The organism is Flavobacterium calami, assembly GCF_038290035.1.
Lineage (GTDB): Bacteria > Bacteroidota > Bacteroidia > Flavobacteriales > Flavobacteriaceae > Flavobacterium > Flavobacterium calami.
Window position 1 is genome coordinate 57,672 of record NZ_JBBYHS010000012.1, and the last position, 57,671, is coordinate 115,342.

Sequence of the window (57,671 nt, forward strand, 5' to 3'; positions counted from 1 at the left end):
AGTTAAAGCCGTTGAAAGTCTGGAAACAGCTTCGGCCCTTGGCAAAAAACCTCTTTCCACACCTACAACAATAGTCATTAACCCAAAACCTGAACCGCCTGTTGTAATAATATTGGATTCGAAAGCGGGATCTTCAGTGATATATCTTTCCCGGGTCAGTTTTGAATTCGGATCGGCATAGTCCCAGAAATATTTGATGGCATCTTTCTGAACCTGATCCATTGCCTCTGCATCCGTCAATGGTTTAGTAGGAACAACCGGATTTGTTGGCAATGGTGTACCTCCGTCATTTCCTCCTTCGGGAGAAGAAGAAGAACACGCCATAAAAACGCTTAGAAAAAGAATGATATATAAGCTATGTTTCATTTTATAATTGTTTGTGGTATTATTATTTAAAATACACCTGGAATTTTCATTCCAGATGTATAAAAGATCTTTATCTTTTGTCTTTCTCTAATTTGTAAAGAGCCGATACTTCATTATCTGTAAGAGCTACATCATAAATTCTGAATTCATCCATTAGTCCAGTATAGTTAAGCATCCAGCCGTCTGGAGCACCCCATGGAGCACCTAAATGCTGTTGATAACCTCCGATAATAAATTTTGAAACTTCAGAACTGGCTAATTCACCAAAAGGACCACCTCCTTTTGTAGGGTCGCTTGCATATCTTTTTGAAATTGAAACTGGTAGAACTATTTTTTGTCCGTCTACATAAATACTATATGTTGAACTTGTACCATTATAACTCCAGACTATTTGTTTCCAAGATCCATACATGTTTTTTAAAATATTATCTCCATTATGCTCCACAAACTGTCCAGACCAATCAATACTTGGAGTAACATCTCTTTGAATATGATTTTTAAGAAACATCGATGTGTTTGAGCTGCCACTTTCTATTAAAGAAAATATATTTCCCCAAAAATCAGTTTTCTTAGGAAGCATAAATAACGACTGAGCTCCTCCAGTATGCTGATCTGTTTTGATCCACATCGAAACTGTAATGCTTTTTAAGTTCACAACAGAAGATGCAACGTTATCATAGGCAATAAATGAACTTGTTGACCCTTTGTAGGCGCTCCCTTTTATTCCGGCGTCATAAGAAACATTTGTTCCTGTCCCGCCAGTAATTCCATTTTTGGAATCATCAATAGTCCCGTCAAAACTAAATTTTGAAACCAAATGCGCGGCAGCAACCTCATCTGAGTTTTCATAACCTCCAATTGGCTCGTAAGGAATTGGTTTATTTTCTTTATCAATACTATCCTCACAGCTTACAAAAACAGCAGATGTAGCAAAAGAAACTAATAAAATAGATATGTATTTTTTCATCTTAATTGTTATTTAAGGATTCGTAACCAGGATTTTGGTCGGATAAGTCACCCGCTTGTCTAAGGAAGGCTGCTGGAATAGGAAATAATTCATGTTTCCCTTCAATAAAAGTTTTTCCGTCTATGGCGAAAGCAGCTTTAGCCTGACCTGTACGTACCAGATCAAAAAATCTGTCATGCTCAAAAGCCATTTCTACCCTTCTTTCTTTCCAGATTGCAATTCTCACATCTCCCTGTGATGCTGCCGAAGTAGGCCCTAAATTGGCTCTTTTTCTAATTTGATTTAATAATGGAATCGCAAGATCGGTCTGTCCTAATTCATTCAACGCTTCTGCTTTCATTAATAAAACCTCTGCATATCTCAGGTATTTAATGTCAACATCCGTTTCCCATGCATCTGTATAGGCTGATGAATAAGCTTTATAGTTGTATCTTTCGTTTTCCACTGTGTTTGGTATTACTCTTCCATCATATAAAGTAGAACCTCTGAAAATAATAGTTGCTGCTTTTCTGACATCATTTGGTTCATAAGCGTTTACCAGACTTTGAGATGGCGTATTAAAACCCCAGCCCCAGCCGCCGGTACCACGTGCGCCCTGAGTATTAGAATAACCTTCGATTCCTTTGGCAGGCACGGCACCCTGTGCATAAATTTCAAAAATCGACTCTGAATCAAATTTGCCGGAAGCTCTGAACATTGATGCATAATCATCCACAATAGCGTATCCTGTAACTTTATTACAATTGTCTACAACCTGCTGCCATTTTTTCTGATACAGGCTTACTTTTGCCAGAAGAGCATAAGCAGCACCTTTTGAAGCTCTTGATCTTTCATTTGGTCCATAAGCCGTTTTTTCAGGTAATGCAGCAATAGCATCGTTTAAGTCACTTTCGATAAAAGCATACACTTCAGGAGCTGTTTTACGGGTCAACTGCATGATTCTGTCAGCTTCTGAACCCGGAACCGGCAAATGATCTACAATAGGTACACCTCCGTAGCATTTTACCAAAGTGAAATACATAAAAGCTCTCAAAAACTTCGCTTCTCCGGCAAGTCTGTTTCTTAAATTAGCATCCACCTTATCTAATTTCGGAAGCATATTCAAAGCCTGATTGCATTTGTTTATTCCGTCATAATTGGCTACAAAAGTACTTTCTGCAGAAGGATTAGAAGCGTTATATGTCAGGTTGTCCAGTACATCCTTGTCTGTTCCGGTATCACCTGGCGAAGAGCCTTTGTCTGCATCATCAGAGGTGATGCTTGAAAGTCCGATCCAGCCAAAAGAGGTCATATCCCAGTTTAGAAACTTATTATAAATGGCCGTAACAAACTGGGCTGCCCCTGCCTCATTATTAAAAAGTTCTACATCGTTGGTCGAAATAGATTCTGTCTGATCTACATCTAAGAAATCGTCTGCACAACCCGTAAAAAAACATGCTGATAATACAAACGCTGCTATATATATTTTTTTCATGATTTTAAAATTTTAAATTGGCACCAATTACAAATGATCTCAAAGTTGGATAAGCATCTAACTCTACTCCTTGTGTTTTATAAGGATCTCCATCGCCGTTTAACTCTGGAGAGAATCCGGAGAATTTTTGTGTAATAAATGGATTGATTGCGTTTACATAGATTCGGCAGGCACTTACAAAACCGCCCTCCTGCAATGGCAATCTGTAACCGAGGGTAATGTTGTTGATTCTAAAAAAGTCACCAGACTCCAGGTAATAAGTAGAAGCTACTGGTACCTGATTGAAAGGTGCCGGATTTGAAGCCGTTAAATTATTAGGGGTCCAGAAATTGGTAGCAATCGAATTTTCTATGTTTTCTCCATAAAAACGTTGTGCTTTTTTTCCGTTATAAACTTTTGCCCCAGAAGTACCATATCCATCAACAGAAAAATCAAAGTTTTTGTAATTGAATCCTAGAGAAACGCCGTAATTGGATTTTGGTAAACTTGAACCGACATATTTTTTATCTACAGTAGCACTCAAAGCATCCTGAGTTACTTTTTCTCCCGCAAAATTGTAATAGAGCATGTTTCCAGTTGCCGGATCAAAACCTGCATATTCGTAAATGTAAAAACTTCCCAATGGCTGGCCGATAGTAGTGTTATCTAACAATTTGGTATCCTGCCCGTTTCCTAATCCGCCTCCTATTAACTGAGCTAAAACAACATTCTTCAAGCCGGTAAGTTCATTTTTATTGTGTGAAAAGTTACCGCCGATATAGTAACTGAAATTTTCCCCAATTTTATCATCCCAACGCAATGAAATCTCGTAACCTTTATTAGAAACCTCTCCTACATGTGCAGGCGAAGCTGTAGTAATTCCTGATGTAATATAAGGTTTGGTGTTCAGGATAACGTTGTCTGTATTTTTGTCATATATATCAAAAGATCCTTTTAACCTGTTTTCTAATAATTCGAAATCTATACCTCCAGACAATTCTTCTGTAATTTCCCAGGATAAACTTGGATCAATCTGAGAGTTGATTGTTGTACCTTCATTCAAAATTGAACCACCCAAATAAGCGTTAAGACCCGAAGTATAGCCCTGACTGTTAAGAGGCACATTCTGGTTTCCTAATTTTCCCCAGCTTCCTCTTAGTTTTATTAAATTGATTCCTTTAACGTCAGCCATGAACTTTTCTTTCGTTATAACCCATCCTGCACCAAATGCCGGAAAAGTTCCCCATCGGTAATCTTTAGCAAAGTTTGAAGATCCGTCACGTCTCACTGTTCCTGTCAGCAAGTATCTGTCCATCAGTTTGTATTGAAAACGTCCTAAATAAGATGCAAGTTTGATTTCGTTAAAAACCTCATCTTTATAACTGGTTACATTTGTCGCATATTCGTTATCTTTTAAAGACCAGTAATTAGCATCTGCATTTACATTTTTTCTTTTAATAGTCAGTTTTTCTCTTGCTCCTTTGGTGTAGGTTTCAATACCCGCAGTTACCTCAATATCGTGGATTTCATTAAATACTTTATTGAATGTCAAATAATTAGACAAACTCCAGTTGTAGTATTCTTCTCTTCCCTTTGTAAGCAGGTTAATATTGGCGTTTGGAAACTCTTTCTCATAATCATCTGAAACCTTGTTTGGATTTGCAGCCAGCCATATATTTTTGGTGTCATCATAATTGTATTGTTTCCATGTGTAATATTCACCGTTATATTGTGAAGTAAATTTTAACGATTCCAAAATCTCGTAATCCAATTTTAAACCTCCCTGCAAAGTGATACTACGCTGTTGCTCGTCATAGAAATCTAATTGTGCAACCGGGTTTCCGCCATTATTAATAGAACTTCCCGTCTGACTGGCAAAACCATCTTCTCCTACGCGGGCAACTCCATATTTACCATCCGGAAAATATACCGGCACTATCGGAGACTGTTTATAAGCTGCTGTAAAAGCTGATAATGGTTTTGGCTGTGATTTGGTAGATGTTAAACTAAAATTCTGGTTTAAAGTCAGTCTTTTCGAAATTTTGTATTCATTATTATTTCTAAAAGTGGTACGTCCATAATCCAGATCGTTTAAAATAGCCTGTTCCTGATAATTTCCTAAGCTAAAAAAGTATTTAATACTTTCTGTAGCTCCTGAAACAGAAACATTGTTCTGTGTATAACTGCCTGTTCGTGTAATCTCATCAAACCAGTCCGTATTAACCGGCTGATCCTGAGAATAAGTAGTCGATTGTAAAGCTGAATTGGTGTAATGAGCATACTTATTACTACCTGCCATTTTTACTTTCTTAAGCGGTGTTCTGACGCCACCGAAGCTTTCAAATTCAACAGAAACTTTTTCGCCTTTACCTTTTTTGGTTGTAATAATGATTACCCCGTTTGCGGCTCTGGTACCATAAATAGCAAGTGCAGAAGCGTCTTTTAATATGTCATAAGAAGTTATATCATTTGTATTGATGTTATTGATGTTTTCGGTTGCCATACCGTCCACAATATACAAAGGTGATCTTCCTCCCAAAGCGGTCCCTAAACCTCTGATTACAACAGATGGTGTACTTCCCGGCAAATCAGATGATGTAACCTGAACACCGGCTGCCTTACCCTGAATGGCCTGCGAAGCATTGATGACTTTGGTTTTGGTAATTTCTTCTCCTTTGAGAGAAGAAATGGCTGTAGTATTATCTACCTTTTTTCTTGTTCCGTATCCGATAACAACAACCTCTTTCAAAGCAGTGTCATCAGATTCTTTTAAAGTTATGGTCATTGGTGCTGTTGTTGCTGCAACTGACACAGCCTCAAAACCCAGCATTGAAATTTTCAGGATTTCGCCCTCTTTGGCATTGATTGTAAAATTGCCGTCGAAATCAGAATCTGCAGAAGTTTTGGAATCAGCAGCGGCAATAATTGCCCCGGGTATTCCCATCCCTTTACTGTCTACAACTTTTCCTTTGATTGCTTGCGCCTGTACCATCATATAAGACGGAAGCAGCAAGAGTGCTAAAAAGCTAAAAATAAAATTTTTCATACAGTAGTAATCGTTTAAGTTAGTAGAGCCAAATTAAACAATTACAGCGTTGAAGTGCATCAAAACATAGCCCTACACAGCCACATCACTACATCAAAATAGATACATAAAAACAACAAAATCAATAAGTTATGAATAATTTAGATTTAATTAACACCCCTTTATGATGTAGTAATGATGTGTTGTAATTATGCAAAAAAGGAGAGTTAAAAATACATAATGCATAAAAAAACAATTCAAAACTTATATATTTAATAAAAATTTTGAGAGATTTTCTTCCTGATTGAGCCCAAGTTTTTTTCTGAGACGATATCTGTGCAGTTCAACACCTCTGAATGAGATATTCATTAAGGGTGCAATTTCTTTGGAAGAAAGGTTCATTTTAAGATAAACACACAATTTGATATCCTTGGGGGTCAAGTTAGGATATTTTTTAGAAAGACTGATAATAAACTCATTATGGATTTGGTTTAAATTGGTTTCAAATATTTCCCATTCATGTTTATTTACCTCATTTATTTTTATTGCCTTTTTTATTTCGCTTTTAAGTTTATTCAAATCATTTTCAGCATCCAAAATATGCTGAATTTTATCAATCATTTCGCTCTGTTTAGCTATAGACAAGGATTTTCCTGCAACCTCAGAAGATTTTGTCTGTAACTTGAGCTCTAAAATATGTTTTTCGTACTCCTGTATATTTAATTCATTTTCTTTTTTCAATTCCATTTCCAGAATCTCCCGCTGGTGTTTTAATTCCTCTGCCTGTAGTCTTAATTTTTGTGTGTAACGAAACTTATTCCACTTATAATAAAGAAATAATACCGTTCCAATAAGCAGAAGATAAAGCAAAATCATCCAAAATGAAAAATACCACGGCTGCGCTACCCTGAATTCAAAACTGGAAACCTTGTCGTAATTAACACCATCATGTTTAAAAATAACCACAGAATGCGAGCCGCTACCCAAATTATTCAAAACTATAGCACCATTTGAGATTGGTGTATAAGTATTTCCTTTGTTAAGCTGATAAAACAAATTTGGTTTGCCTGCTCCATAAATTCCTGAGATTACATTTATTCGCAGCTCAGCATTATGCTTAATTTTCCCATCTTGCGGAAGTAATTCATTATCATTATACACTTCAACTTTAACTCCTTTGTCCTGCTTATTTTCATAACCCAACTGAAGGGAAATAAATCCGTCATCCAAGTTCATCAGATACTGATTTTGGCTTCTGAAAATTCTAAGGTTTTCGTTAATCAGTTTTCCTTTATAATATTTCTCCTGAATCATATTCCATACAAACTTATTTCCATCTGCATATATATGATACAAGATGCCCTGCTGCAGGACAATAAAGTGGTTTTCGTCTATTGCCACAACATCAGAAACATTCTTAAAAGTGGTATTAAACAGTTCATTTTTATCTAATTTGCCTGAAATAGCATTAAAAGTATACCATTCCTTATTAATCAGAAAGAGGATTTCATTCCTGAATTCAAAAATTTTAACTCCAAAATCGTTTTTAATTTTACATTGTTGTGTAATATTTTCAATTTTTCTGGTTTTATAATTATCATCAAATAAAACTCTATACAAACCACGATAATTATCTGCAGCCCAAATTTCATTTTTTACATTCTGCGCTACATATTTTATCGGTTTAGAAAAATCATTGATTATCTTAAAATCCTCAAGTTGGGATGCATCATCATACACTAAAATTCCACTGTAAGTAGACTGAAAATAGGTATCCTTAATAATACTTTTTGATAAATTCCATCCTCCGCTTACGTTATTAATTTTAGTCAGTGTACCATTTTCGTAACAAAAAGTTCCATCATTATGACCGATAACATATTTCTCTCCAATTTTGGTAATATTCCACCCCTGCCCCTGCGTACCGGGCAGCATTTTAAAATCGCCCGAATCATATTCAAAAATTCCGTGATTGGATGCAATTAAATATCCTTTTTTTGTATTTGCAACAGAATATACAGAACCCAGGATTCCAGAATTGTCATAAAAAAATGAAATTGGCGAATTTACCTCAATATGTGCAATTCCGTTATCCAGTCCCAGCCACAAATCATCTTCTTTATCCAGGCCTATACTTAAAACCGAATTGTTCATTAAAACGTTATTTCGGTCAATGTTTTTATGAGTATTTGTTTTAAAATCATAAATAAAAACACCTTTGTTACCAGTCCCTACTACAAGTTTGTTGTTTTTAATAAATTTTGCAACATTAATCCCGTTTGACTTAAAAATTTCATTCAGCGGATGATTCCATGATCTAAGGTTCTTATTATCACCTAATATAAAAATTCCTCTTTTCTGGGTAAAAATATACGTTTGGTTATTATACTTTTCGATAGCATGAACAACGGTATTCTTCAGGATATCCCACCCTTTTGGACTGGTGATTTTTGAGCCGTTCATTTTAAAAACACCTTTATTAACAGAAGCTGCATAAAGATCTTTATCAACCACAAAACAATAGGAAATTAAAAATGGGAATTTGATTTTTTTAATATGTTTTCCATCATAGATAAAAACATCGTTGAAAGACTGAAAATAAAGAGAACCATTATATCTGAAAATTTTCCAGATTTCTTCGTTGTCTTTTTCATCAAATAAGCGAAAGTTTTTTGAAATGGAAACATATCGCATTTTTCCATTTTCTCTAAGCCAATATCCAAATTCCTTATAAGAACCGGAATAAATACGATCTCCTTCAATTAATATAGAACGAATTATAGTTTTATTAGGCAGTGAATATTTTTCCCAAGCAACGCCGTCATATCGCAATAAATAATGATTATTAGCAAAATACATAGCGTTATCTTTTCCCTGAACGACATTCCAGATTTGGTTGTCGCCCTGATAATCTGATTTGCTGTAATTTTCTACGAAAGGAAGTAATTCTTGCGATTGAATTTGAAAGGTGATGAAAAAGAAGAAAAATAATTTTAAGAGTATCGATTTCAAAATATTCGGTTTTAAACTCAAATATACTGACAAATATTTAATTTACAGAAGTAAAAAAGCTCCTCATCAGAGAAGCTTTTGTGATAATTTAATTACTGTAATTTAATTTTGAAGCAATTGATAAACCTGATTGGCAATTTCAAATTCCTCATCAGTTGGAACTACCAAAATTTTCGCTTTTGAATTTACTTGGTTGATTTCTCTAACCGCTTTAGAACGTATTTGATTTTTTTCTTTATCCAGTTCAATTCCCAAATAATCCATATCAGTACAAATCAATTGACGCATGTATGACGAATTTTCTCCTATTCCGGCAGTGAAAATAATAGCATCCAAACCATTTAAAGCTGCGGTATAAGAACCAATTGTTTTTTTGATTCGGTAAGCATTCATTAATAAAGCCAATTGACACTCTTTGTTTCCTTTCTCCGCTTCTGCTTCAATGTCACGCAAATCGCTATAACCTGTCAAACCAAGCATACCGCTTTGTTTCAACAAGACAGCATTCACTTCATCAGGTGTATAATTTAAATTTTTAATCATGTAAAAGATAACCGACTGGTCAATATCACCGGCACGGGTACCCATTATCAAACCATTAGAAGGCGAGAATCCCATTGTTGTATCAATACATTTTCCGTCTTTAACAGCGGCCATACTGCAGCCGTTTCCCAGATGAATGGTAATTATTTTAGAACTGTTTTCTAAAAATTCAATTGCCTGTTCTGAAACATACTTATGGCTGGTTCCGTGAAAACCATAAACACGGACTTTATTTTCTGTTAAAAATTTATTCGGAATAGCGTATTTATAAGCTACTTCAGGCATGGTCTGATGAAAAGCCGTATCAAAAACAGCAATCTGCTCAGCCGAATTAAAAATCTCCTCGGCCACATTAATTCCTTCCAGATTTGCAGGATTGTGCAAGGGTGCCAATTCAAAAAGCTGCTTGATTTTTGCTTTTACTTTTTCGTTGATTTTAACCGTATCACTAAATTCGCTTCCACCATGCACCACACGATGTCCCACGGCATCAATTTCGGCAGTCGATTTGATAACACCTTTTTGGGCATCCAAAAGCATGTTAGCAACTTTTTGCAAACCTATTTTATGAGTTGGAATTGGAAGTGATTCTTCCAAAGAATTAGACGATGTTTTAAAAGTTACATTGGAAGTTTCCAAACCAATTCGGTCAATCATACCGGTACAAATCACTTCGTTTTCCGGCATAACCATTAATTGATATTTTATTGATGAACTTCCTGAGTTTATTATTAATATTTTCATTTAAAAAATTTATTTAATGATTAAAAGATTTAAATATTAAAAGATAAATTTTTAAATCCTTAAATATTTCAATCTTTAAATTATAATGTTAAATTCCCTGTGCCTGAATTGCCGTAATAACAACCGTATTTATAATATCGTCTACGGTACAGCCACGGCTCAAATCGTTTACAGGTTTGTTTAATCCTTGTAACATTGGTCCGATTGCCAGAGCTCCTGTTTCACGCTGAACGGCTTTATAAGTATTATTTCCGGTATTCAAATCCGGAAAGATTAGCACACTTGCCTGCCCTGCCACTTCAGAATCTGGCATTTTACTTTTTCCTACGGCACGATCCACTGCGGCATCGTACTGAATTGGCCCTTCAATCTTTAAATCCGGTCGTTTTTGTTTTACAATTTCTGTAGCTGCCCTTACCTTTTCTACCTCATCTCCTTTTCCTGAAGATCCCGAAGAATACGAAAGCATGGCTATTTTGGGTTCGATTCCGAAAGCTGCACTTGATTCTGCTGAAGAAATTGCAATCTCTGCCAATTGCTCAGCTGTAGGATTTGGGTTAATGGCGCAATCACCAAAAACAGAAACACGATCTTCTAAGCACATAAAAAATACCGACGAAACTACAGATGAATTTGGTTTGGTTTTAATGAATTGTAATGCAGGTAAAATCGTATGTTGTGTTGTATGTGCAGCTCCTGAAACCATTCCGTCAGCGTGACCTTTATAAACCATCATTGTTCCGAAATACGACACATCTTCCATTAAATCCCTTGCCATTGTGATGCTTACATTTTTCGCTTTTCGGAGCTCATAATAGGTATTGGCATACTCTTCATAAAACTCAGATTCAATTGGATTGATGATATTTACTTTTGAAAAATCTAAAGCAAGTCCCAGTTCGGCAACCTTATTTTCAATTTGTTTTTTATCTCCGATAATTGAAATATCGACAACATCCATTGCCAATAATCTTGAAGCAGCCGTAATAATTCGTTCATCATTCCCTTCCGGTAAAACAATATGTTTACGGTGCTGCTTGGCGCGTTTCACCATATTATACTGAAACATTTTTGGAGTCATACCTTCTGGTTCGAAAGTAATTACCCTTTCTGATAAAGATACAATGTCAACATATTTCTCAAAAGTATTAATTGAAGTCTCGATTTTATGGGTATTATTGGCATAAATTTCAGATCGAATTGCACCAATTTTATTGGTAATATGATACGTTCCGCCATCAACAGCAATAATCGGAACTATGGCCGAAAGCCCTTCGATGAGCTTTAAAATACTTTCTTCCGGAAGAATATTTCCTGTCAGGATAATCCCTGAAACTGTTGGATAATTAGCCGATTCATTTGCCTGCAAAGCTCCTAAAATAATATCCGAACGATCTCCCGGAGTAATTACCAATGCATTATCATGAAGGTGAACAAGATAATTGTGCAGCTGCATGGCTCCAACACTAAAATGTCCAATTTCATTATTGAGATAATTTTCTCCAAATAAAACCTTTGCATCAAGTTCATTAACGATTTCCTGCATAGTCGGATTATTTAAACTCGAAATGAGCGGAATCGTATTGATCAGAACATTGTCTGGCAAAGTTTTCTTAAGACTTTTAGTTACCAGTTCAATATTTTCCGGTTGGACTTTGTTGGCAAAAACAGATAAAACTTCGACTTCTTTTACTTTAAAAGAATCATAAACCAGATACAGACTATCCAATAGCTCCTCTAATGTTTTACCAACTCCTGAACCAATAATTATAGTTGGAATTCCAAGGTTTTTAGCAATTAGAACATTCAGATCCAGTTCAATTGAAGTTCCTTCGCCCGTGAAACTCGTTCCTTCTACCAAAACAAAATCAAAACGTTCTTCGAGTTTTTTATATTTTTCAATAATAAGATCTAAAACCTCGCCTATTTTTCCCTTGTTTTTTTTCTTGATTAATTTGCTTTTGGTAATGGCATAAGCATCTTCAAATTGGATATCAAGATTAAAATGAGAGAGTACCGTCTCAATATGATTGTCCTGTTCTCCGTCTACAAAATCTTCAATAATAGGTCTGAAATAACCAACTTTTGCTGTTTTACCGATCAGAATACTCATCAAACCGAGTGTGATAATCGATTTACCGCTGTTCTGATCGCTGGTCGCTATGTATATTGCTTTACTCATAAGTTATATTTTAAACTGAACATATTAGAAAGTGTAAATTTTAATGTAAAAAGCTAAAACCAACGTCTCTTTTTGAAATAAATAATCAGGGCTATTACCAATAAAAACATGGTTCCCATGACAATGAAATAGCCGTTTTCTGTTTTCAGTTCCGGCATGTTTTCAAAATTCATTCCGTAAACTCCAACAATAAATGTGAGCGGAATAAATATGGCCGAAATGATGGTCAGTGTTTTCATAATTTCATTCATTTTTCGGCTTTGTTCCGAAAAATAAAAATTTGAAGCACTTTCCAAAGAACTCATATCCGATTCTATTTGCTCTAAGAGTTCCAGGCTCTTTTGATGCAGTCTTACAAAAAAGTTAAAAGTCTCTTTTTGAATAAGACCATTCGCCTCATCATCATCTTTAATGGTTTTCAGATAATACAGCGAGTCTCTCAGTGGTACGATGGAACGTTTTAAGAAATTAAAATTATCACGGTGGTTTTCAATTTTCTCCAAAATAATAGGATCTGCCCCTTTTTTGGTTAAATCTATCAGCTCTTCAATATTATTTTCTTCGTCCTCTATCGTAATGTAGAAATTTTCCATTACTGCATCGAGCAATAAATAAAGAAGGTAATCAACTTTTTTCATCCTTACGATCCCTGCATGTGTACGCAGTCGTTCGCGTATATGCGTAAAGAAATCACTTCTTTTTTCCTGAAATGAAATCAGGATTCCGTCTTTCAAAATAAAACTGAGCTGTTCTACTTTTAGTCCGTCTGAGTATTCTGAAGGCAAAAGCGATTTGATATTAAAAAATAAAATATTCGGCTGTTCCTCAAGCTTGGTCCTTTTGGTTGTGTTTAAAATATCGGCGAGTAAAAAATCGTCAACCTTAAAATGATCACCGATTGTTTTAATGATGCCGATATCGTTTAGTCCGTGTATATTCAGCCAGTTGTTTTTAGTATAATCAAAGCAGGAATTTAAAGCTAAAACAGTAAACTTTTCATATTCGACAACATCTGCATCGTCATATACAAAAAGCTGCATCTCTGTTTCATGATCTTTATGAGACCCAGTATACTCTAAACTAGTATGCTGCAGTTTACGTCCTTTCTTGTATTTGATCTTTCTCATTCATGAAATTTTACAATAGTAATATTACGAAAAAGAATCGGGATAGGAAATGACAATTATCAGTTTGTGGAAAACCTGTAAATAGACCTACAGTAGAAACATACAGCATGCGACTCTAAAATAAATAGATTTTAAGCACAAAAAACCGGACCATTTCTGACTCGGTTTTCTATCTTAATACTTTGTACTAATTACTTAATACTAAAAGAATTATTTACTTCTTCGGAATTAAAAACGTTAATCAACACCTAACAAGACAATGGTAGAAAATACATTTTTTTTGAAGATGGAGTTAAAAATTGGTACTAATTTTTAACAAAGTAGAACATCACAAATTCCGCTATCGGCAAAAACAGGTGTTATAATATAAAAATTTATCTATACATTTGCCGATAACGGAATTTTATACATATATATATGAAGTATCTTTCAGTAGTAGAATTTGCAAAAAAAGTGGAATTATCAGAGAGAACGATACGCCACTATTGTTCTTCGGATAAAATAAAAGGAGCGTTCCTGACTGGTAAAACATGGAATATTCCAGAAGACGCTGTACTTCCCAAAAAAGAAACTAAAAAAAACTCCAGTAATAATATATTACTTAACACTCTGAAAGAGCAAAAGGATATGAAGCTGAAAGGTGGTATTTACCATCGTACTCAGATTGATTTAACATATAACTCAAATAAAATTGAAGGAAGTCAGCTTACTCACGATCAAACAAGATATATTTTTGAGACTAATACCATTGGTATTTCTAAAGAAAGTATAAACGTAGATGACATTATTGAAACATCTAATCATTTTCGCTGCATTGATTTTATTATTGAGAAAGCCAATAGTAAGCTAACGGAATCCATAATTAAAGAACTTCATTTTTTATTGAAGTCTGGTACATCAGATAGTGCAAAAAGCTGGTTTAATGTTGGCGAATATAAGAAACTGCCAAATGAAGTTGGTGGTAATGAAACTTGTCCTCCTAAACTTGTTTCATTAAAAATGAAAGAACTTTTGAATAGTTATCATAACATTAAAAATAAAACTATCGAAGACATTATCGATTTTCATTATAAATTTGAAATTATACATCCCTTTCAAGATGGGAATGGTCGTGTAGGTCGTTTGATTATTTTTAAAGAATGTTTAGCAAATAACATTGTGCCATTTATAATTGATGAACAACTCAAACTTTTTTATTACAGAGGTTTGCAGGAATGGACTAATATCAAAGAATATTTGATGGATACCTGTCTTACTGCACAGGATAATTACAAATCTATTCTCAATTATTTTGAGATAAAGTATAAATTATGAAGGGTACATAAATGCCACTTTATCGCCTTATAAGTGCCGGTACAAATATGGTACAAATAGATGATTAAAAAACAGCAGAAACAAAAATGCATAAAAAAGAAAAACCGCTATAAACTTTACGTTTACAGCGGTTTAACATTTATTATTAACTGATATTAATCAGTACTTATTTCACCTCTTCGAATTCAACGTCTTCAACATTGTCTCCAGAAGCCTGCTCTTGTTGTGGAGCAGCTTGCTGTCCTTCACCTCCTTGAGCGTACATTGCTTCTGTAGCTGTTTTCCAGGCTGCATTCACATTGTCTAATCCTTTTTGGATAGCGTCAAGATCCTGAGATTGGTGAGCCATTCTCAATTCTGTTAAAGCATATTCGATAGCTGTTTTGTGGTCAGCTGAGATTTTATCTCCTAACTCTTTCAATTGAGATTCAGTCTGGAAGATAGTACTGTCAGCTTCGTTTAATTTTTCAGCTCTTTCTTTAGCGATTTTGTCAGCATCAGCGTTAGCTTCAGCATCTTTCTTCATTTTCTCGATTTCTTCAGCTGTTAAACCAGAAGAAGCTTCGATACGGATATCGTGAGATTTTCCAGTTCCTTTGTCAGTTGCAGAAACTTTGATGATACCGTTAGCATCAATATCAAAAGAAACCTCGATTTGAGGAACTCCTCTTGGTGCTGGTGGAATACCATCTAAGTGGAAACGACCGATAGTTTTGTTATCAGCAGCCATTGCTCTTGCCCCTTGTAATACGTGGATTTCAACAGATGGCTGAGAATCAGCAGCTGTAGAGAATACCTGAGATTTTTTAGTTGGGATAGTAGTGTTAGCATCGATAAGAGTTGTCATAACACCACCCATAGTTTCGATACCTAAAGCTAATGGAGTGACGTCAAGTAACAATACATCTTTTACATCTCCAGACAATACACCTCCCTGAATAGCAGCTCCAATTGCAACAACCTCATCAGGGTTAACACCTTTAGATGCTTTTTTACCGAAGAATTTTTCAACTTCGTCAGCGATTCTTGGCATACGGGTAGAACCTCCTACAAGGATTACTTCGTCAATATCAGATGTAGATAAACCTGCATCTTTTAATGCTTTAGCAACTGGCTCCATAGAACGTTTTACTAATGCATCAGATAATTGCTCAAATTTAGCTCTTGATAATTTTTTTACTAAGTGTTTTGGTCCAGAAGCAGTAGCAGTTACGTATGGTAAGTTGATTTCTGTTTCAGCAGAAGATGACAATTCAATCTTAGCTTTCTCAGCAGCTTCTTTCAAACGTTGTAATGACATTGGATCTAAACGTAAATCAATACCTTCTTCAGTTTTGAATTCGTCAGCCAACCAGTCAATAATAACCTGGTCAAAATCATCACCACCTAAGTGAGTATCACCATTTGTAGACAATACTTCGAATACACCGTCTCCTAATTCAAGAACAGAAATATCAAAAGTACCTCCACCTAAATCGTAAACAGCAATTTTTTGATCAGTTCCTTTTTTATCTAATCCGTAAGCAAGTGCAGCAGCAGTTGGCTCATTGATGATACGCATAACTTTAAGACCAGCGATTTCTCCAGCTTCTTTTGTAGCCTGACGTTGTGCATCGTTAAAGTAAGCAGGAACAGTAATAACTGCTTCAGATACAGTCTGACCTAAATAGTCTTCAGCAGTTTTTTTCATTTTTTGAAGTGTCATTGCAGACAACTCCTGAGCAGTGTATAAACGACCGTCAATATCCACACGTGGCGTATTGTTGTCCCCTTTTACCACACTGTAAGGAACTCTTTTTGCCTCTTCCTGAGTTTCAGCAAAAGTGTGTCCCATAAAACGTTTAATAGAAGCAATCGTTTTTGTAGGATTCGTTACTGCTTGTCTTTTTGCAGGATCTCCCACTTTAATTTCTCCACCTTCAACAAAAGCGATAATAGAAGGAGTTGTTCTTTTTCCTTCTGCATTAGGGATAACAACTGCTTCGTTACCTTCCATTACAGAAACACAAGAGTTCGTCGTACCTAAGTCAATTCCGATTATTTTACCCATTTTTTATATATTTAATTTTTGATTTAATTTCAAACTCATGTGGCATAAGTCAATCTTTGTGCCAAGATAAAAAACCAAAGTAATTTGTCAGTTTTACTGTCGGTACACTAAAATCCATCTGACAACATGACATTTTTAAAACCTGACAATCATGGCATAAGAACTTAATTATGTCATTAATCAGGAGCTGTTCCTGCTGTCCGCTATATCTTTACTGCCGAACCCCGGCAGCAAAGGATGCCGCTCCCATCAGGGCTAAAACACTAATTTTCAAAACATAAACTCTAATATTAAATACAATATTTTTATCTCACAATTTCAATTCACCATCTAAATACCATATATTTGAAAGAAATCATACCAGCTTTTACTAATTCATTCTTTTAACCGAAATCATGAAACTATCCCAACTTATTTTAATAATGCTTCTTGGCACTTTTGCAATCTGTCATGGAAAAAGAAGCGATATAATCATCATAGGAAAAATAACGGGAAAAATTCCTGAAACAATTGAATACACTTTACCTATAAGCGGAATTGATTTTATTGGTTTTAAAAATTCTGTACAACCGGATTCCTCAGGTAATTTTCAAATAAAACTTAACACTGAAAAAGCCTGCTTTATTGAACTTTTTACTCATTTTAACTCTTACGGAGTCATTATTGCAGAAGCTGGAATGAATTATGAGGTTTTTATCAATACTGAAATCAAAGAAAATAAATTTAAAGTTGTATCTAAAAACGAAAAAGGTCAGGCTCTTTACAACCAAATTCCAAACAGAAGTATGCTTATTGGAGGTCATTTTGAACTCGAAACCAAAAAGTATAGTAAAGACAGTATTGTTTCTGAAATAAAACAAAAATTAGAACAAAAAAAAGAAACGGAAATTATTGAATTTCAAAAATTACTAAAAAACAAAATCATTTCTAAAAACTTTTATAATCTGGTTCAGTCTGACCGTAATTATTATTATAAAGGTGCTCAGGGAAGTCTTGCGTTTGTAAACTATCTGCTATCGGCACAAAATAAAAACTCACTTTCACCCGAACAATACAAGGAACTATGGAAAGAAATATTCGAGTCAAATCCAGTTCACAGTTCTGATTTATTAACTTCACCATGGTTTTATTATTACACAGAAAATTATTTACGTTATCAGGAATTAATTGTAAAAGAAACTACTACGGCTGCAATTTCACAGTATCGCAAACAAGGACTCATTCATACTCATAATATAAGTAATGCTAAAAAACATTTAACCGGTGAGCAATTAGAATATTACATTGCAGCCTATATTTACTATGAGACCATCAACAAAAATTACGAAAAGGAACTGATTACACTTTTCGAACAATTCAAAACAGAATATCCTTCCAGTCCTTATACTCTATTTTTAGAACCTGAAATCATTTCAATCATTGCCTTCCATAAAAAGAAGGAAGAACCTGTAAATGATAAAATTAAATTTATCGGCAATTTAACAAACATCAATTCTGTAAAAGATATTGCAAAAGAATTAAGCGGAAAACAATATTACATCGACATCTGGGCAACCTGGTGCAGCCCATGTAAAGCCGAATTTAAAGACAACACAAAATTGTATGAATTACTCAAATCTAAAAACATTACCATGGTTTATATTTCTATAGACAAAGAAAACAGGGAAAACCAATGGAAAGATATGACTCATTTTTACAATTTAGAAGGATATCATATCAGGGCAAATGAAAGATTAGATGCTGATTTAAGAACGTTATACGGAAATCAGTCAATGGGTATTCCGTGGCATTTCCTGACTGACGAAAATGGAGTTATTATCAAAAAAAGTCTGAAGGGGCCTTCTGAAATAGAAAGTTTAGAAAAACAACTCAATGAGGTTAATCCTTAATAAAAAAAGTAACTATTTATACCGTGACACCAAACTTAGTTTCTGATTTCAACTCCTGAATTGTTTTTCATTAACAATTTTGGCTTTTAAATTTAAAAATGTTTTTAATTTTTTTGTACTATTTTTTTTATATTTTTGCCACTCATTTTTTCTATCGTTGAAGAAAAATGATTACGAGTGTAAAAAAACAACTTAAAAAAAACCTTTTAATGACCGACAATTTCAAATATGCTACCAAACTTTTTGGCAGCGCAACATTTAGTTTTCTCAAAATAAATATTCTTGGACAATTATTAGTTTTTGCTTTATCTCTAACTACTTTATTAATATTCCTTTTTCAATCTGCAAATGGTTCGGGAGCGCCAGGAGGTTTAGCAATTATACCCATAACCATCATTCTGTTTTTTGAGAGACCTATTGGCTTTACCCTTATTGCTCTTTCTATTTTTGCCAATCCTTTTATATTACTTTCTTTTGGAAATAAATACATCATTTCAAAAACAATCCATAAACTATTATCTGACAAAGGTGAAACTTTACTTTTTCCAATTATTGAAAAAGTTCTGGGCAAAATCAAAACAAACCAACCTGAATTATTAAAAAAAGGAACAGACACTACGAAATTAAAACTAAAATTAATTCAGGAAATTAGTGACTCTAAAGACAATAATAAATGGTTAAAAAAAATTATTATTTACGGTCTTAAAAAAGCAAATCTTGATGATGTTGATTTTTCAGATGAAAAATTAAGCTTTACTGATATTGTAAAAAACAAAACTATATCCGGATTAAAAGAAATTTCAGAACCAAGCAGAAACTTCTATTGGATTATTTTAGGAATACAAATACTATTGCTGATTCTGATTAGTACCCGAATGATATAGCGAAAATCTTAAACGAATAAAAAATAACTTTTATTTAGAAAAACTACCATTTGATATTCGTAATTTCGATTTCAAATTAAAATTAAAATTAAAAAAATGGTTTCGTTTACTAAAGAAATATCTTTTCGCTGGTCAGATCTTGACCCAAATTTTCACGTTCGTCATAGTGCTTATTACGATTTTGGTGCGCAGCATCGTATTGAAATCCTAAACGAATTAGGTTTAACTTTAAGAGTAATGCAGGAACAAAGTTTTGGACCTGTTTTATTTAGGGAAGAATGTGTTTTTAGAAAAGAATTAAAACTTTCGGATAAAATTTTCATTCATACCAAAACATCCAAAATGAAAGCTGATGCTTCCCGCTGGTCTATCATTCACGAATTTAGAAGAGAAGACGATACACTTTGTGCTACAATAACTGTTGACGGTGCCTGGATGGATACCAAACTGCGAAAACTGGCTTCCCCAACTCCGGAAATTGCTGTTCAGGCGTTAAGCATTTTCCCTAAAAGTGATGATTTTATAGGGCTTTAAAACAATTATCTTCGCTATAAATTAGAAAAACCGCTACAAATAAATGTAACGGTTTTTTTAGTCTATAAACTGTTTTTAATTATTCTGTCATTATTTTGAAACTGTTGTTTAAATTTTCTCCGGAAACATTTAAGATATAAAGTCCTGACACATTTTTATTCGCTATATTAAGAGTAAAAACGCCATTCCCATCAGATGAAATCTTTTCTTTAACGACAATTTTGCCGGTTACATCGCTTAAAGTCGCAGTCACAAAAGATAAATTACTATCAGGAATATGGATAAAAATTTTCTCTTTTGCAGGATTAGGATACACGACAACATTGTTTTTGTTTTGATTGAATTTTTCGTTACTCAATTTTGCTTCATTAAATAATACCTGAACTTCAGACGCAGTCAATGCATAATTGAAAATTTTAAGTTCGTCAAACAATCCTTTGTACGGTGCCGGGGTAGTATTAGCATTTAACTCCAACGCCCCGATGTTACCTATTACTAAATCAGTTGGCTCACCAATACCCACCGATGTTCCTGTTCCGTCAGCTCCCTCTTTAGTAAGAGCACCATTGGTATATATCCTCAGTTTTGAAGTGGCAAGGTCTCTCATGATAATCACATTGACCCAACTTCCATTAAAATAGTTAGGTGCTGAATTCGTTCCTGAATTGATTTCTGTTTTATTCTTATCATCATCTATAGCAAATCGTAGCTGGTTGCTTTTAACTTCTAAATTAAACCTTTTGCCTGTAGCACCTGTGACGGCATTTTTTGTCATCGAGCCTTTACACAAAATATAAGAACTTAGCGTTGTTCCTGCCGGTATTAAACTGGCATCTGCTTTCATCCAGAAGGAAACAGTAAAAGAATTTTTATCAAAGAATATGTGATCATCATTTGGAACACTTACCATTAGTTTATTAGGCAATAATGTAGCAAAATCTATGGCTTTGTTCTCTTTTCCTGTTACCCTAACAGAAGCATTATCGAAAGCTGCATCTAACTGACCATTATTTCCATACGTTGAAAGATCCGCAATTTGCTCACCTTCTCCAGCTGCTTCCTTAAATGGCCAATGCCCCACAAGTTCAGGGGTTAAGGCACGAAAATTCCATACATCTCCGATTGTTGTTCCTTTCGCATTAGAAGCATCAATTCTCCAATAGTAAGTTATTGCCGGGCTTAACGCTGTAAGCTGGTATGTTGGAGTAGCAACATAAGCCACGTCTCCCAATTTTGTTAAGTTTAAAGGATCTGTACCAAAGTAAACTGCATAAGTTGTTGTGTTTGCACTACCCGTCCATTTCACCGTTAAGTTTCCACCTGAAAGCTGAATATTTGTAAGTCCTGTTCCCGGATTTGGTACTGATGCTTTTGTAGGAACCGACGGAATTGGAGGTGTAGTAATGGTTGCTGTTTCATATACAGACGACTCTGTACTATTTTTTGCTTTAACGCGATAATAATATTGGGTATTAGGAAGCAAACCTGTATCATTATAACTTATAGTGTTTGCTCCAAGGGTCGCAATTACATTAAAATTAGTACCATTATCTGAACGCTCTACGATATAATTATCCTCATTAGTTGCGCCGTCAATCCAGTTGATTTTTAAAGAACTTAATGGCGGAACTTCAGTAGAAACCACATTCGTAAAATTGACATTAGATGGCGGAATAATAAAATCTGAAGGCGTTGTGCTGGTCAATCCGTTAATATATACCTCGATATTCAGATATGGAGCGTTTGTAGTGCTCACAGCCAAAGCATCAGCGGTATTTTTATCTAACCCGTTAGCATCTTCCCATGCATCTGGCATTCCGTCATTATCTGTGTCCAAAGGAGCCGGAGCACCATAAACATGTCCTGCACCTCCGTTGATGAAACCGAATTTACTGGTCAGGTCAGTTTGTACATACACATACGTAGCTGTTGTACCTTTAGACACTAAATCTGAAATCATTAAACTCTCAACCTGATCACGTCTTGGATAAGAAGCTCCAACACTTGCTACAATTTTATTATAAGCATCCTCAGCCGATAATGTTGTGTTTTTCATTGGATAATCATACGGTGTTGATAAAATAGTTGTTATATCGCCGGTAGGATATCCTGTTAAATCGTAAGGAACTAATGTCCCATTTAATATACCATCTTTATTATTGTCAAAATAATTTCCAGAACCGTATAAATTAAAATTCGCATTTCCTCTGTTAAAGGGCGTCGTTGCTGAAGTACCTGTATTCGGCCCCCCAATAAAATAGTTATTAATGATATTTACATCAGAACTTCCTCCAGAATCACCTCCCATAATGTAAGCCTCTCCAGATTCGGAATGTCCATAAGTATTTCCATAATTACCCCAGTTGTAAACTACATTGTTTACAAACTCGTTAATTCCTTTTATTTTATTGTTTCTGGTTTTATTACAGATATATAAATTCCCGATCAAACTCACTTTTCCGCCTGCCGGAGGCTGAATTAAACCTCCTGCAGAGTGATTATGGCGATGCATTCCCTGGCCAATAATACAATTTTGAATCGTAATATTATCAGGACTCACCCCTTTACCATCAGAATTAATCGAAAACACTTCGTCAGTACCCCAGGTAAAAGTCATATGATCGAAAATCATATTGGCACCGTTCGCCAGTCCTGAGGCATCCTGATTTTGAGCAGTTCCGCCGTAACGAATTCTAAGATATCTCGCAATGGTATTATTAGATCCTGTAAACGTCACTCTTGGTCCTAAAAACACAATTCCTTCTCCTGGTGCTGTCTGTCCGGCAATGGTAGTATTAGCCGCCACAACAATTTGAGATTGCAAATTGACAATGCCGCCTACTTTGAATATAACAAACCTCCCTTCCTGACTAACTGCATCGCGAAAGGACCCCGGACCGCTGTCATTTAAATTGGTTACTAAATAAATCTGCGGATTTGCAGCACCTCTCGCACCTGTGGTAAATCTTCCAAATCCTGTGGCTTCAGGAAATGCCAGCGTTTGGGCTTTTAATTGTCCCATAAACGCAATCAGAACAAAGGCCGAAAGAATGTTGACCCTATATCTGAATGATAAGGTAATTTTTTTCATACTAATATAAATTGGTTAAAAGTTAGTTACAACCGAATTTAGGTATAAGCACAAAAGAGTCTGTCCTGTCCCGTCCTGTGTTTACAGCTTTAGCAATCAACAGATTATAAATTCAACAACAAAACAAAATTATCAACTGATTAAAATATTCAAAATTTAACGAATTAGAGTTTTTTCGAATTTTATTTCATGATTTAAAATAAAAAATAAAATACCGGACGTTCATATTTTTTAGAAAAACTGTCGTTTATAAAACATCTTCATCTTAAAATAACGCCATATTTTCTGATAATTTTAAGAGTTTAATTTTTGCCTTTCAAACATAGAGCGGTAATTTTATAAATCTCAAATAAAAATTCTCATTTAAATGAAAACCTTAAAACTCATATTGTTATTACTTCCGCTTTTTTCCTTTTCTCAGCAAGAAAAAATAAAACAACTTGATATCAATCTAAGTAATTATGAATATCCCTTTCCTGTCAAATTTTTAGAAGTGAGCAATCAGCGTCAGCTTTTAAAGATGGCTTATATGGACATAACTCCTGCGAATTACAATAACAAAAATATTGTCTTATTTCATGGTAAAAATTTCAACGGAGCGTATTGGGAAACTACTATAAATGCTCTGATAAAAGAAGGCTTCCGGGTTATTGTTCCGGATCAGATTGGTTTTGGAAAATCATCAAAACCGGATAATTTTCAATATACATTTCAGCAGTTTGCAGAGAATACCAAAAAACTGTTAGCGCATTTGGGAATTGAAAAAACAGCTGTTTTGGGACATTCCATGGGCGGAATGTTAGCGACAAGATTTGCGTTGATGTATCCTGAAACTGCTGAGAAATTAATACTTGAAAACCCTATTGGTTTAGAAGACTGGAAATTAGTAGTGCCATACAAACCTGTCGATTGGTGGTACGAAAGCGAATTAAAACAAAATTACGAAGGCATCAAAAAATACCAAATGGCGAATTATTATGATGGAAAATGGAATGCTGATTTCCAAAAATGGGCTGAACTTGGCGCCGGCTGGACAACAGCCCCTAATTATAATATTGTAGCATGGAATTCGGCATTGATGTACGATATGATTTTTACACAGCCGGTTTTGTACGAATTCAAAAATATCAAAAGCCCTACTTTATTAATCATTGGTACAAGAGATAAAACCGCTTTGGGGAAACCACTTGTTTCTGAAGAAGTGAGAAAAACAATGGGGAATTATGCCGAACTGGGCAAAAAAACACAAAAAGCCATTCCGAATGCCAAACTTGTAGAAATCGCCAATACCGGACATTTACCACATATTGAATCTTTTGATCAGTTTATAAAACCATTAATTGTATTTTTGAAACAATAAAAGTTAACCTTAAATCAAATTTATATGTTTACAATCGAGCAAATAAAAGAGGCACATGCTAAGGTAAAAAGCGGTGCTGATTTTCCAAATTATATACAGGATTTAATTATTTTAGGCGTAAAAGGATACGATACCTTTGTAAATGACGGTCATGTAGAATATTATGGGGTGAATAACTATTCTGTGATTTCAGACGAAAAATATCCTGAAATAAAAGTGGAGGATACAGCCAATAAAGAGCGTTTTATCGAATTTTTGGTAGCGCATCAGGATGGCCAGACAGATTATATTACATTTTGTAATCACTCAGGACAATGTGGAATCGCAAAATGGCGTGTTGATATTATCGAAATGACCTGTACTTATTTTGACAAATCAGGTAATGAAATATTGATCGAAAAAATTCCGGGTTAATCATTTACAACAAATTCAGATGTCGCAAAACTGGTCTCCCATAATAAATCCCGAAGAATTACTTCAGTTAAAGAACTCAACTGAAGTAATTTTAGTTGATGCCAGAGCCGGACTCAATATGGAGGAAAATTATAAAAAAGAACATTTAAAAGGTGCCCGTTATGTAGATTTAAACCGTGATTTAGCTACCGCAGACTGCAATCCTGCAAATGGCGGAAGACATCCTCTGCCTTCATTAGAAAAATTTTCTGAAGTGCTGTCTAAACTTGGCATTACATCGCAAAGCCATATTGTTATTTATGATGATAAAAACGGTTCGAACGCAGCTTCCAGATTTTGGTGGATGCTAAAAGCTGTTGGTCACGAAAAAGCACAGGTTTTAAATGGCGGTTATCAGGCTGCAATTCATAAAGGTTTCCCTTTAAGTTCAGGAACAGAAAGTTTTTATACAACTGAAAAATATCCGGTTTCAGACTGGCAGCTTCTGTTAACAAACATTAAAGAGGTCGATAAAGCCCGTAACAATCCTGAAAATATCGTTATTGATGTAAGAGACAAAAATCGTTTTGAAGGCCTTACAGAACCATTGGATTTGATTGCAGGTCATATTCCGGGTGCGGTTAATGTTCCGTTTAGCGAAAATTTAGACGAAAACGGCTTTTATCTTTCTGCTGAAAAACTGGCAAAAAAATACACTGAAATTTTAGGAACCATAAAACCGGAGAATATAATCGTTCATTGCGGTTCCGGCGTTACAGCCTGCCACACACTGTTAGCAATGGATTATGCCGGAATTCCAATTCCAAAACTTTACGTAGGCTCCTGGAGCGAATGGTCGAGAAATAATTTGCCAATGGCAACCAAACAATAAATATCCTTACAAGAAATACATAATGCATCAAAAACAACATTGGGACATTCTTTTAACCAATCAGGTCAATAAAAAAAAGTTCATAGACTCCCTCCTATCCGGCGAAGCCAAAGAAGAATTAGCCGTTTTTAACAACCAAAAAGGAATTTTATTCTCTGATATTTCAATTGAAAAATTCATCGAAAGAGAATATCAATATGAATCTGTTGAAGCTTCTCCCGAATCGCACAGGCAATTGCGGACTTTTTCTTCCGGCGAACGCAAAAAAGAGTTCTTAAAATACTGTATCAGTCAAAATCCTGATTTTATTATTTTCGATAATCCTTTCGATCACTTAGATCAGGCTTCACGTCTGGCTTTAGCTCTTTCTTTAGAAAAACTGACTGATACAATTTCTATTATTCAACTCGTAAATCGTACGGTTGATTTAATGGATTTTGTACTGAATAAGGTTCAGATCAAAGACGACTCGTTTACTTTATACCCTATTTCAAAAACCGAAAACCATTTTAAAACCTTAAATACAGCTGCAATTCCGAAGGCTCATGAACCGGGTACTTTTCACGAAAGTGAATTAATAAAAATGGATCATGTTTCAGTAAGTTATGAAGACCGAAAAATAATTGATAACATTTCCTGGACTATCAAACAAGGTGAATTTTGGCAGTTAATTGGCCCGAACGGTTCAGGAAAAAGCACTATTTTATCCTTAATTACAGGTGACAACCCGAAAGGATATGGTCAGAATTTATTTTTATTTGGAAGAAAAAAAGGAAGTGGCGAAAGCGTTTGGGAAATCAAAAAGCAAATCGGTATTTACACCACTTCTATGATGGATTTATTCCAAAAAGGTCATACTTTGGAACAAATGATTCTTTCCGGTTTCTTCGATTCTATCGGATTGTATATTGAACCGACCACTTTACAAAAACAAATTGTAGCACAATGGCTGGAAGCAATTGAAATGAGTCATTTAAAAAAGAAACGTTTTATAGATCTTTCCATTGGGCAGCAAAGAGTAGCACTAATTGTTCGTGCGGTTTTAAAACATCCGCCTTTATTAATTCTGGACGAACCTGTAGAAGGTCTGGACGACGAAAACGTAGATTTGGTAATTCAGTTAATCAATACTATCAGACAGGAAACCAATGTGACTATTTTGTACGTTTCACACAGAATTGAATCTGGGCTTGCCCCTACTTCTGTTTTTGAACTTATACCTTCAGAAACGGGATCTGTTGGAAAAATAAATAAGTAGATTTTATCTTGCTTAGAAACGAATTTTCATCCTGAGCGGAGTCGAAGGCTTTAACACCAAAGGGCTTCGATTCCGCTCAGGATGACACTTTTTTAATTTCACCCAACGGGTTAAATAGTTATAGTGCTACTGCTTTTAGCTGTCGCTTTTTTTCTCTTTTATTTTAATTTTCAATTCTTTTGTAATCTGTTTTACAAATTTCTCCTTGTCTTTTCTGGCTTCCTGAATTGTGGCTTTTAGATCTGCTGGCATTTCATAATATTTCTCCGACCAAATATAAACTTCCATAATTACAGGCAATAGGTCGATGCCTTTGGGTGTAAGCCTGTACATTTTTTTTGCCTTGCTGTCGGGGTGTGCTAATTTTTCAATTATGCCATTTTCTTCAAGTCCTTTTAATCTTGACGCTAAAATATTCGTAGCTATACCTTCATCTGACTTTAAAAAATCATTATAAGTACATTTATTTCCGAACATCAAATCTCTGATAATCAGCAAAGACCACTTGTCTCCAAACACGTCAAGTGAGCAGCTCAATGGGCAGTTTGATCTTTTTTTATTCAATTCCATAAAATATTTTAAATTTTAACTTGCATTTTGAAAGTTGTTTGTATATTTGCACTTGCATTTTGCAAGCAAATTTACGAATAAATTAAAACAAATAATAATGAAAAAAAATATTTTAGTTACGGGTGCAAGTTCTGGCTTTGGTTTACTTATCGCAAACGAATTACACAAAAACGGTTACAATGTAATTGGTACAAGTCGAAATCCTGAAAAAATGAAGTCGGCTGTACCCTTCAAAATGATAGCACTTGACCTTGATTCAGACCAATCAATAAACACTTTACCTGAAAGAATTTTAAAGGAAATAGGAAAGTTGGATATTCTGATCAATAATGCCGGCTTTTTAGTGTCAGGTATTGCAGAAGAAACGCCTGTTGAATTGGGCAGGAAGCAATTGGAAACTAACTTTTGGGGAACCATTAAAGTCACTAATGCCATATTACCCCATTTTAGAAAACAAAAATTTGGCAAAATAATTACTGTTGGTTCCATTATAGGCCTTGTATCATTTCCTAATGCAGCTTACTATGCGGCTTCAAAACACGCATTGGAAGGTTATTTCAAATCATTAAGATACGAATTGAACGAGTTTAACATTAGTGTTGCCATGATTGAGCCGGCTGCTTTTAAAACAAGCATTTTAGATAATTCTACAACAACATTAAATAAAATTGAAGATTACAATACGTTGAGAAATAAGATTGAAAAATTCACAGAAAATTTGGTAGATCAAGCCGAAGATCCTGCGATGGTTGCAGAAAAAGTGCTTAAAGTTGTTCAAACAGACAAGCCGAAATTTAGAAATATTGTAGGCAAAGGGACTTCTGCCTTAATAAACCTGCAACATTTTGCTTATGGAGTTTTAGAAAAAAATGTACTCAAACAATTAAACAAAGCCTAAAAAGAAAAAAAATGAAAGCATTCATAGTAAAAAAATACGGCAAAAAAGAAAAATTACATTTGTCAGATTGGGCAGTACCAAGTGTAAATGAAAATGATGTATTGGTACAAGTTCATTCGGCAGGAGTTAATTTATTAGATTCACTTATTAGAAATGGTGATTTTAAACTGTTTTTACCCTACAAGCCATCCTTTATCAATGGTCACGATGTAGCTGGTGTTGTAACCAAAATAGGTTCCAGAGTCAGCAAGTTTAAGGTTGGCGACGAAGTATATTCTCGTCCGTCAGATCATAGGGTTGGTACTTTTGCTGAATACATTTCTATTAATGAAAATGATGTTGCCTTAAAACCCAAAAACCTTTCAATGGAGGAAGCAGGTTCTATCCCTTTGGTTGGTTTAACTGCCTGGCAGGCTCTTATCGAAATTGGAAAAATACAAAAAGGGCAAAAAGTTTTCATTCAGGCTGGTTCGGGTGGTGTTGGCACATTTGCTATTCAGTTAGCAAAACATTTAGGCGCTTTTGTGGCTACAACTACTAGCAACAAAAATATTGAATTAGTAAAATCTCTTGGTGCCGACCTTATCATTGATTACAAAACAGAAGATTTTGAAACAAAACTGAAAGACTATGATTTGGTTTTGCATAGTAACAGAGATTCAAAAATTTTAGAAAAATCATTACGAATTTTAATGTCTGGCGGACAGCTTATTTCACTAGTAGGTCCACCAACGCCTGAATTTGCCACAACAATTGGTTTGCCCTGGTATTTAAAATTAGTAACGAAATTGATTAGTCTGGGCGCAAAGAAAAAAGCAAAAAAATTAAACACCAATTTTGTATTTCTGTTTATGAGAGCAGAAGGCAGACAGTTAAGCGAAATAACAAAACTGATTGAGGCTGGGATCATAAAACCTGTTATTGATAAAGTCTTTTCATTCGAACAGACAAACGAAGCATTGTCTTATGTTGAAACAGGAAGGTCCAAAGGAAAAGTCGTAATTAAGGTTAAGTAATTTTACATAAAAAGAAAGGCAAGTTTAAGCTAAGATATAACTATTGAAACTAATTTCTCTAAAGTCTTTATTATTGCTCCTACTTGCTAAAAATTAAACAATAAAAATGCCCCAAATAGTCTAACTTTTTTGGGGCATTTTTTCTAATTCTTATCTTCTAACAAAGGCACAAATCTAAATTCTCCAAATTCATGTTTTTCAAATTGAGTTTCGTTCTTTCGAATTAATAAAGTCATAATCTGAACGTCTTCGCCAAGCGGAATGACCAGCCTTCCTCCTATTTTCAACTGCGCCATCAAAGGCTGTGGAATAAAAGGAGCACCTGCCGTAACAATAATGCTGTCAAACGGAGCGTAATTTGGAAGACCTTTGTAACCATCTCCAAACGAGAGATGTTTAGGTCTGATATTTAACTTTGGAAATAAATTGGAAGTCGTTTTAAACAGCTCTTTCTGCCTTTCAACACTATAGACTTTTGCACCCAGCATAAATAAAACAGCAGTCTGATAACCGGAACCTGTTCCAATTTCGAGGATTTTATCATCTTTTTTTACTTCCAGCAGCTGAGACTGAAAAGCAACTGTATAGGGCTGCGAAATAGTTTGCCCTGCACCTATAGGAAAAGCCTTATCCTGATAAGCATAATCTTCAAAACTTGAATTTAAAAAAAGGTGTCTTGGGATTTTTTTTATCGCCTCTAAAACCGCCTTATCAGTAATCCCTTTTTGTTCTAAAGTGCTTACTAATTGATTGCGAAGTCCTTGATGTTTGGCAGTATCTTTCAAAATGGGTAGGTTTTATTTTCGCAAAAATAAGAAACAAAACAGGAAATCAAATATTGATTTTTAATTATTAAATTAATAATGTCAAAAGTCGAAAGCCGGTACTTATAATTCACAATTAGTTAAATTCTTTTTCTCTTTCAACAAATAAATTCTATTTTTGTTTAAAATACATTCACATGTTAAAAGTAGGAGTTTTAGGTGCGGGTCACTTAGGTAAAATACATTTACGCTTATTACAACAATCTGACAAATACGAATTAGTTGGATTTTATGATGAAAATCAGGAAAATGCCGAAAGAATTTCAAAAGAATTTGGCTATAAAAACTTCAATACAATTGCAAAATTAATCCATGCCGTGGATGTAATCGACATTGTAACCCCAACGCTATCGCACTACAAATGTGCCAAAGTTGCCATCAAATCAGGAAAACACATCTTCATAGAAAAACCTATTGCCAACACAGTTGATGAGGCCGAAGAAATTATCGCTTTGGCAAACGAATACAATGTAAAAGGGCAGGTTGGACATGTAGAACGCTTTAACCCTGCTTTTATCGCTACCAAAAACATGATCGAAAATCCAATGTTTATAGAAACGCATCGTTTGGCTGAGTTCAATCCACGCGGAACAGACGTTCCTGTAGTTTTGGATTTAATGATTCATGATATTGATGCGATTTTGAGCGTGGTTAATTCTAAAGTAAAAAACATCAATGCGAGCGGTGTATCCGTAATCAGTGAAACACCTGATATCGCCAATGCCCGAATTGAATTCGAAAATGGATGCGTAGCCAACTTAACAGCAAGCCGCATTTCGATGAAAAACATGCGTAAAACACGTTTTTTTCAAAAAGACGCCTACATTTCAGTTGATTTTCTGGAGAAAAAATGCGAAGTTGTCCGTATGAAAGATGCTCCTGAAGTTCCGGGAGATTTTGATATGATTCTTCAAAATGCAGAAGGTGTAAAAAAACAAATTTATTTCACTAATCCGGATGTAGAACAAAACAACGCTATTTTAGACGAATTAAATTCATTTGCTGATGCCATCAATAATGACACAACTCCGGTTGTAACATTGGAACAGGCTACTGATGCATTAAGAGTAGCTTATCAGATTATTGATTGTTTCGATAAATAATAAAAAAATAAACTCATTATCTTTAAGGTTTAAAGTGGGCTGCTAAGTCGCTTTAAACCTTAACTTTTAAAATTCAAATACCAGATTAAATGAAAACTATAGCTGTAATTGGTGCAGGAACAATGGGTAACGGAATTGCTCATACTTTTGCGCAAAGTGGTTTTACCGTAAAACTAATTGATGTTTCTGAGAAATCATTAGATAATGGAATGGCAACTATTGCTGCTAATCTGGAACGAATGTTGGCTAAAGGTACTATTTCACAGGAAGATGTTGCCAGAACAATTACCAATATTATTACCTATACCGATATCAAAGATGGTGTTGTAGGTGTAGATTTAGTAGTCGAAGCAGCAACTGAAAATGTAGAGCTAAAGCTAAATATTTTCAAACAATTAAACGAATACTGTTCCCATAATACAATTTTAGCAACAAATACTTCTTCGATTTCAATTACACAAATTGGTGCTGTCGTTGCACATCCTGAACGTGTTATCGGAATGCATTTTATGAATCCGGTACCGGTTATGAAACTGGTTGAAATTATTCGCGGATACAATACCAGCGATGAAGTAACCAAAATAATCATGAACTTATCTGAAAAGTTAGGCAAAGTGCCGGTTGAGGTAAACGATTATCCGGGTTTTGTGGCCAACAGAATTTTAATGCCTATGCTAAACGAGGCAATTGAAACGTTATACAACAAAGTAGCCGGAGTTTATGAGATTGATACCGTAATGAAATTAGGAATGGGACATCCTATGGGACCACTTCAATTAGCCGATTTTATTGGGCTTGATGTTTGTCTTGCGATTCTAAACGTAATGTACGACGGATTCAAAAACCCAAAATACGCTCCTTGCCCATTATTGGTCAATATGGTGAGAGCCGGAAAATTAGGTGTAAAATCCGGTGAAGGTTTTTATGATTACAGCGAAAGTAAAAAGGCTGAGAAGATTTCTAAACAATTTCTATCCGCATAAAAAAATTAACAATGTCAATAGCATCAAACCTAAATACAATCAAAGAAAATTTACCTGAACACGTAACTCTGGTTGCTGTTTCAAAAACAAAACCTGTTTCAGATTTGATGCAGGCTTATGAAGCCGGTCAGCGTATTTTTGGAGAGAATAAAATTCAGGAAATGTCCGATAAATATGAGCAAATGCCAAAGGACATTCAATGGCATATGATTGGACATGTTCAGTCAAACAAAGTGAAATTTATGGCACCTTTTGTAAGTTTGATTCATGGCGTTGACAGTTTGAAATTGTTACAGGAGATCAACAAACAGGCTTTAAAAAACAATCGGGTTATTGATTGCCTGCTTCAGATATATATTGCCGAAGAAGAAACAAAATTTGGTCTTGATGAGAAAGAACTAACGGCTTTGTTGTCTTCTTCTGAATTTAAAGAAATGAAAAATATTCGTATCTTAGGGTTGATGGGAATGGCTACTTTTACAGAAAACCAAAACCAAATTAAGAAAGAATTCCTGCATTTGAAATCGATTTTTGATTCGCTTCAAAACAAAGATGCCCAATGCCGGGACACACAGCAATGCATTTCAACAGCAGCCCATTTTTCAACGATTTCAATGGGAATGTCTGGAGATTACCAACTTGCTATTGAATGCGGAAGCACCATGGTAAGAATTGGCAGTAGCATATTTGGAGGGCGATAAAGCTTCAATATCAAAAATCAATTACAATTAAAATGGCAATTTTAAAATATAAAATATAAAATGGAGAAAATATTCAATTTTGATGATCGACTGATTCGTTTTGCAGGAGAATGTATTTTCTTTACGAGACAATTAGAAAGAATCTTTGAAAATGAATATTATAAAAACCAGTTAATCAGATCATCCGGAAGCGCTTCTTTAAATTTTGGAGAAGCACAAGGAACAATAAGTGACAAAGATTTTATATTTAAAGTTTCCTTAGTTGTAAAGGAGTTAAAAGAATCCAGAAATTCATTAAAAATTTTGGATTATATTGAAGAAGGAAATGTAGAAAAACGACGCTTTTGACAGAGGTTGAGCAATTAATAGCAATCTCATCAAAAATGATAATAAACAAAAAATAATTTTTCAATTACAATAACAATGGCAATGACAATCTCAATACCTGATTTCAATTTTAAAATATTGATTTTTTGATATTGGGTTTGATTTTTGAAATTGATTTTTGCCATTGATATTTGATATTGAAATTGAACATGTACGCAATACTAGACATAGAAACCACCGGAGGACAATTCAATGAAGAAGGAATTACCGAAATCGCCATCTATAAATTTGATGGTCATGAAGTAGTAGACCAATTCATCAGTCTCGTCAATCCTGAGATTCCGATTCAGCCTTTTGTGGCTAAATTAACCGGAATCAACAATGCTATGCTAAGTTCTGCTCCTAAGTTCTATGAAGTAGCCAAACGAATCATCGAAATCACTTCAGATTGTATTATTGTAGCGCACAATGCCTCTTTTGATTATAGAATCCTGCGTACCGAATTCAGACGTTTGGGTTACAATTTCGAATCCAAAACACTTTGTACCGTCGAACTTGCCAAAAAATTAATTCCGGAACAGCCTTCTTACAGTTTAGGAAAATTAGTCCGTTCTCTCGGAATTCCAATAGCCGACAGACATCGTGCAAGCGGAGATGCTATCGCTACAACCAAGTTATTCAAAATATTACTAGAAAAAGACCTGGAAAAAACCATTGTCAAAGATTTTGTAAAATTCGAAATCGAAAAAGGAATTTCACCAAAACTTCAGGATTTGGTAAATCAGATGCCTTCTAAAACAGGCGTTTATTATATTCATAACGAAGGTGGTAATTTAATTTATATCGGCAAGAGCCTGAATATCCGAAAAAGAGTCAATCAGCATTTTACCGGAATTACGACCAAAAGCAAACGTATACAAGCAGAAGTTTTTACTATAACTTATGAGGAAACAGGAAGCGAATTAATTGCTTTACTGAAAGAAAGTGAAGAAGTAAAAATAAACCGTCCAAGACACAATCGCTCACAAAAAAAGAGTGTTTTTCCGTTCGCCATTTATGTGGAAAAAGATTCAAACGGTTATCTGAATGTAAACCTCGGAAAAGCTGACGGACGCAAAAAAGAAATCACGTCATTTGCTTCTTTGCAGGAGGGTAAAAATGCACTTTTCAAGTTCACTGCGAAATATCATTTATGCCAGAAACTAACTGGTTTATATCAGACTAAAAAAGAATGCTTTCAATACAAAATCAAAGAATGTGATGGTGCCTGTATTGGCGAAATCACTCCTGAAATTTACAATTTAAGGGTTCAGCAGTTTATTTCTGAAAATAGTTTTGAAAACAAAAGCATGATTTTAATGGACAGAGGCCGAAATGTAAACGAAAGAAGTGCCATTTTAATCGAAAACGGAATCTATAAAGGCTACGCCTATTATGATTTGAATTATCAGATTACCAATATCGAAATCCTGAACAAAATTCTGATTCCCATGCAGCACAATCGCGACGTAAAAAACATTATTCAGCAGTATATTCGAAAAAGCAAATCGTTGAAAATACTTCATTTTTAGTAAAACAAAACTTTCATTATCTTTAAGGATATGAAAAACAAAAAATCACAATACGAAATCTTCAGAGAGAAAGTAAAAATCGTTCTCTATGGTACCAATACCATTCTGGGACGAATGTTTGATTTGGTTCTTTTAGGCCTGATTTTATTAAGTGTTTTATTGATAATGCTCGACACTGTTCAGGGTATCAGTTCCAAATATCATTACCAGTTATGGATATGCGAATGGATAATCACCATCTTTTTCACAATTGAATATGTTTTAAGGATTATTTCTATTCAAAAACCGGTCAAATACATTTTCAGCTTCTACGGAATAATCGATTTATTAGCCGTTTTGCCTATGTACTTATCGATATTTTTCCCCGGAGCAAGCATTTTATCCATTGTAAGAGCCTTACGTTTCCTTCGATTATTCAAAATCCTTCAGCTGCCTCAAATTTCACATCAGTCATTCCAGTTGAAAGAAGCGATTGACGCCAGCAAAGAAAAAATCCTGGTTTTTATCTATTTCGTCTTAATCAGTACCATCATAATTGGCTCTGTAATGTATCTGGTCGAGGGTGAAGAATCCGGATTCACAAGTATTCCAATGGGAATCTACTGGACAATTGTAACACTGACAACCGTTGGTTACGGAGATATTTCTCCACAAACTCCATTAGGTCAGTTTATAGCGGCGCTGGTCATGATTTTGGGTTACGGAATCATAGCTGTTCCAACCGGAATCGTAACGGCCGAATTTGCTAAAAAAAGTCTACGAAATAATACCGTCTCAACAAAAACTACCTGTCAGATCTGCGGTTCACAGCTTCATTTTGACAATGCTAAATTCTGTCACGAGTGCGGAACCGAATTACATCATTAATTTATGAAGCTATTCCGGCTGTACATTGCAACTCCTCCTTATCTTTGTTGTTTTTTAAGTCATAAAAGCAGCTTCTAAAGTCGCTTCTTTTACGCCACAAAAACTAACAAATATAAGTCCGGGGTTTTCATTTCCATCCGGGCTAAAAAGAAACATGAAATACCTAATTACCATTGTCGGACCAACAGCCATAGGCAAAACAGCCTTAAGCATAGCATTGGCAAAACATTTTAATTGCGAAATAATATCCTGTGACAGTCGTCAGTTTTTTAAAGAAATGACCATCGGTACAGCCGTTCCAAATGAGGAAGAATTACAATCAGCAACACATCATTTCATTCAGAACAAATCGATTTTCGAAAACTATACTGTTGGAGATTACGAAAAAGAAGTACTTTTAAAACTCGAAGAATTATTCCGAAAAAATGATTTTGCGATTCTGATCGGCGGTTCCGGATTGTATGTCGATGCTGTATTGAAAGGTTTTGATGAATTTCCCGAAATAAATCCCGAAGTACGCTCAAAAGTCAATTCAAAATATGAAAAACTCGGAATTGAATATTTACAGGAACAATTAAAAACTTTAGACCCGGAATACTTTCAGAAAATTAATTTAGAAAACCCTCAGACGCTTCAAAACCCACAAAGAATGATGCGTTTTGTCGAGGTTTGCATCGGAACTCAAAAACCATATTCATCCTTTTTGAACCAGAAGAAAAACAACAGAAACTTCATTCCCATTCTAATCGGTTTAGAAGCAGACAGAGAAGTAATTTATAACCGTATCAACCAGCGTGTCGATATTATGATGAACGAAGGCTTACTTGAAGAAGCAAAAGCATTATATCCTAATAAAGCGTTAAATGCGCTTCAAACGGTCGGTTATAGAGAATTATTCAGTTATTTTGACGGAGAATTCACTTTGCCCTTCGCTGTTGATGAAATCAAGAAAAATACCAGACGATTTTCTAAAAGACAATTAACATGGTTCAAACGAAATGAAAACACCAAATGGTTTGATTATGCTACAGAGAGAGAGAAAATTATAGATTATATTGACGAAATTGTAAAATAAAATCTTTTTTCTTTACTCTTTATTTATTTCAAAAAATCTAAAATCTAAGAAGTCCAACAATCTAAGAAGTCTAAAATTAAAATGCCAATATCACCAAACTTCACATCTATTCTAAGCAAAGACTGGGAAATCAATTTCACGCAATGTACCCCAAACGGTTCTTTAAAATATACAGATCTCTGCAATATTTTACAATTAACCGCCGCAGCACATTCTGAAGTTGGCGGCATCAGTTTTTATGATATGCAGGAATTTCACCAGGCATGGGTTTTAAGCCGAATGCGTGTTGAGATTTCAGATTTGCCAAAATCAGGAGATATTGTAACGGTAACCACCTGGATTAACAGTCTTGAAAACTCACGTTCTGTACGTGCGCTGGAAATGCATGTCAACGGAAAAAAGATTGTGGGCTGCGAAACCTACTGGGCCGTTTTTAACACACAATTACGCCGTCCGGAAGCTTTGGCATTGCCTTATGAACATTTTGAATTATTTCCGGATAAAAGAGCCACAACAGAAGGCTTTTCGAAAATCAATATCAATCACGAAAAAGAAGCCGTATTCGAAAAAACAGTTTACTTATCAGATCTGGATATTGTAAACCATGTGAATAACGTAAAATATCTGGAATGGTGCCTCGACCATGTCAACCCCAAAAGAATTCTGAAACAAGAAGTAAGCAGTTTTGAAATGAATTTTATGAAGGAACTTTCATTAAAAGATACAGTAATAATTCACGAAAGCGATATTGAAGATAACTCCGCTACTACTTTTAGTATCACCAAAGGAGAGAAAACCTGTTATGCCTTACAATTAAACTGGAAAAAATAAAAGTTTTCATCAAACCATTCATAAAGCAAAAAAGCTGATTTCTTAATTGAAATCAGCTTTTTTTATATTATTAAATGTAATTTACATCTCAACATTTCACAAAAATCATTTTACCCATTTTAGATAAAAACACTCAGTACAAAGTAAACCAACCCTGCTAAAAGAGCAGAAATAGGAATTGTTAATACCCATGCCCAGATCAGACTTACGGTTACCCCCCATCTTACTGCAGATACTCGTTTTGTTAATCCAACACCGATGATTGATCCTGTAATGGTGTGTGTTGTGCTTACCGGAATTTTTAAATGCTCTGTGAAGTAAAGTGTCAAAGCACCTGCCGTTTCAGCGGCAACCCCTTCAAAGGAACTTACTTTTGTGATTTTAGACCCCATTGTTTTTACAATTTTCCATCCACCACTCAAAGTTCCCGCAGCAATTGCAGAATAACAAGCTAACGGAATCCAGCCTGGCATTACTCCTTTTATTCCCTTATCATCATTTGGTAAAACAACATCTAACCACGAGTCCATGTGAACTCCCGGATTTGTATTGATATAAACTGCCACAGCTGCTGCAATAATACCCATAACTTTTTGGGAATCATTTCCTCCGTGACCTAAACTGAAAGCCGCAGAAGACAATAACTGCATTTTTTTCAAAGCCGCATCCGCCTGATGAAGATTCAGACTACTGAATATCAAACAAAAAACACTAACAGTCAGTATAATAAATGCTACTAAAAACCATTTGATATTATGTGCATCAAAAGCTACGCTCCAGAAATGAGAATCAAAACGAGGCTTTCCATGCTCTACAATCTCTTCGTAAGAAATCATTTGAACTTTTACAAACCAAATTGTTCCAATCATTAAAGCAATTGTAAATATCTTAGGCAAAATACTTTTTCGGGAAGCATTCAATAACCAAATTGATATCAAATAAGAAGCTAATGCTCCCAATAAAGGTGCTAATACAATAAAAGCAATAATGATGATAACTCCCGAAGGCATTCCGCCATCCTTACCTGCCTTGTACCAGCTTACAATTTCGTACCAGTAGTGTGTTGCTCCGTCTTCTCCAACATAACCAGAAAAACCATGAACTGCAATAGCATGCGCAACGGCTGCCCCTGCAAAACCACCAATTAAAGTATGTGATGAACTCGAAGGAATTCCTAACCACCATGTTAATAAGTTCCAGCAAATTGCAGCAATAACACCTGCTAAAATCACTACAAGGTTAATTTCCATTGTGTGTGCCGTTTTGGCAACAGTATCTGCAACTCCAAATCCGAAAACCCAATAAGCCAGAAAGTTAAAAAATGCTGCCCAGACAACCGCCTGAAAAGGTGTGAGAACCTTTGTTGCAACAACAGTTGCTATAGCATTTGCCGCATCATGAAAACCGTTGATGTAATCAAAAATTAAAGCTAATACTATAATAATTATAAGTAGCGTCATAAAATTATAACTTCAGAATGAAAAATTGAATTAAGAATGTTTTACAGAAATAGATTCCAGTATGTTCGCAACACTCTTACATTTGTCTGTTGCTGATTCTAAAACAGATAACACTTCTTTATATTTGATAATATTTTTAGCATCTGTTTCGTTTTCAAAAATTTCAAAAACTGCTTTGTTATATACGTTATCAGACTTGTTTTCCAATTTATTAATTCTGGAACAGGCATCCTTAATAACTTTGAAATTCTTTAAATTTCTCAATTCTTTTACCGCACTGTCAATATTCTGACAAGCTTCAAGATTGATTTCAGTCATTTTTCTGATAGATTTTGTAATCTTATCTACCTGATATAATCTCATACGGCTTGATGCACCATGAAGGTAATCTGCAACGTTGTCAATTGAAGTAATTAACGTATGAATATCTTCTCTGTCAAATGGAGTAATAAAGTTTCTGCTTAACTCCAGATTGGTCTGACGAGTAATATCTTCTCCTTTTTGTTCTAATTCGTCAATCTTCTGAAAAAGAATTTCTCTTTCCTTTAATGGTAAATTTACAGCTTCGTGTAAGTTAGAAGCTAATTCAATTAAATTGCTTGAAGCTTCTTCAAAAAGTGGAAAGAATTTCTTGTCTTTCGGCACTAAAAATTGGAAAATACTGTTTATTGACATTTTTATATTTTTGATAGTGCAAAATTACGTCAATATTGTTTTTCAATGTTAAGCCATTGTTAACAAATCATTTTCAATTTGAAAACTATTTAAGAACAAAACAGAACGTTCAATATCATAATGTAAAATTCGGTCTTCCTTCACTAAAGGCACTATTTCCCTGTAACTACTTAGAAACATTTCGATAAAATCACTTGATTTTAAAGGCGCTCTGTACGCAATTGCCTGCGAAGCATTTAATAATTCTATGGCCAGAATTCGCTCTAAATTATCCATAACTTTTAATGCCTTTGTCGCCCCGTTTGCCCCCATGCTTACATGATCTTCCTGTCCGTTACTAGAAACAATGCTATCAACGCTGGACGGTGTTGCCAGTTGTTTATTCTGGCTAGCAATACTCGCAGCTGTGTATTGCGGAATCATAAATCCTGAATTCAGTCCGGGGTTATCCACCAAAAATGCCGGAAGATTTCGTAATCCTGAAATCAGCTGATAAGTTCTCCTTTCAGAAATACTTCCTAGTTCTGCCAAAGCAATTGCCATAAAATCCAATGCCAAAGCTAATGGCTGTCCGTGGAAATTTCCACCTGAAATAATCTGATCAGATTCTATAAATATATTTGGATTATCCGTAACCGAATTAATTTCAGTCTTGAATACTTTTCGAACATAATCAATCGCATCTTTTGAAGCACCATGAACCTGAGGCATGCAACGGAAAGAATATGGATCCTGTACATGCTTTTTAGGCTGTGCAATAATTTCACTTCCTTCCAAAAATTCATTGATTCGCTGTGCCGTTACAATCTGTCCTTTGTGCGGACGTATAAAATGAATCAGTTCATTAAAAGGTTCCACTCTTCCATCAAAAGCTTCCAGAGAAATGGTTCCAATTAAATCTGCCAGATAAGAATATTTATAGGCTTTTATCAAAATATGAGCTCCGTAAGCACTCATAAACTGTGTTCCGTTCAATAAAGCCAGTCCTTCTTTGGACTGCAAAACAATTGGTTCCCAGTTAAAATGTTTTAAAACTTCAGCAGAAGGTACTCTCCTGCCATCAAAAATCACTTCCCCTTCTCCTAATAAAGGTAATGACAAATGTGCCAAAGGAGCTAAATCTCCAGAAGCGCCCAATGAACCTTGTGTATATATTACAGGTAAAACATCATTATTATAAAAATCAACCAGGCGGTTTAATGTTTGCAATTGAATCCCTGAATATCCATAACTCAAAGACTGAATTTTAAGCAACAGCATCATTTTGACAATTTCTGCAGGAACTTTTTCTCCTGTTCCGCAGGCGTGCGATTTTACAAGGTTTTCCTGAAGCTGAGATAAATTTTCATTAGAGATTTTCACGCTATAAAGTGCCCCAAAACCCGTATTGATTCCATATATAGGTTCCGGATGAGAAGCCATTTTTTTATCCAGATAATCACGGCATTTCTGAACATTTACTTTAGCTTCTTCAGATAATTCTAATGCTTTATCGTTCCCTAAAATCTCCTGTAATGTTTCTAAAGTTAAAGTTTCAGTACTTATATAATGGATTTCTCTCATGATGCTTTCAAAATTTAAAACGTCAAAATTCAACAAATCGACATTAAAAAGCAACATTTTATCACAATAATTAAGTTTTTAATAAAATATGATTTTCTTTAATTATCATTTTACAAAATCAAAAACGAGTCACACACTCTCTGTTTTAAGTAATTTCCTTTAGCGAACTCTTCATCACTAAAGAAATAAATACAATTAAAAACCGGGTAAAATATATCAAAAACTCAACTTACCATGTTCAATTTTAACAAATACTCAATATTGATTTTTTATCATTTAAATTATTAAAATATTCGCAAAAAGAAAAATCACCTTTTTAACTTTTATAAAAAACTGTACTTTTGAAAAATCAAAAATGAAAAGTAACAGCACAAAATATCAATCCTTAATGACAACTCAGACAAGAGTTGCAACTGCTGCTACTACAATTACTACTACAACAATTACTACCCCTTAGGGGTATACATCTTTACATATAATCCTGTTTATCTATACTTTTTTCATGAAAGAAGAAAGTCATTGGATACATAAAAATATTTGCATAAAAGAAAAAAAATCAAAAATGAAAGTATTAAAATTTGGCGGAACTTCCGTTGCCAATGCACAAAATATAAAACTCGTTCTCGAAATTGTCAAACAAAAAGCAGAAAAAGACAAACTGGTTGTAGTGGTTTCCGCATTAAGCAAGGTAACTGATTTACTTCATCTGGCAGCTGCAAAAGCCGCAGAAAATGACGAAGGCTTTAGAGATATTGTTGCCGAAATCGAGAAAAAACACTTAGACACCTTAAAAGAACTGATTCCGGTTAGCGAACAAAGCAGTTTGCTAAGCCACGTAAAAAGAATCATCAATCATTTAGAAACTTTATTAGACGGTTGTTTTCTTCTAGGAGAATTATCTCCAAGAACTGCAGATACTATTTTGAGCTTTGGCGAATTACTTTCTTCTTATATTATTGCTCAGGCCTATCAGCAAATTAGCAAAGATGCAGTTTATAAAGACAGCCGCGAGTTAATCAAAACAAATAACGACTTTAGTAAAGCGGTTGTCAATTTTGAAATTTCAGACGTTCTGATTCAGGAATATTTCGCAGAGAATCAATCCCGAATTACTATTTTGCCTGGCTTTATCGCCCAGACTCTTGATGGCATCACATCCACTTTAGGCCGTGGCGGGTCTGATTATACTGCTGCTATCATTGCCGGAGCAATGAATGCTGAACAGCTTGAAATCTGGACAGATGTAAACGGAATGTTTACTGCAAACCCAAAAATTGTAAAACAGGCTCAGCCAATTGCAAACATTTCGTATCAGGAAGCAATGGAATTGTCTCATTTTGGTGCAAAAGTGTTATATCCACCAACAATTCAGCCGGTTTTAAGAAAAAATATTCCGATTTTAATCAAAAATACATTTGAACCGAAAGCCGATGGAACTTTAATCACAAATCAGGCGCCTTCTAATGGAGCAGCTGTAAGAGGAATCAGCCATATTGACCATATTTCGTTACTGACACTTGAAGGTCCGGGAATGATTGGGGTTTCAGGTTCTTCAAAACGTTTGTTTGAGGTTTTATCACACGAAAAAATCAATGTTATATTCATTACTCAGGCGTCATCTGAGCATTCTATTTGTATCGGAATCCTAAATTCGGATGCTGAAAATGCTGAGGAAGCCATCAACAAAGCATTTGAAGTTGAGATTTTACAAAACAAAATCGATCCGTGCATTGTTGAAAAAGACCTTTGTATTATTGCTTTGGTAGGCGAAAACATGAAAAATCACCAGGGTCTGAGCGGAAGAATGTTCAGTACTTTAGGAAAAAATAACGTAAACATCCGTGCGATTGCTCAGGGAGCTTCTGAAAGAAATATTTCAGCAGTAATCAACGAAAGAGACGTCAAAAAAGCACTGAATACATTACACGAAAACTTCTTTGAAGAAAACACCAAACAGCTGAATTTATTCGTAATGGGAGTTGGAAATGTGGGTGAGAAATTCATCGAACAGATTCACTCTCAAAAGAAATTCTTAAAAGAGGTTCTAAAAATTAATGTTCGCGTAATTGCTTTGTCGAACTCCAGAAAAATGATTTTTGACGAAGACGGAATTTCTCTAAAAGACTGGCAGTCGACTTTAGACAAAGGTGAAGCGGCTATTCCAACAGAATTCATCGCACGTGCCAAAGAACTCAATTTAAGAAACAGCATTTTCGTAGATATTACTGCAAATGCAAGCGTTTCTGAAATGTATGAAAAGTTCCTAAAAGAAAGTATTGCGGTTGTAACTTGTAACAAAATTGCCTGTTCCTCTGCTTACGACAATTATAAAAAACTGAAAAGTTTATCTCGCCAATACAACGCTCCGTTTTTATTTGAAACGAATGTGGGTGCGGGATTACCAATTATCGATACGGTAAAAAACTTAATTGCTTCAGGAGATAAAGTGCATAAAATTCAGGCGGTTTTATCCGGAAGTCTGAACTTTATTTTCAACAATTTTGATGAGAATAATTCTTTTCATGATGTGGTAAAAGAAGCCGGAGTGCAGGGATTCACAGAACCGGATCCTAAAATCGACTTAAGCGGAATCGACGTAGCGCGTAAAATCCTGATTTTAATTCGTGAAAGTGGTTACCAAATGGAAATCGAAGACATCGAAAACCTGTCTTTCTTGCCTGGCGAGTGCATGAAGACCGCAAATAACGAAGATTTTTTCAAATCATTGATTACACATGCTTCGCATTTTGAAAATCTTTTGAAAGAAGCCAACGAAAAAGAATCCCGCCTAAAATTTGTGGCGCAATTCGAAAACGGAAAAGCAAGCGTGGGTCTGCAATTCATTCCAAAAGACCATCCTTTCTATAATTTGGAAGGAAAAGACAATATCGTACTTTTCTACACAGATCGTTACGTAGACCAGCCTTTATTAATCAAAGGAGCCGGAGCCGGTGCAGCTGTTACGGCTTCTGGAATTTTTGCGGATGTAATTAGAATTGGAAATATATAATTTAGTCTGAAAGTCGAATGTCATAAAGTCTTAAAGTACTCACTTTTGATTTATGACATTTTATATGACTTTTGACTTTTGACTTTAAAAACTTTATGACTAATATTAAACTATTTTGCCCGGCAACTATCGCCAACCTCTCATGCGGATTTGACGTATTGGGACTTTGCTTAGACAATGCGGGCGATGAAATGATTGTTCGAAAAGTCGATCAAAAAGGCGTTCGAATCACTAAAATTGTGGGTGCCGATTTGCCTCTTGAAACCGAGAAAAACGTTTCGGGTGTGGCAGCTTTGGCGATGTTGGCAACTTTGGACGAACTGGATTTTGGATTTGAAATCGAAATTTATAAAAACATCAAAGCCGGAAGCGGAATCGGAAGCAGTGCTGCCAGTTCTGCCGGAGCGGTTTTCGGAATCAATGAATTGTTGGGAAGACCATATTCCCGTAAAGATTTGGTTCAGTTTGCGATGCAGGGAGAAAAATTAGCCAGCGGAAACGCGCACGCTGACAACGTTGCTCCTGCCCTTTTAGGCGGATTTACGTTGGTAAGAAGTTATGCGCCTCTTGATATTATCAGAATTGACAGTCCGGAAGAATTATACGCAACAGTGGTTCATCCACAGATTGAATTAAAAACATCTGACGCTCGTTCGGTTTTAAAACAAAATGTTTCCCTAAAAAGCGCCATCATGCAATGGGGAAATGTGGGCGGATTGGTTGCAGGTCTTTACACCAAAGATTATGAATTAATTGGAAGATCACTTCATGACGAAATCGTAGAACCTTTAAGAAGCGTTTTAATCCCGGGATTTGACCAGATCAAACAAACGGCTTATGAAAACGGTGCTTTAGGTTCCGGAATTTCAGGTTCCGGTCCGTCGATTTTTGCTTTAAGCAGAGGAAAAGAAACCGCAGACCAAATCGCAAAAGCCATGAGCGATGTTTACGAAAAAATGAATTTGCCGTATGAAATTCACGTTTCGAAGATTAACCCAGATGGAGTTCGCGTTTTGTAAAATGTGAGATGTGAATTGTAAAAAGAATTAAGTACGAAGAATTAAGTATTAAGAGTTATACGAAACGTTTGTCAGACTGAGCGGAGTCGAAGTCCACACAAAGTGAGACACAAAGTATAACACGTCCAGTTTGTCATTTCGACTGAAAGGAGAAATCACACTAGTTTGTCGACAAAGATTGGCGAATTTCTATACGGAGTTTCGAGTGTGATTTCTCGTTCCTCGAAATGACAAACTTTGAGGATTTACATTATGTCTATACGTTGCGGGGCTTCGACTCCGCTCAGCCTGACAGAACTAACACATAATTGAAAACATAATTTATTGAAATAAAAAATATCACCACAAAGCTTTGCGTTCTCTGCGTTTTCAAAAGAAACCAATTCCTTGCGCTCTTTGCGGTTAAATAAAAACAACACAATGAAATACTACAGTTTAAACCATAATGCCCCAAAAGTTTCTTTTCAGGAAGCTGTAATACAAGGATTAGCGAGTGACAAAGGATTATATTTCCCTGAAAATATTACCGCTTTAGATCCCTCTTTTTTTGATAAAATCGAAAGTTTAAGCCACGAAGAAATCGCTTTTGAAGCAATTAAACAATTCGTTGGCGACGAAATCCCGGCAGCAAAACTAAAAGAAATCATCTCGGATACTTTGGTTTTTGATTTTCCGGTGGTGAAAGTCGAAAACGGAATCTATTCGTTAGAATTATTCCATGGCCCAACAATGGCGTTTAAAGACGTTGGAGCGCGATTTATGTCGCGTTGTTTGGGCTATTTCAATAAAGATAAAAAAGACGCTAAAAACACCGTTTTAGTAGCCACTTCCGGAGATACTGGCGGAGCTGTTGCCAGCGGATTTCTAGGCGTTGACGGCGTTGATGTTGTCATTTTATATCCGTCAGGAAAAGTGAGCGATATTCAGGAAAAACAATTGACGACTTTAGGGCAAAACATTAAAGCTCTTGAAGTTGACGGTGTTTTTGATGATTGCCAGGATATGGTAAAAAAAGCGTTTTTAGATGAAACTTTAGCACATAAAAACCTGACTTCGGCGAATTCGATTAATATTGCGCGCTGGTTACCGCAAATGTTTTATTTCTTCTTTGCTTACAAAGCGTTGAAAAGCCAAAACAAACCGTTGGTTTTCTCTTGCCCAAGCGGAAACTTCGGGAATATCTGCGCCGGAATTATGGCAAAGAAATTAGGTTTGCCAATTGAACATTTTGTAGCGTCTACAAACGTAAACGACACCGTACCAAGATTCTTAGAAAACGGAAAATACGACCCGAAACCTTCTAAAGCAACAATCTCTAACGCCATGGACGTTGGAAACCCAAGCAACTTTATCAGGATTCAGGAATTGTACAATAACGACTTAAAAGCTTTCGAAAAAGATTTCTCTTCTTATAGTTATACTGATGAAGAAACATTAGTTGCTCTAAAAAATATTTATAACACAGACGGTTATATCGCAGAACCGCACGGTGCTGTTGGTTATTTAGGTTTGAAAAAAGAACTGGAAAAACACCCTAACGCCATTGGTATTTTCTTAGAAACAGCGCATCCTATTAAATTCTTAGATGTGGTTGAACCTGCTTTAGGAATTACGCTTCCTATTCCTGCTCAAATTGAGAGTGTTATTAATGAGGAGAAAGTTAGTGTGAAGATTGGGACTTATGAGGAGTTGAAGAGTTTTTTGGGGTAAACAATTTATATAAAATCATATACAAAACGACTGAGGATTATTTCAGTCGTTTTGTTTTTTTTTGAGTCAATACTTAATCCCCACAACATTCTTTAGATTTATTTTCTTTCAAAAAAACATATATTTGAAAGGCAAGCAATCGAAACAAAGTTAATTAATTTACTTAAATCAGGACATTACAAAGGTTTCTTATGACTATAAACCAGTTCGTGATAATTCTGTCGCAAACTCATAATATAATCAATTAATATGACATTAGATTTTTTAAAAGGAGGCGCTATCGTCGGCGTCGTAATAGGATTTTGGGATAAAATAAAAGCCTTTTTATGGAAGTTTATTTCAATAATCATTCAAAGAGTGGAAATTAAAACAGATGAAGCTCATGATTCTGTAATTGCATATTTAGTGAAAGATTATAAAAAACTACAAACTTATGACCGAGCGTATGGAGCAACAAACGAAACATTTCGTAGTGGAAAGTATGGTCTAGTTCCATTTGAAAAATTTGGAACAACTTCAATAATTTTTTTAACTAAAAAAAAGTATTTAGGAATACCAATCCCCTTTGTTTTCAACCATGTTGAAGAAAATAAGACCCAGGAAAATCGCTATCAAGAGCCTAATTCTAATGAAAAAACTTACTCTACAATTACATGTTTAAGAGGTTCTTTAGATTTAGATGAAATAATTGAAAATTCTTCAAAAATGCGAAACAAAATATCTTGGCAAATTGAAGAAGAAGAAGAGGGAACTAACAGATTTGATATATTTTATTTACCCAATAAAGACACTAATAATCATGCTTATTTTTCCAAAAATACAGCAGGATATGCTTGGTACAAGCAAAAACAATATAGATTACTTGGAGTAAATTCCGATGATTTAGGAAGAGAAATGTCAACCAATGGAAAAGCTTTAGATAATCTTTTTTTTCCAAAAGAGATAAAAGAACTAATAAGTATTATTTCATTATGGGTCAAAAGTCGTGATTGGTATAAAGAAAAAAATATTCCATGGAAAAGGGGTTGGTTACTTTATGGACCACCTGGTACAGGTAAAACCGCTCTTGTCCGTGCGTTTGCTGAAGATTTAAATATGCCAATCTATGTTTTTTCATTATCCCAAATGTCAAACAATGATTTAATGAGTTCTTGGAAAAATATGCAATTGAATATTCCATGTATTGCCCTTATAGAAGATATTGATAATGTTTTTCATGGACGAAAAAATATATGTCAGAATAACGGAATGATTTCAAGATTATTAACATCTGATGATGATGCAAATAATGATGATAATTCTGGAGCAAAATTTACTCCATTAACTTTTGATTGTCTCTTAAATTGTCTTGACGGTGTGGATAAATCTAATGGTATTTTTACCATCATAACAACAAATGATGTCACGAAAATTGATTCAGCTATTGGGCAGCCCTCAAATGAAAACGGAAAAGAAACATTTGTGTCATCAAGACCAGGAAGAATTGACAAAGCAATCGAATTAACTTATATGCTTAAAGAGAATAAAGTTCAAATGGCAAATAAAATTTTATCAGATTTTCCAGATGAACTTAAAAAAGTACTTTTAGAAATTGAAAAAGACAATAAAGAAACTCCTGCACAATTTCAAGAGTATTGCTCTCAAATAGCAATTCAAGAATATTGGAAACAAAAAGAAAATAGTCAATAAAAGCAATATTGGAACGGGCACGAGCGTGACGCTCGCGCTAGCTGAGAACCAAAGAAATTCAAAAACCAATTGAAACAAGCACGAGTGAGACTCTTGCGCTAGCTAAAAGTTTTTTTTTAATTTATAGAAATCACGGAATTAAAGATAAAAAGTAGATAGTTTAAACATCTTCACTATATAATCTCTGTAGATGGGCCTCACGCTCTTCAGGAGAAAATGCTACTCCATAAGCTTTCGAATTTGATAAAACCCTTAAAGTTTCTTTTGCAAGAAGGTCTTGACTCTGCTGTAAGTTCCCAAATAATTGTGGAGAATAGTATCGGTCAATCTCAGTTTGTTTCAAATTCTTGTAACCTAGATCATTTGCCATTTCCGACAATAGATCTAGACGAAAAGCGTTCTGACTGTCAAAATGTGCCGATTTCGGATGCAAAGCATCATAGAATTGTCGCCATGCCAAACGAACCTTGTGACTGTCCTGAAAAACAACATCAATCTGATTGAGATTATCTACCCACACTTTACTGACCGGAGTAGATTTTCTAGTTGCCATCAAATTTAAAAATAAGTTCATTTTAGCATCTTTCTTAGATTTTCTATCTTGAAAGTAAGCACCTAAAATCCAAATTATGAAAGGTATTAATGTAATAGAAATTAATTCCCCGTAATCTTTTAAAAATTGCGCAATCATAGTTCTGTATGAGATTTAAACCTCACAAATATAAGAAATTTATTAACAACAAACCTCTTGGAAATTAATCTGCGAAGAATCCTAATTTATGATATTATGGAAATGACCAAAATTGCATGTTTAAAAGTTTTTAAATAATATAGAGCTTTTATTAATATACCCCACAGCTAGCGCTAGCGTCCCGATCGTGAACACAAAGAATTTCAAAAACCAATAGAACGTGCACGAGCGAGACGCTCGCGCTAGTATATAAATATTTGAATAATTAAATAAATGAACAAAATTCAACAAATAATTTTACTGGATATAAATGACTCCACAATCTTAGTTATATTTTTACTTTTCTTTGCTTTAACAATATTGCCAGCCATAATTATTTTCAGGCTTTTAAAAAATTGGAGATGCAATAAATTATTAAAAATAATTATAACTATAGTTGTGTCAATTATAATTGTATTTTCAATTTTACATTTAATGTATAAAGTAACTGGAAAAGGATTATTACAATAAATTTAAAAAATCACTTCTTAGTCCCCGCTAGCGCTAACGACTACAATTGGCAAAAAAATTATGAAAACTAAATTTCTCGCCTAGCCCCGATTGCAGTGAAAATCCTTGTGTGCCGGGGTTCGGCAAACAAGATTGTAACGGAAAGCGGGACTGAATTTCATATGAAAATGAATTTTCTGCTCCTAAAAAATTAACCCGATAACGTGAATTTACTTCGTCTGTTCGCTATCTGGAACAATTGCAAAAAAGAAAGGCCCTCATTATCTCGAGAGCCTTTCTTTTTTATATAAAAACCTATACTTTTTGTTTTTCTAGATTTAAGATTTCACTGTTTGATAAGCTAAATTTACAGCTGCAGGTAATTTCTCTTCTTCTTTATCTTTAACTAAAAGTTTTATAGCCAAAACTACAACTCCTGTTACCAGAATAATGATTCCCAATACATAAAAAGCACTTGTGTAATCAATTAAATCCTTGGTTTGTGATACTCCGCTTTCGTCAATCACATCTTTAGTAAATTTAACAGCTTTAGCTTTGAACAGGAAAGCAATCAACATCGCCCCTATATTTCCGCCTGCTCCTACAATTCCGGCAACACTACCTACCGCTTTTGGGTTTACGAAGGGTACAAGACTATAAGTTGCTCCATTTGCCATTTTTAAACTCATTCCAAACAAGAACATTAAAAATATAGCAACTCCTAATTGATTTGTCAGACCAAAGAAAATAACACCAATACCTTCTACAAGAAGCAGTAATGCAAGCAATAAATTTTTCCCTGAAAAACCATATCTCTTACCTACTTTGTCGGCAACGATTCCGCCTAATGGTCTTGCAAAAAGATTGATTAATCCAAAAATACCTGCGCAGATTCCTGCCGTTTTCAAACTAGCACCAAAAGTATCTGTAAAATAAATCGGGGCAAAATTATCAATTGTGATCTCAACTCCAAAACAAGCTGCATAAGCAATGGTCAAAACCCAGGTACGGTAGTCTTTTACAGCCAGCATAAAGGTATTTTCTTTATTGGTTGTTTCTATTCCAAGTTCTTTATAATTACCATTTGGCAAATCTTTAGTAAATCGGAAATATAAAAAAGCAAAAACCAATAATAGTACTCCGGGAACAATCATGGCATATCTCCAGCTGTCTTCCTTAGTACACACTCCTAATCCCACGAATCCTGCTGCAATAAGAGGCATGGTAATATTAGCCAAACCGGCACCTGCATTACCGAATCCTCCTGCTGTAGCATTGGCAGTTCCTTTAATGGACGGCGCAAACATTACTGAAGTATGAAACTGTGTGATCACAAAAGAAGCACCAATAACTCCGATAGCCAATCTAAAAAACAGGAAACTTTCATACGATTGTGAAATACCAATCAATAATACCGGTACAGAACAAATCAGTAATAACCAGGTATAAATTATTCTTGGCCCAAATTTATCGACTAATCGGCCTATTAATAATCTGGCGATAATGGTTGCCGATACCGACGCAATCTGAATGTTACCTAATTGGTCTTTTGTCAGGTGCAATTGCTCTTTGGCGATAGGCATAAGCGATGCCATACCAAACCATGCAAAAAAGCAAAAGAAAAATGTTAACCATGTAATGTGGAAGGTACGCATCTGAACTCCTTTGCCACTAAAAATGTTTAAACTTGAAAGCGGTTGATTTGTTGAAATTGAACTCATATCAAAAAAAATTAATCGTTAAGTACTTTTTATTTTCTAAGTACCCAACTTACGTCTAAGTATTTTACTTATTTACATAGCAAAATTATAAGCTTAACTTGGAATAAAAACTGCCAAAACGCAGTTTTTTGAAAAAAATAAGTATTTATACTTAAGTATTTAATTCTATTTTAAACAACTCACCACATAAGTTCGTGATTAGGAAGAAATTAAATTGAAACCTACACCATGCAGGTACATTGTCCTTAAGTTGAGGAATCGTATTCGTCACTTCGAGTGATTTTTAATTATAATGCGATAGCTTTATGATTAAAAATTGTATCGAGAAGTTTTTTTAGCACTAAGGTTCTCGATACATTTTGTTTAAAAAAGCTATCGCATTTTTTAAACAAAATACTCGAACTGACGGTAACATCTCTTAACTCAATGACATTGAGTGAAGGTGTCACATGTGCACAAAAAACTGAATTGAATTCAGCAGGTTTTACGTATAATTTGTTATTCCGGGGTATAATTTTTATTATCAAAAAAGCAATATAAGATAACTTTCAAGAAGCCTTAGCCGATAAGGGCATTATAAGACCTGCACTCACTATTGCCATTACGACAAAGGAGAACACGAGCTAAGTGAATTGGAGAAAACAATCTCCGTTAGAAAGTTAACAAAGATTGAGGATTTTGATGGCGAAAATGTTTGCGGGGGGCTTATTCTTTGGTCGTAATTGTAAATTTTATTTCCTCGTCCCCAACAAATACAAAATCTTAGTAGGTCCGGATTTTACTCTTCCAACTTCCCAATTAAAATTTTCTTTTTTATTTAAATTAGAAACCAGTGCGTTCATTTCTTCAACAGAATAGGTTCTAAAAGACGAAACTACGCCATCCCACAAAACTAAAATCGGTACAATTGGAATAAGATACGTAAAATGATTCTGCCAATATGAAATGGACTTATAAAGGGCGCTGTCACCAACACGCTAAACGGTGAAAAAATCATAGCCATAATACTCTGAAAACTTCTCTCCTGCCCTTCAAAAATCGCAATGGAACTATTCGTATCAATTGCATTTTGCAGAATCTGCTTTGCGTATTTGGATTTAAAATGATGAAAAGATAAAAATTGCGTTCGCAGTCCTTTTAGGTTTTCAGGAACGTTTCTGGCATCGACTGACATTTTTACAAAATCGAAATTGTCGGCTTGTTTTTTTGTGTGTGTTCGAAGGCAGAAATATTTGGAAAGTAATCGGTGAGCAGAATTTTCAAATCGGGGTTGTTTTGTCGCAATTCGGTATTGAGCCAGATGAGTCCGCCTCCTCCACCTGATGCGAGATCAATAATCTGATTGGTCTGGCTTTCTTTTAATCCTTTTTCGATTATCGGAACTATGCCTTTGTACATGGCAGTTTTATTAGAAAGAAACTGTAGAAAGTCGGTCATATAATTTCTAATAAACTCCGGAAGCCATTGTTGATCTTCAAATTCGAATAAGTGTATTCTGCTCATACTTTATTGATTTGTGTTTTATACAAATTTGAAAAATTTTATTTACAAATTCACTTACATAAATTTAAAATAGCTGTTTTCATTCCACATCAAATTGTAATTTTACTTTTGCAAAAAAAATCAACCCGACATCTAACAGTTTACATTTCACATTTCACATTTCACATTTCACATTTCACATTTCACAAAAAAAATGATTACAAAAGCAACTTTAGAGGATATACCCGCATTAGTTAAATTAATCAACTCGGCTTACAGAGGCGAATCCTCCAAAAAAGGCTGGACTACCGAAGCCCATTTACTCGAAGGAAAAAGAACAGACGAGTCCGAAATGACCGAAATCTTTCTGGATGCAAAAAATACGATTCTGAAATTTACTGAAAATAATAAAATTATTGGTTCTGTTTTATTGGTAGAAAAAGGACATCAATTGTATTTAGGAATGCTGACCGTTTCGCCTGAACTTCAGAACAGCGGCATCGGCAAAAAGCTTTTGGCAGAAGCTGAAAATCAGGCGAAAGCTTTGGGATTGTCGAGTATTATCATGACGGTAATTTCAGTTCGTGAGGAACTTATTGCGTGGTACAAACGTCATGGTTATGTGGATACGGGCGAAAGAGAAGCTTTTCCTGAAAACGAAATTCATGTTACCATTTCTGATGAACCATTGGAGTTTATATTTTTAGAGAAGAAACTTTAAAGTTTTACCGCACAGATTCGCAAAGGGTTACGCAGAGATTCGCAAAGTTTTTTTTATCTCGCAAAAGCGAAAAGTTTTTTCACGCAGATTTAAAAAAGATTTAAGCAGATATGCGAAGATTATCTTTTTAAAATCTGCTCAAATCTGCAGACCCAAGCAACAGCGAACTGGCGAAGCAATCTGCGTGAAATAAAATTTATTTCGATTCTTTAAATAGCTATATTAATTCGCTAAGAGTTACGCAGAAGTTCGCAAAGGTTTTTTTAATCTCGCAAAGGCGAAAAGTTTTTTCACGCAGATTTAAAAAAGATTTAAGCAGATATGCGCAGATTATCTTTTTCAAATCAGCAAAATCTGCAGACCCAAGCGACAGCGAACAGGCGAAGCAATCTGCGTGAAATAAAATTATTTTCGATTCTTTAAATAGCTATATTAATTCGCTAAGAGTTACGCAGAGATTCGCAAAGTTTTTCTTTTTATACCGCAAAGTTCATATTATAAAGATCTGTAATTTAAAAATACATCATTAAAAAATCCCCATATTCTCCGGCTTTATCGTAAATCCGATACGCAACATGTTTTTATGTTCCTGATAATCGATTAAACTTTCTGTATAGCCTACAAACCATTGAAGGGTGAGATAATAATTTTCGTTTTTGTACGGCCTCCAGTTTACCTGTGTCTGTAAAGAACCGTAATTGATAAGCCCACTTCCTTTTCTAAAAAGAATGTCTGCACTCCAACGTCCCGGCTGTATCTGATAAGTGGCACTCGCTTCACCATAACCTACATATTTCGTAAGCCCGGGATTATCATCTTTGTCCACAAGCGGAATCCATCCTCTCAAACCCACTACCCAGCGTGGTGAAATCTGTGATTTTAAAGAGAAAGCAATCATGTTCCAGGTTCGTGAATATATAGAATCCCTGCCATTAGATTCGTGCTCCAACGAGATAGTTCCATAGGTCAGTCTTCCGCCTTTTAAATAAAACGGACGGACAATGGCGACACCCGGATTAAAATTAATTTCTGAAAATGGTTTTGAGCTTGCATAAATGTCCCAAAACGCTTTTTGGGTGTACATCAAATAGGGATAAAATCCACCCCATAAAGGCTTTGATTTCAATCTAAGCTTAAAACTTACCTGATATTTAACATCTGCATTATCACGGGTGATGGCGGTATTGATCGGCACTCCTGTTAAAAAATAATTGTCTTTATGAACCGAAAAACTAGGTTCTTTCAACAGCGAATCTGCTGCCCGAAAATCTTTTTTAGTCTCTACAATAGGTTCTAAAATTTGGGAATTAACTTGGATTGAAAATAAAATGATAAAAATCAACAGGTATTTTGAGCGCATTCTGTAATTTAAATTTGAATTATTATTGTTTTAGACAAGTTATAGTATTTTAAAACAAAATATTAACTCAATAAAATAAGAGTTGACTCAATAAATAAATTAATCAAAACAATTGAATTTTTAAGAAAGAAAAATTACTCCGTTTGTTTTGTGAAAAAAGTTTTGAGGGTTTTAACGTAAAGATTCGCTAAGAGTTACCATAGAAATTCATTAAGTTTTTTTTATAGTAGTGAGATTGGCTCACAATGTTTTGAAATCGCATTGTTTTTAATTTAAGCTAAAAAATCATTTTGTTTGTCTTCCCATGAGGAGTCTGAAGATGGCAAAGCAATTCTTCAACGTTTTGTTTTTGGAGAGCTACTTATACTCCTTCGACTCCACTCAGGATGACATTATAAAATCTATAGAAATCAGCTTAAATCTTTTTTAAATCTGTGTGAAATAAAACTTTGTGACTTCGAGGGATTCTTTTTCATCAAAAAAGCTTAGGTTATTTGTATATCAAAAACTTAGCATCTTTTCTTAATCTTTGATAAAAACTCATGAGAGACTCCAAGATACGAAGACAAATTTTTATTATTTATTTTCTGCACCTTGTGAGGATAACGCTCCTTAAAATCAAGATAACGCTGTTTGGAAGTTTTATTTAAAACATCAAGAAGGCGCTCCTGAATAGCTACATTGGCACTTTCGATCATTAGTACATGAAACTGAAAGAGTTTAGGTACTTTTGCAAATAGCTGTGCTTTTTCTTCTTTATTGATGACTACTATTTCGCTATCTTCAATAGCTTTAATATTATACGTGGTGGGCTTTTGATGATAAAAACTCTGCAGGTCACACATCCATTCGTTTTCAAACGAAAAGAAAATAACGCTTTCGGTTCCATTTTCGTTCAATGCGTACGTTTTAAACAGTCCTTTTAAAATAAATCCCTGATAACTATGGTAGGAATTCTGAATTTGAAGAAATTGATTCTTTTTTAGTTTAATAAGTTGTGTTTTTGAGACAATAATGTCCCATTCCTGATCAGTGAGCGGAATTTTTCGCTCAATGCTTTTTCTTAGTAGGTTGTACATGTTTGTATTTTTTTAAGTAAACGTGGTTTTTCGATAACTGTCAGATTCGGGGGAAAAAACAGTGTAATCGATTACGCAAAAGTATATTATTTGTTCTTTTTTGTAAATTAACAATTGTTAAAAAAACTATTTAGCTTATTTTTTTTACAAAAGTTTGAACTTATTCATTTTTTTGACAATATGATATATAGAGATTTGTACTGTTAAATATTTATAAAACCCCAAACTTACATTATGAAATTTAAATCAACATTATCCATTTTTTTAACTGCAGTAGTTTTCTGTTTTACAGCGTGTAATTCTGAAGAAATTGCTTCATCAAATGAAGCAACAACTATTGAAGGAAACATTGAAACAGGTAATATTTCGACATCAAAAATCGGAAATTGCGCAGAAGTACCTGGCTGGGCTTCACAAAACGGAAACACAACCGGAGGAGGTTCTGCAACTGAAAAAGTTGTTAAAACTTATGCCGAGTTGAAATCTGCAATCGAAAGCAGTTCGGTAAAAGTTATTAAAGTTTCCGGAACTATTACCGTTACAACAAGATTATCATTACAGGATCAAACCGGAAAAACTATTTACGGAGCAAGCGGAGCAAAATTGGTTTCTACTAACCAGACTAAAGACGGTTCCGGTATTATTAACATTAAAAGATGTAAAAATCTAATCATCAGAAACTTAATTTTTGAAGGTCCTGGTGCTTACGACACTGACGGCTGGGACAATGCTATCTTAGACGACTGCCAAAATGTATGGGTTGACCACTGCGAATTTAGAGATGGTGTTGACGGTAACTTTGACATCAAAAATAAATCTGATTATATTTCGGTTACATATTCTAAATTTCATTACTTAAAAGCGCCAAAAGCGGGTGGATCAGGAGGTTCTGATGATCACAGGTATTCAAATTTAATTGGTTCAAGCGATGGTGCTAGTGGAGATCGTGGAAAATTAAGAATCACTTTTGCAAGATGCTGGTGGGCTCAGGGCTGTAAAGAAAGAATGCCCAGAGTTCGTTTTGGAAAAGTGCATTTGGTTAACAATTTCTTCAATAGTACTGTAAGCAACAAATGTATTGCTGCCGGTGTTGAAGCTGATATTCGTATCGAAAGCAACGTTTTTGAAGGTGTAAAAACGCCAATCGATTTG

At 34.8% G+C, this 57,671-nt stretch carries 45 protein-coding genes (2 of these 45 cut by a window edge); 24 read left to right on the forward strand and 21 right to left on the reverse strand.

The features are described from left to right. The 8 genes from AAEO57_RS12330 to corA form a co-directional block, all read right to left on the reverse strand. Positions 1-366: the 5' end (the start) of a glucoamylase family protein gene (locus AAEO57_RS12330; protein WP_341693010.1), read on the reverse strand. The gene continues 1,023 nt to the left of window position 1, outside the view; only the first 366 of its 1,389 coding nucleotides appear in the window; it begins with the start codon at positions 364-366; the stop codon falls past the left edge of the window. A 70-nt stretch (positions 367-436) separates the two neighbouring features. Further along, complete coding sequence (locus AAEO57_RS12335; RefSeq protein WP_341693012.1) at positions 437-1,333, reverse strand: LamG-like jellyroll fold domain-containing protein; 897 nt, start codon at positions 1,331-1,333, stop codon at positions 437-439. Between the two features lies 1 nt (position 1,334). Then, positions 1,335-2,807 (reverse strand): RagB/SusD family nutrient uptake outer membrane protein, encoded by a 1,473-nt coding sequence (locus AAEO57_RS12340; protein ID WP_341693014.1) that lies wholly within the window; start codon positions 2,805-2,807, stop codon positions 1,335-1,337. Between the two features lie 4 nt (positions 2,808-2,811). Further along, entirely contained in the window at positions 2,812-5,832 is a 3,021-nt protein-coding gene (locus tag AAEO57_RS12345; protein ID WP_341693016.1) for a SusC/RagA family TonB-linked outer membrane protein, read from the reverse strand. A gap of 243 nt (positions 5,833-6,075) precedes the next feature. Next, a complete protein-coding gene (locus AAEO57_RS12350; RefSeq protein WP_341693018.1) occupies positions 6,076-8,823 on the reverse strand; it encodes a helix-turn-helix and ligand-binding sensor domain-containing protein in 2,748 nt (915 codons plus the stop codon). Between the two features lie 102 nt (positions 8,824-8,925). After that, on the reverse strand, positions 8,926-10,110 hold the full coding sequence (locus tag AAEO57_RS12355; RefSeq protein WP_341693020.1) for an acetate/propionate family kinase: 1,185 nt from the start codon (positions 10,108-10,110) through the stop codon (positions 8,926-8,928). 88 nt (positions 10,111-10,198) lie between these two features. Continuing rightward, a complete protein-coding gene (gene pta / locus AAEO57_RS12360) occupies positions 10,199-12,292 on the reverse strand; it encodes a phosphate acetyltransferase (protein ID WP_341693022.1) in 2,094 nt (697 codons plus the stop codon). Positions 12,293-12,345: 53 nt separating this feature from the next. Continuing rightward, positions 12,346-13,419, reverse strand: coding sequence for a magnesium/cobalt transporter CorA (gene corA / locus AAEO57_RS12365; RefSeq protein WP_341693024.1), 1,074 nt, complete (start codon positions 13,417-13,419; stop codon positions 12,346-12,348). A 417-nt stretch (positions 13,420-13,836) separates the two neighbouring features. On the opposite strand from corA, the gene AAEO57_RS12370 reads away from it, so the two are divergent. Then, positions 13,837-14,733 carry a Fic family protein gene (locus AAEO57_RS12370; RefSeq protein WP_341693026.1) on the forward strand — a complete coding sequence of 299 codons (897 nt, stop codon included), beginning with the start codon at positions 13,837-13,839 and terminating at the stop codon, positions 14,731-14,733. A gap of 166 nt (positions 14,734-14,899) precedes the next feature. Here the strand turns inward: AAEO57_RS12370 and dnaK are convergent, their stop codons facing one another. Then, on the reverse strand, positions 14,900-16,783 hold the full coding sequence (gene dnaK, locus AAEO57_RS12375) for a molecular chaperone DnaK (protein WP_341693028.1): 1,884 nt from the start codon (positions 16,781-16,783) through the stop codon (positions 14,900-14,902). Positions 16,784-17,178: 395 nt separating this feature from the next. On the opposite strand from dnaK, the gene AAEO57_RS12380 reads away from it, so the two are divergent. From AAEO57_RS12380 to AAEO57_RS12390, 3 genes are all read left to right on the forward strand, one after another. Further along, on the forward strand, positions 17,179-18,672 hold the full coding sequence (locus AAEO57_RS12380) for a TlpA family protein disulfide reductase (protein WP_341693030.1): 1,494 nt from the start codon (positions 17,179-17,181) through the stop codon (positions 18,670-18,672). A gap of 209 nt (positions 18,673-18,881) precedes the next feature. Next, the gene (locus AAEO57_RS12385; RefSeq protein WP_341693031.1) at positions 18,882-19,556 is read left to right on the forward strand and encodes a hypothetical protein; all 675 of its coding nucleotides are present in this window, start codon (positions 18,882-18,884) and stop codon (positions 19,554-19,556) included. A 96-nt stretch (positions 19,557-19,652) separates the two neighbouring features. Beyond that, on the forward strand, positions 19,653-20,090 hold the full coding sequence (locus AAEO57_RS12390; protein ID WP_341693032.1) for an acyl-CoA thioesterase: 438 nt from the start codon (positions 19,653-19,655) through the stop codon (positions 20,088-20,090). Between the two features lie 79 nt (positions 20,091-20,169). Here AAEO57_RS12390 and AAEO57_RS12395 read toward each other — a convergent pair whose 3' ends face one another. Then, on the reverse strand, positions 20,170-23,181 hold the full coding sequence (locus AAEO57_RS12395; protein WP_341693034.1) for a LamG-like jellyroll fold domain-containing protein: 3,012 nt from the start codon (positions 23,179-23,181) through the stop codon (positions 20,170-20,172). A gap of 367 nt (positions 23,182-23,548) precedes the next feature. On the opposite strand from AAEO57_RS12395, the gene AAEO57_RS12400 reads away from it, so the two are divergent. From AAEO57_RS12400 to AAEO57_RS12415, 4 genes are read left to right on the forward strand one after another with little or no spacing between them, the layout of a single operon-like run. Next, positions 23,549-24,541 (forward strand): alpha/beta fold hydrolase, encoded by a 993-nt coding sequence (locus AAEO57_RS12400; protein ID WP_341693036.1) that lies wholly within the window; start codon positions 23,549-23,551, stop codon positions 24,539-24,541. Positions 24,542-24,565: 24 nt separating this feature from the next. Next, on the forward strand, positions 24,566-24,955 hold the full coding sequence (locus AAEO57_RS12405) for a DUF1398 domain-containing protein (protein ID WP_341693038.1): 390 nt from the start codon (positions 24,566-24,568) through the stop codon (positions 24,953-24,955). Between the two features lie 19 nt (positions 24,956-24,974). Continuing rightward, complete coding sequence (locus tag AAEO57_RS12410; RefSeq protein ID WP_341693040.1) at positions 24,975-25,826, forward strand: sulfurtransferase; 852 nt, start codon at positions 24,975-24,977, stop codon at positions 25,824-25,826. A 22-nt stretch (positions 25,827-25,848) separates the two neighbouring features. Beyond that, positions 25,849-27,084 (forward strand): ATP-binding cassette domain-containing protein, encoded by a 1,236-nt coding sequence (locus AAEO57_RS12415; RefSeq protein WP_341693042.1) that lies wholly within the window; start codon positions 25,849-25,851, stop codon positions 27,082-27,084. Between the two features lie 135 nt (positions 27,085-27,219). Here AAEO57_RS12415 and AAEO57_RS12420 read toward each other — a convergent pair whose 3' ends face one another. Then, positions 27,220-27,654 carry a winged helix-turn-helix transcriptional regulator gene (locus AAEO57_RS12420; protein WP_341693044.1) on the reverse strand — a complete coding sequence of 145 codons (435 nt, stop codon included), beginning with the start codon at positions 27,652-27,654 and terminating at the stop codon, positions 27,220-27,222. Between the two features lie 97 nt (positions 27,655-27,751). Between AAEO57_RS12420 and AAEO57_RS12425 the strand changes: the two genes are divergently transcribed. Continuing rightward, positions 27,752-28,552: an SDR family oxidoreductase gene (locus AAEO57_RS12425; RefSeq protein ID WP_341693046.1), complete on the forward strand. Its 801-nt coding sequence runs from the start codon at positions 27,752-27,754 to the stop codon at positions 28,550-28,552. Between the two features lie 11 nt (positions 28,553-28,563). Next, a complete protein-coding gene (locus AAEO57_RS12430) occupies positions 28,564-29,568 on the forward strand; it encodes an NADP-dependent oxidoreductase (protein WP_341693049.1) in 1,005 nt (334 codons plus the stop codon). A 143-nt stretch (positions 29,569-29,711) separates the two neighbouring features. Here AAEO57_RS12430 and AAEO57_RS12435 read toward each other — a convergent pair whose 3' ends face one another. Next, positions 29,712-30,353, reverse strand: coding sequence for a protein-L-isoaspartate(D-aspartate) O-methyltransferase (locus tag AAEO57_RS12435; RefSeq protein ID WP_163410993.1), 642 nt, complete (start codon positions 30,351-30,353; stop codon positions 29,712-29,714). 176 nt (positions 30,354-30,529) lie between these two features. Here AAEO57_RS12435 and AAEO57_RS12440 point away from each other — a divergent pair, with 176 nt between their 5' ends. The 8 genes from AAEO57_RS12440 to AAEO57_RS12475 all read left to right on the forward strand — a co-directional run bounded on the left by AAEO57_RS12440 (position 30,530) and on the right by AAEO57_RS12475 (position 37,850). After that, on the forward strand, positions 30,530-31,495 hold the full coding sequence (locus AAEO57_RS12440; RefSeq protein WP_341693053.1) for a Gfo/Idh/MocA family protein: 966 nt from the start codon (positions 30,530-30,532) through the stop codon (positions 31,493-31,495). Positions 31,496-31,584: 89 nt separating this feature from the next. Further along, positions 31,585-32,478: a 3-hydroxyacyl-CoA dehydrogenase family protein gene (locus AAEO57_RS12445; RefSeq protein WP_341693055.1), complete on the forward strand. Its 894-nt coding sequence runs from the start codon at positions 31,585-31,587 to the stop codon at positions 32,476-32,478. Positions 32,479-32,489: 11 nt separating this feature from the next. After that, a complete protein-coding gene (locus AAEO57_RS12450) occupies positions 32,490-33,179 on the forward strand; it encodes a YggS family pyridoxal phosphate-dependent enzyme (RefSeq protein WP_341693057.1) in 690 nt (229 codons plus the stop codon). A gap of 60 nt (positions 33,180-33,239) precedes the next feature. Further along, entirely contained in the window at positions 33,240-33,527 is a 288-nt protein-coding gene (locus AAEO57_RS12455; RefSeq protein WP_341693059.1) for a four helix bundle protein, read from the forward strand. 188 nt (positions 33,528-33,715) lie between these two features. Next, positions 33,716-35,077: an exonuclease domain-containing protein gene (locus tag AAEO57_RS12460; RefSeq protein WP_341693061.1), complete on the forward strand. Its 1,362-nt coding sequence runs from the start codon at positions 33,716-33,718 to the stop codon at positions 35,075-35,077. A gap of 30 nt (positions 35,078-35,107) precedes the next feature. Beyond that, complete coding sequence (locus tag AAEO57_RS12465) at positions 35,108-35,944, forward strand: ion transporter (protein ID WP_341693063.1); 837 nt, start codon at positions 35,108-35,110, stop codon at positions 35,942-35,944. Between the two features lie 154 nt (positions 35,945-36,098). Continuing rightward, entirely contained in the window at positions 36,099-37,019 is a 921-nt protein-coding gene (gene miaA, locus AAEO57_RS12470; protein WP_341693065.1) for a tRNA (adenosine(37)-N6)-dimethylallyltransferase MiaA, read from the forward strand. A gap of 81 nt (positions 37,020-37,100) precedes the next feature. After that, positions 37,101-37,850 (forward strand): acyl-[acyl-carrier-protein] thioesterase, encoded by a 750-nt coding sequence (locus tag AAEO57_RS12475; RefSeq protein WP_341693068.1) that lies wholly within the window; start codon positions 37,101-37,103, stop codon positions 37,848-37,850. A 119-nt stretch (positions 37,851-37,969) separates the two neighbouring features. Here the strand turns inward: AAEO57_RS12475 and AAEO57_RS12480 are convergent, their stop codons facing one another. From AAEO57_RS12480 to hutH, 3 genes are read right to left on the reverse strand one after another with little or no spacing between them, the layout of a single operon-like run. Continuing rightward, entirely contained in the window at positions 37,970-39,310 is a 1,341-nt protein-coding gene (locus AAEO57_RS12480) for an inorganic phosphate transporter (protein WP_341693070.1), read from the reverse strand. Between the two features lie 30 nt (positions 39,311-39,340). Then, entirely contained in the window at positions 39,341-39,985 is a 645-nt protein-coding gene (locus AAEO57_RS12485) for a DUF47 domain-containing protein (RefSeq protein WP_068843093.1), read from the reverse strand. A 48-nt stretch (positions 39,986-40,033) separates the two neighbouring features. Further along, positions 40,034-41,548, reverse strand: coding sequence for a histidine ammonia-lyase (hutH, locus tag AAEO57_RS12490; RefSeq protein ID WP_341693074.1), 1,515 nt, complete (start codon positions 41,546-41,548; stop codon positions 40,034-40,036). A 562-nt stretch (positions 41,549-42,110) separates the two neighbouring features. On the opposite strand from hutH, the gene thrA reads away from it, so the two are divergent. The 4 genes from thrA (at position 42,111) to AAEO57_RS12510 (ending at position 48,976) form a co-directional block, all read left to right on the forward strand. Next, on the forward strand, positions 42,111-44,558 hold the full coding sequence (thrA, locus tag AAEO57_RS12495) for a bifunctional aspartate kinase/homoserine dehydrogenase I (RefSeq protein ID WP_341693076.1): 2,448 nt from the start codon (positions 42,111-42,113) through the stop codon (positions 44,556-44,558). Positions 44,559-44,653: 95 nt separating this feature from the next. Then, positions 44,654-45,577, forward strand: coding sequence for a homoserine kinase (locus AAEO57_RS12500; protein WP_341693078.1), 924 nt, complete (start codon positions 44,654-44,656; stop codon positions 45,575-45,577). A 420-nt stretch (positions 45,578-45,997) separates the two neighbouring features. Further along, complete coding sequence (gene thrC / locus AAEO57_RS12505; RefSeq protein ID WP_341693080.1) at positions 45,998-47,287, forward strand: threonine synthase; 1,290 nt, start codon at positions 45,998-46,000, stop codon at positions 47,285-47,287. A 249-nt stretch (positions 47,288-47,536) separates the two neighbouring features. Then, entirely contained in the window at positions 47,537-48,976 is a 1,440-nt protein-coding gene (locus AAEO57_RS12510; RefSeq protein WP_341693082.1) for an AAA family ATPase, read from the forward strand. A gap of 160 nt (positions 48,977-49,136) precedes the next feature. Here the strand turns inward: AAEO57_RS12510 and AAEO57_RS12515 are convergent, their stop codons facing one another. From AAEO57_RS12515 to AAEO57_RS12530, 4 genes are all read right to left on the reverse strand, one after another. Next, positions 49,137-49,667, reverse strand: a complete 531-nt coding sequence (locus AAEO57_RS12515; RefSeq protein WP_341693084.1) for a DUF6680 family protein — start codon at positions 49,665-49,667, stop codon at positions 49,137-49,139. A gap of 827 nt (positions 49,668-50,494) precedes the next feature. Then, positions 50,495-51,877 carry an MFS transporter gene (locus AAEO57_RS12520; RefSeq protein WP_341693086.1) on the reverse strand — a complete coding sequence of 461 codons (1,383 nt, stop codon included), beginning with the start codon at positions 51,875-51,877 and terminating at the stop codon, positions 50,495-50,497. Between the two features lie 892 nt (positions 51,878-52,769). Beyond that, entirely contained in the window at positions 52,770-53,051 is a 282-nt protein-coding gene (locus tag AAEO57_RS12525; protein ID WP_341693088.1) for a hypothetical protein, read from the reverse strand. Positions 53,052-53,053: 2 nt separating this feature from the next. Next, on the reverse strand, positions 53,054-53,380 hold the full coding sequence (locus AAEO57_RS12530; RefSeq protein WP_341693090.1) for a hypothetical protein: 327 nt from the start codon (positions 53,378-53,380) through the stop codon (positions 53,054-53,056). Positions 53,381-53,573: 193 nt separating this feature from the next. On the opposite strand from AAEO57_RS12530, the gene AAEO57_RS12535 reads away from it, so the two are divergent. Next, positions 53,574-54,080 (forward strand): GNAT family N-acetyltransferase, encoded by a 507-nt coding sequence (locus AAEO57_RS12535; RefSeq protein ID WP_341693092.1) that lies wholly within the window; start codon positions 53,574-53,576, stop codon positions 54,078-54,080. A gap of 526 nt (positions 54,081-54,606) precedes the next feature. On the opposite strand, the gene AAEO57_RS12540 is transcribed toward AAEO57_RS12535, so the two are convergent. Next, on the reverse strand, positions 54,607-55,440 hold the full coding sequence (locus AAEO57_RS12540; protein WP_341693094.1) for a phospholipase A: 834 nt from the start codon (positions 55,438-55,440) through the stop codon (positions 54,607-54,609). 509 nt (positions 55,441-55,949) lie between these two features. Beyond that, positions 55,950-56,519, reverse strand: a complete 570-nt coding sequence (locus AAEO57_RS12545) for a Crp/Fnr family transcriptional regulator (protein WP_341693096.1) — start codon at positions 56,517-56,519, stop codon at positions 55,950-55,952. Positions 56,520-56,753: 234 nt separating this feature from the next. Here AAEO57_RS12545 and AAEO57_RS12550 point away from each other — a divergent pair, with 234 nt between their 5' ends. Next, a protein-coding gene (locus AAEO57_RS12550; RefSeq protein WP_341693099.1) for a pectate lyase family protein crosses the window boundary here: on the forward strand, positions 56,754-57,671 show its 5' portion. It continues 189 nt past the right edge of the window; only the first 918 of its 1,107 coding nucleotides appear in the window; its start codon is at positions 56,754-56,756; its stop codon lies beyond the right edge, outside the window.

Excerpts from the sequence above, each read along its gene's own strand:
- AAEO57_RS12530 (WP_341693090.1), bottom strand. The coding sequence starts at position 53,380 with ATGAGCAGAATACACTTATTCGAATTTGAAGATCAACAATGGCTTCCG.
- dnaK (WP_341693028.1), bottom strand. The coding sequence starts at position 16,783 with ATGGGTAAAATAATCGGAATTGACTTAGGTACGACGAACTCTTGTGTT.
- AAEO57_RS12455 (WP_341693059.1), top strand. The coding sequence starts at position 33,240 with ATGGAGAAAATATTCAATTTTGATGATCGACTGATTCGTTTTGCAGGA.
- AAEO57_RS12410 (WP_341693040.1), top strand. The coding sequence starts at position 24,975 with ATGTCGCAAAACTGGTCTCCCATAATAAATCCCGAAGAATTACTTCAG.
- AAEO57_RS12430 (WP_341693049.1), top strand. The coding sequence starts at position 28,564 with ATGAAAGCATTCATAGTAAAAAAATACGGCAAAAAAGAAAAATTACAT.
- AAEO57_RS12545 (WP_341693096.1), bottom strand. The coding sequence starts at position 56,519 with ATGTACAACCTACTAAGAAAAAGCATTGAGCGAAAAATTCCGCTCACT.
- AAEO57_RS12390 (WP_341693032.1), top strand. The coding sequence starts at position 19,653 with ATGGTTTCGTTTACTAAAGAAATATCTTTTCGCTGGTCAGATCTTGAC.
- AAEO57_RS12340 (WP_341693014.1), bottom strand. The coding sequence starts at position 2,807 with ATGAAAAAAATATATATAGCAGCGTTTGTATTATCAGCATGTTTTTTT.
- AAEO57_RS12425 (WP_341693046.1), top strand. The coding sequence starts at position 27,752 with ATGAAAAAAAATATTTTAGTTACGGGTGCAAGTTCTGGCTTTGGTTTA.
- AAEO57_RS12480 (WP_341693070.1), bottom strand. The coding sequence starts at position 39,310 with ATGACGCTACTTATAATTATTATAGTATTAGCTTTAATTTTTGATTAC.
- AAEO57_RS12535 (WP_341693092.1), top strand. The coding sequence starts at position 53,574 with ATGATTACAAAAGCAACTTTAGAGGATATACCCGCATTAGTTAAATTA.
- AAEO57_RS12355 (WP_341693020.1), bottom strand. The coding sequence starts at position 10,110 with ATGAAAATATTAATAATAAACTCAGGAAGTTCATCAATAAAATATCAA.
- AAEO57_RS12445 (WP_341693055.1), top strand. The coding sequence starts at position 31,585 with ATGAAAACTATAGCTGTAATTGGTGCAGGAACAATGGGTAACGGAATT.
- AAEO57_RS12485 (WP_068843093.1), bottom strand. The coding sequence starts at position 39,985 with ATGTCAATAAACAGTATTTTCCAATTTTTAGTGCCGAAAGACAAGAAA.
- miaA (WP_341693065.1), top strand. The coding sequence starts at position 36,099 with ATGAAATACCTAATTACCATTGTCGGACCAACAGCCATAGGCAAAACA.
- AAEO57_RS12540 (WP_341693094.1), bottom strand. The coding sequence starts at position 55,440 with ATGCGCTCAAAATACCTGTTGATTTTTATCATTTTATTTTCAATCCAA.
- AAEO57_RS12460 (WP_341693061.1), top strand. The coding sequence starts at position 33,716 with ATGTACGCAATACTAGACATAGAAACCACCGGAGGACAATTCAATGAA.
- AAEO57_RS12440 (WP_341693053.1), top strand. The coding sequence starts at position 30,530 with ATGTTAAAAGTAGGAGTTTTAGGTGCGGGTCACTTAGGTAAAATACAT.
- pta (WP_341693022.1), bottom strand. The coding sequence starts at position 12,292 with ATGAGTAAAGCAATATACATAGCGACCAGCGATCAGAACAGCGGTAAA.
- AAEO57_RS12420 (WP_341693044.1), bottom strand. The coding sequence starts at position 27,654 with ATGGAATTGAATAAAAAAAGATCAAACTGCCCATTGAGCTGCTCACTT.
- AAEO57_RS12415 (WP_341693042.1), top strand. The coding sequence starts at position 25,849 with ATGCATCAAAAACAACATTGGGACATTCTTTTAACCAATCAGGTCAAT.
- AAEO57_RS12345 (WP_341693016.1), bottom strand. The coding sequence starts at position 5,832 with ATGAAAAATTTTATTTTTAGCTTTTTAGCACTCTTGCTGCTTCCGTCT.
- AAEO57_RS12520 (WP_341693086.1), bottom strand. The coding sequence starts at position 51,877 with ATGAGTTCAATTTCAACAAATCAACCGCTTTCAAGTTTAAACATTTTT.
- AAEO57_RS12525 (WP_341693088.1), bottom strand. The coding sequence starts at position 53,051 with ATGTCAGTCGATGCCAGAAACGTTCCTGAAAACCTAAAAGGACTGCGA.
- AAEO57_RS12450 (WP_341693057.1), top strand. The coding sequence starts at position 32,490 with ATGTCAATAGCATCAAACCTAAATACAATCAAAGAAAATTTACCTGAA.
- AAEO57_RS12370 (WP_341693026.1), top strand. The coding sequence starts at position 13,837 with ATGAAGTATCTTTCAGTAGTAGAATTTGCAAAAAAAGTGGAATTATCA.
- AAEO57_RS12500 (WP_341693078.1), top strand. The coding sequence starts at position 44,654 with ATGACTAATATTAAACTATTTTGCCCGGCAACTATCGCCAACCTCTCA.
- AAEO57_RS12510 (WP_341693082.1), top strand. The coding sequence starts at position 47,537 with ATGACATTAGATTTTTTAAAAGGAGGCGCTATCGTCGGCGTCGTAATA.
- AAEO57_RS12385 (WP_341693031.1), top strand. The coding sequence starts at position 18,882 with ATGACCGACAATTTCAAATATGCTACCAAACTTTTTGGCAGCGCAACA.
- AAEO57_RS12335 (WP_341693012.1), bottom strand. The coding sequence starts at position 1,333 with ATGAAAAAATACATATCTATTTTATTAGTTTCTTTTGCTACATCTGCT.
- thrC (WP_341693080.1), top strand. The coding sequence starts at position 45,998 with ATGAAATACTACAGTTTAAACCATAATGCCCCAAAAGTTTCTTTTCAG.
- AAEO57_RS12465 (WP_341693063.1), top strand. The coding sequence starts at position 35,108 with ATGAAAAACAAAAAATCACAATACGAAATCTTCAGAGAGAAAGTAAAA.
- AAEO57_RS12400 (WP_341693036.1), top strand. The coding sequence starts at position 23,549 with ATGAAAACCTTAAAACTCATATTGTTATTACTTCCGCTTTTTTCCTTT.
- AAEO57_RS12405 (WP_341693038.1), top strand. The coding sequence starts at position 24,566 with ATGTTTACAATCGAGCAAATAAAAGAGGCACATGCTAAGGTAAAAAGC.
- AAEO57_RS12395 (WP_341693034.1), bottom strand. The coding sequence starts at position 23,181 with ATGAAAAAAATTACCTTATCATTCAGATATAGGGTCAACATTCTTTCG.
- corA (WP_341693024.1), bottom strand. The coding sequence starts at position 13,419 with ATGAGAAAGATCAAATACAAGAAAGGACGTAAACTGCAGCATACTAGT.
- AAEO57_RS12475 (WP_341693068.1), top strand. The coding sequence starts at position 37,101 with ATGCCAATATCACCAAACTTCACATCTATTCTAAGCAAAGACTGGGAA.
- AAEO57_RS12380 (WP_341693030.1), top strand. The coding sequence starts at position 17,179 with ATGAAACTATCCCAACTTATTTTAATAATGCTTCTTGGCACTTTTGCA.
- hutH (WP_341693074.1), bottom strand. The coding sequence starts at position 41,548 with ATGAGAGAAATCCATTATATAAGTACTGAAACTTTAACTTTAGAAACA.
- AAEO57_RS12515 (WP_341693084.1), bottom strand. The coding sequence starts at position 49,667 with ATGATTGCGCAATTTTTAAAAGATTACGGGGAATTAATTTCTATTACA.
- thrA (WP_341693076.1), top strand. The coding sequence starts at position 42,111 with ATGAAAGTATTAAAATTTGGCGGAACTTCCGTTGCCAATGCACAAAAT.